59 protein-coding genes (1 of these 59 running past the window's edge) are annotated in these 54,965 nt (G+C 54.6%); 28 read left to right on the top strand and 31 right to left on the bottom strand.

Annotated features, from left to right (window positions below; genetic code table 11):
* On the top strand, window positions 1-296 hold the 3' portion of the coding sequence (locus IBT47_RS18835) for a DUF3574 domain-containing protein (protein ID WP_200562131.1). 130 nt of this gene lie to the left of the window's left edge; the window shows 296 of its 426 coding nt (coding positions 131-426); its start codon lies beyond the left edge, outside the window; it ends in the stop codon at window positions 294-296.
* Between the two features lie 51 nt (window positions 297-347).
* Here IBT47_RS18835 and IBT47_RS18830 read toward each other — a convergent pair whose 3' ends face one another.
* Complete coding sequence (locus IBT47_RS18830) at window positions 348-1,532, bottom strand: NupC/NupG family nucleoside CNT transporter (protein WP_200562129.1); 1,185 nt, start codon at window positions 1,530-1,532, stop codon at window positions 348-350.
* Window positions 1,533-1,745: 213 nt separating this feature from the next.
* Between IBT47_RS18830 and rph the strand changes: the two genes are divergently transcribed.
* Both rph and pyrE read left to right on the top strand, forming a co-directional pair.
* Entirely contained in the window at window positions 1,746-2,462 is a 717-nt protein-coding gene (gene rph / locus IBT47_RS18825) for a ribonuclease PH (protein ID WP_105594430.1), read from the top strand.
* 58 nt (window positions 2,463-2,520) lie between these two features.
* A complete protein-coding gene (gene pyrE / locus IBT47_RS18820; protein ID WP_105594431.1) occupies window positions 2,521-3,162 on the top strand; it encodes an orotate phosphoribosyltransferase in 642 nt (213 codons plus the stop codon).
* Between the two features lie 63 nt (window positions 3,163-3,225).
* On the opposite strand, the gene slmA is transcribed toward pyrE, so the two are convergent.
* The 3 genes from slmA to coaBC all read right to left on the bottom strand — a co-directional run bounded on the left by slmA (window position 3,226) and on the right by coaBC (window position 5,588).
* Window positions 3,226-3,822 (bottom strand): nucleoid occlusion factor SlmA, encoded by a 597-nt coding sequence (gene slmA, locus IBT47_RS18815; RefSeq protein ID WP_105594432.1) that lies wholly within the window; start codon window positions 3,820-3,822, stop codon window positions 3,226-3,228.
* A gap of 115 nt (window positions 3,823-3,937) precedes the next feature.
* A complete protein-coding gene (gene dut / locus IBT47_RS18810) occupies window positions 3,938-4,396 on the bottom strand; it encodes a dUTP diphosphatase (protein ID WP_200562127.1) in 459 nt (152 codons plus the stop codon).
* Complete coding sequence (coaBC, locus tag IBT47_RS18805; RefSeq protein ID WP_105594433.1) at window positions 4,374-5,588, bottom strand: bifunctional phosphopantothenoylcysteine decarboxylase/phosphopantothenate--cysteine ligase CoaBC; 1,215 nt, start codon at window positions 5,586-5,588, stop codon at window positions 4,374-4,376. The genes dut and coaBC overlap by 23 nt, the downstream gene beginning before the upstream one ends.
* A gap of 194 nt (window positions 5,589-5,782) precedes the next feature.
* On the opposite strand from coaBC, the gene radC reads away from it, so the two are divergent.
* From radC to mutM, 4 genes are all read left to right on the top strand, one after another.
* The gene (gene radC, locus IBT47_RS18800; RefSeq protein ID WP_200562125.1) at window positions 5,783-6,454 is read left to right on the top strand and encodes a DNA repair protein RadC; all 672 of its coding nucleotides are present in this window, start codon (window positions 5,783-5,785) and stop codon (window positions 6,452-6,454) included.
* Between the two features lie 296 nt (window positions 6,455-6,750).
* Complete coding sequence (gene rpmB / locus IBT47_RS18795) at window positions 6,751-6,987, top strand: 50S ribosomal protein L28 (protein WP_105594435.1); 237 nt, start codon at window positions 6,751-6,753, stop codon at window positions 6,985-6,987.
* A gap of 16 nt (window positions 6,988-7,003) precedes the next feature.
* A complete protein-coding gene (gene rpmG, locus IBT47_RS18790) occupies window positions 7,004-7,171 on the top strand; it encodes a 50S ribosomal protein L33 (RefSeq protein ID WP_001051798.1) in 168 nt (55 codons plus the stop codon).
* 103 nt (window positions 7,172-7,274) lie between these two features.
* Window positions 7,275-8,084 carry a bifunctional DNA-formamidopyrimidine glycosylase/DNA-(apurinic or apyrimidinic site) lyase gene (gene mutM, locus IBT47_RS18785; RefSeq protein WP_200562123.1) on the top strand — a complete coding sequence of 270 codons (810 nt, stop codon included), beginning with the start codon at window positions 7,275-7,277 and terminating at the stop codon, window positions 8,082-8,084.
* A 2-nt stretch (window positions 8,085-8,086) separates the two neighbouring features.
* Here mutM and coaD read toward each other — a convergent pair whose 3' ends face one another.
* The 4 genes from coaD to IBT47_RS18765 all read right to left on the bottom strand — a co-directional run bounded on the left by coaD (window position 8,087) and on the right by IBT47_RS18765 (window position 11,768).
* Window positions 8,087-8,563, bottom strand: coding sequence for a pantetheine-phosphate adenylyltransferase (gene coaD / locus IBT47_RS18780; protein ID WP_105594437.1), 477 nt, complete (start codon window positions 8,561-8,563; stop codon window positions 8,087-8,089).
* Window positions 8,560-9,336 carry a glycosyltransferase family 2 protein gene (locus IBT47_RS18775; RefSeq protein WP_200562121.1) on the bottom strand — a complete coding sequence of 259 codons (777 nt, stop codon included), beginning with the start codon at window positions 9,334-9,336 and terminating at the stop codon, window positions 8,560-8,562. Before IBT47_RS18775 ends, coaD begins: the two co-directional genes overlap by 4 nt.
* Window positions 9,337-10,611, bottom strand: a complete 1,275-nt coding sequence (gene waaA / locus IBT47_RS18770; RefSeq protein ID WP_105594439.1) for a lipid IV(A) 3-deoxy-D-manno-octulosonic acid transferase — start codon at window positions 10,609-10,611, stop codon at window positions 9,337-9,339. It abuts the gene before it with no gap.
* Window positions 10,612-10,769: 158 nt separating this feature from the next.
* Window positions 10,770-11,768 (bottom strand): glycosyltransferase, encoded by a 999-nt coding sequence (locus tag IBT47_RS18765; protein ID WP_200562119.1) that lies wholly within the window; start codon window positions 11,766-11,768, stop codon window positions 10,770-10,772.
* A 291-nt stretch (window positions 11,769-12,059) separates the two neighbouring features.
* Here IBT47_RS18765 and IBT47_RS18760 point away from each other — a divergent pair, with 291 nt between their 5' ends.
* On the top strand, window positions 12,060-13,076 hold the full coding sequence (locus IBT47_RS18760; protein ID WP_200562117.1) for a glycosyltransferase family 9 protein: 1,017 nt from the start codon (window positions 12,060-12,062) through the stop codon (window positions 13,074-13,076).
* Here IBT47_RS18760 and IBT47_RS18755 read toward each other — a convergent pair.
* From IBT47_RS18755 to rfaQ, 3 genes are read right to left on the bottom strand one after another with little or no spacing between them, the layout of a single operon-like run.
* Entirely contained in the window at window positions 13,065-14,174 is a 1,110-nt protein-coding gene (locus IBT47_RS18755) for a glycosyltransferase (protein WP_200562115.1), read from the bottom strand. The genes IBT47_RS18760 and IBT47_RS18755 overlap by 12 nt on opposite strands.
* A 3-nt stretch (window positions 14,175-14,177) precedes the next feature.
* A complete protein-coding gene (locus IBT47_RS18750; protein ID WP_200562113.1) occupies window positions 14,178-15,305 on the bottom strand; it encodes a glycosyltransferase family 4 protein in 1,128 nt (375 codons plus the stop codon).
* On the bottom strand, window positions 15,302-16,372 hold the full coding sequence (rfaQ, locus tag IBT47_RS18745) for a putative lipopolysaccharide heptosyltransferase III (protein ID WP_200562111.1): 1,071 nt from the start codon (window positions 16,370-16,372) through the stop codon (window positions 15,302-15,304). The genes IBT47_RS18750 and rfaQ overlap by 4 nt, the downstream gene beginning before the upstream one ends.
* A gap of 161 nt (window positions 16,373-16,533) precedes the next feature.
* Between rfaQ and IBT47_RS18740 the strand changes: the two genes are divergently transcribed.
* Together IBT47_RS18740 and IBT47_RS18735 are read left to right on the top strand one after the other, a co-directional pair.
* On the top strand, window positions 16,534-17,490 hold the full coding sequence (locus IBT47_RS18740; protein WP_200562109.1) for a polysaccharide deacetylase family protein: 957 nt from the start codon (window positions 16,534-16,536) through the stop codon (window positions 17,488-17,490).
* A gap of 1 nt (window position 17,491) precedes the next feature.
* A complete protein-coding gene (locus IBT47_RS18735; RefSeq protein ID WP_200562107.1) occupies window positions 17,492-18,589 on the top strand; it encodes a glycosyltransferase family 9 protein in 1,098 nt (365 codons plus the stop codon).
* Window positions 18,590-18,593: 4 nt separating this feature from the next.
* Here the strand turns inward: IBT47_RS18735 and IBT47_RS18730 are convergent, their stop codons facing one another.
* The 6 genes from IBT47_RS18730 to rfaD are packed head-to-tail and all read right to left on the bottom strand — an operon-like array spanning window position 18,594 to window position 24,955.
* Window positions 18,594-19,577, bottom strand: coding sequence for a glycosyltransferase (locus tag IBT47_RS18730; RefSeq protein ID WP_200562105.1), 984 nt, complete (start codon window positions 19,575-19,577; stop codon window positions 18,594-18,596).
* Entirely contained in the window at window positions 19,570-20,805 is a 1,236-nt protein-coding gene (locus IBT47_RS18725; protein ID WP_370569917.1) for an O-antigen ligase family protein, read from the bottom strand. The genes IBT47_RS18730 and IBT47_RS18725 overlap by 8 nt, the downstream gene beginning before the upstream one ends.
* A 22-nt stretch (window positions 20,806-20,827) precedes the next feature.
* Window positions 20,828-21,997 carry a glycosyltransferase family 4 protein gene (locus IBT47_RS18720; protein ID WP_200562101.1) on the bottom strand — a complete coding sequence of 390 codons (1,170 nt, stop codon included), beginning with the start codon at window positions 21,995-21,997 and terminating at the stop codon, window positions 20,828-20,830.
* Window positions 21,994-22,959, bottom strand: coding sequence for a lipopolysaccharide heptosyltransferase RfaC (rfaC, locus tag IBT47_RS18715; protein WP_200562099.1), 966 nt, complete (start codon window positions 22,957-22,959; stop codon window positions 21,994-21,996). Before rfaC ends, IBT47_RS18720 begins: the two co-directional genes overlap by 4 nt.
* A complete protein-coding gene (gene rfaF, locus IBT47_RS18710; protein WP_200562097.1) occupies window positions 22,960-24,006 on the bottom strand; it encodes an ADP-heptose--LPS heptosyltransferase RfaF in 1,047 nt (348 codons plus the stop codon). It abuts the gene before it with no gap.
* Window positions 24,007-24,022: 16 nt separating this feature from the next.
* Window positions 24,023-24,955 (bottom strand): ADP-glyceromanno-heptose 6-epimerase, encoded by a 933-nt coding sequence (rfaD, locus tag IBT47_RS18705; RefSeq protein WP_105594452.1) that lies wholly within the window; start codon window positions 24,953-24,955, stop codon window positions 24,023-24,025.
* A 227-nt stretch (window positions 24,956-25,182) separates the two neighbouring features.
* Between rfaD and IBT47_RS18700 the strand changes: the two genes are divergently transcribed.
* Together IBT47_RS18700 and tdh are read left to right on the top strand one after the other, a co-directional pair.
* Window positions 25,183-26,382: a glycine C-acetyltransferase gene (locus IBT47_RS18700; RefSeq protein WP_200562095.1), complete on the top strand. Its 1,200-nt coding sequence runs from the start codon at window positions 25,183-25,185 to the stop codon at window positions 26,380-26,382.
* A gap of 9 nt (window positions 26,383-26,391) precedes the next feature.
* Window positions 26,392-27,423: an L-threonine 3-dehydrogenase gene (tdh, locus tag IBT47_RS18695; RefSeq protein ID WP_200562093.1), complete on the top strand. Its 1,032-nt coding sequence runs from the start codon at window positions 26,392-26,394 to the stop codon at window positions 27,421-27,423.
* A 35-nt stretch (window positions 27,424-27,458) separates the two neighbouring features.
* Here tdh and IBT47_RS18690 read toward each other — a convergent pair whose 3' ends face one another.
* Together IBT47_RS18690 and envC are read right to left on the bottom strand one after the other, a co-directional pair.
* On the bottom strand, window positions 27,459-28,391 hold the full coding sequence (locus IBT47_RS18690) for a divergent polysaccharide deacetylase family protein (RefSeq protein ID WP_200562091.1): 933 nt from the start codon (window positions 28,389-28,391) through the stop codon (window positions 27,459-27,461).
* Between the two features lie 2 nt (window positions 28,392-28,393).
* Window positions 28,394-29,701 carry a murein hydrolase activator EnvC gene (gene envC / locus IBT47_RS18685; protein ID WP_200562089.1) on the bottom strand — a complete coding sequence of 436 codons (1,308 nt, stop codon included), beginning with the start codon at window positions 29,699-29,701 and terminating at the stop codon, window positions 28,394-28,396.
* 352 nt (window positions 29,702-30,053) lie between these two features.
* Here envC and IBT47_RS18680 point away from each other — a divergent pair, with 352 nt between their 5' ends.
* The 5 genes from IBT47_RS18680 (at window position 30,054) to cysE (ending at window position 33,208) form a co-directional block, all read left to right on the top strand.
* A complete protein-coding gene (locus tag IBT47_RS18680; protein ID WP_200562087.1) occupies window positions 30,054-30,485 on the top strand; it encodes a rhodanese-like domain-containing protein in 432 nt (143 codons plus the stop codon).
* 17 nt (window positions 30,486-30,502) lie between these two features.
* Window positions 30,503-30,754 (top strand): glutaredoxin 3, encoded by a 252-nt coding sequence (gene grxC, locus IBT47_RS18675; RefSeq protein ID WP_105594458.1) that lies wholly within the window; start codon window positions 30,503-30,505, stop codon window positions 30,752-30,754.
* A gap of 86 nt (window positions 30,755-30,840) precedes the next feature.
* The gene (secB, locus tag IBT47_RS18670; protein ID WP_105594459.1) at window positions 30,841-31,302 is read left to right on the top strand and encodes a protein-export chaperone SecB; all 462 of its coding nucleotides are present in this window, start codon (window positions 30,841-30,843) and stop codon (window positions 31,300-31,302) included.
* Entirely contained in the window at window positions 31,302-32,321 is a 1,020-nt protein-coding gene (gpsA, locus tag IBT47_RS18665; RefSeq protein WP_105594460.1) for an NAD(P)H-dependent glycerol-3-phosphate dehydrogenase, read from the top strand. The genes secB and gpsA overlap by 1 nt, the downstream gene beginning before the upstream one ends.
* 65 nt (window positions 32,322-32,386) lie before the next feature.
* Window positions 32,387-33,208: a serine O-acetyltransferase gene (gene cysE, locus IBT47_RS18660; RefSeq protein WP_105594461.1), complete on the top strand. Its 822-nt coding sequence runs from the start codon at window positions 32,387-32,389 to the stop codon at window positions 33,206-33,208.
* 14 nt (window positions 33,209-33,222) lie between these two features.
* Here cysE and trmL read toward each other — a convergent pair whose 3' ends face one another.
* From trmL to cpxR, 3 genes are read right to left on the bottom strand one after another with little or no spacing between them, the layout of a single operon-like run.
* Window positions 33,223-33,696, bottom strand: coding sequence for a tRNA (uridine(34)/cytosine(34)/5-carboxymethylaminomethyluridine(34)-2'-O)-methyltransferase TrmL (trmL, locus tag IBT47_RS18655; RefSeq protein ID WP_200547475.1), 474 nt, complete (start codon window positions 33,694-33,696; stop codon window positions 33,223-33,225).
* 38 nt (window positions 33,697-33,734) lie between these two features.
* Complete coding sequence (gene cpxA / locus IBT47_RS18650) at window positions 33,735-35,114, bottom strand: envelope stress sensor histidine kinase CpxA (protein WP_200562085.1); 1,380 nt, start codon at window positions 35,112-35,114, stop codon at window positions 33,735-33,737.
* Window positions 35,111-35,809 carry an envelope stress response regulator transcription factor CpxR gene (gene cpxR / locus IBT47_RS18645; RefSeq protein WP_200562083.1) on the bottom strand — a complete coding sequence of 233 codons (699 nt, stop codon included), beginning with the start codon at window positions 35,807-35,809 and terminating at the stop codon, window positions 35,111-35,113. The genes cpxA and cpxR overlap by 4 nt, the downstream gene beginning before the upstream one ends.
* A 152-nt stretch (window positions 35,810-35,961) precedes the next feature.
* On the opposite strand from cpxR, the gene cpxP reads away from it, so the two are divergent.
* From cpxP to IBT47_RS18620, 5 genes are all read left to right on the top strand, one after another.
* Window positions 35,962-36,471, top strand: coding sequence for a cell-envelope stress modulator CpxP (gene cpxP / locus IBT47_RS18640; protein ID WP_105594465.1), 510 nt, complete (start codon window positions 35,962-35,964; stop codon window positions 36,469-36,471).
* A 189-nt stretch (window positions 36,472-36,660) separates the two neighbouring features.
* Entirely contained in the window at window positions 36,661-37,557 is an 897-nt protein-coding gene (gene fieF, locus IBT47_RS18635) for a CDF family cation-efflux transporter FieF (RefSeq protein ID WP_105594466.1), read from the top strand.
* 215 nt (window positions 37,558-37,772) lie between these two features.
* Window positions 37,773-38,735 carry a 6-phosphofructokinase gene (gene pfkA / locus IBT47_RS18630; protein WP_105594467.1) on the top strand — a complete coding sequence of 321 codons (963 nt, stop codon included), beginning with the start codon at window positions 37,773-37,775 and terminating at the stop codon, window positions 38,733-38,735.
* 144 nt (window positions 38,736-38,879) lie between these two features.
* The gene (locus tag IBT47_RS18625; protein WP_105594468.1) at window positions 38,880-39,869 is read left to right on the top strand and encodes a sulfate ABC transporter substrate-binding protein; all 990 of its coding nucleotides are present in this window, start codon (window positions 38,880-38,882) and stop codon (window positions 39,867-39,869) included.
* Window positions 39,870-40,051: 182 nt separating this feature from the next.
* Window positions 40,052-40,798: a CDP-diacylglycerol diphosphatase gene (locus tag IBT47_RS18620; protein ID WP_200562081.1), complete on the top strand. Its 747-nt coding sequence runs from the start codon at window positions 40,052-40,054 to the stop codon at window positions 40,796-40,798.
* 27 nt (window positions 40,799-40,825) lie between these two features.
* On the opposite strand, the gene yhjD is transcribed toward IBT47_RS18620, so the two are convergent.
* Window positions 40,826-41,824: an inner membrane protein YhjD gene (gene yhjD, locus IBT47_RS18615; RefSeq protein WP_200547471.1), complete on the bottom strand. Its 999-nt coding sequence runs from the start codon at window positions 41,822-41,824 to the stop codon at window positions 40,826-40,828.
* Between the two features lie 54 nt (window positions 41,825-41,878).
* Window positions 41,879-42,778 (bottom strand): LysR family transcriptional regulator, encoded by a 900-nt coding sequence (locus tag IBT47_RS18610; RefSeq protein ID WP_200562079.1) that lies wholly within the window; start codon window positions 42,776-42,778, stop codon window positions 41,879-41,881.
* Between the two features lie 115 nt (window positions 42,779-42,893).
* Here IBT47_RS18610 and IBT47_RS18605 point away from each other — a divergent pair, with 115 nt between their 5' ends.
* Entirely contained in the window at window positions 42,894-43,652 is a 759-nt protein-coding gene (locus tag IBT47_RS18605) for an SDR family NAD(P)-dependent oxidoreductase (RefSeq protein ID WP_200562077.1), read from the top strand.
* Window positions 43,653-43,759: 107 nt separating this feature from the next.
* Here IBT47_RS18605 and IBT47_RS18600 read toward each other — a convergent pair whose 3' ends face one another.
* On the bottom strand, window positions 43,760-44,611 hold the full coding sequence (locus IBT47_RS18600; protein ID WP_105594473.1) for a PhzF family phenazine biosynthesis protein: 852 nt from the start codon (window positions 44,609-44,611) through the stop codon (window positions 43,760-43,762).
* 128 nt (window positions 44,612-44,739) lie between these two features.
* Between IBT47_RS18600 and IBT47_RS18595 the strand changes: the two genes are divergently transcribed.
* On the top strand, window positions 44,740-45,363 hold the full coding sequence (locus tag IBT47_RS18595; protein ID WP_200547467.1) for a glutathione S-transferase family protein: 624 nt from the start codon (window positions 44,740-44,742) through the stop codon (window positions 45,361-45,363).
* Between the two features lie 2 nt (window positions 45,364-45,365).
* On the opposite strand, the gene IBT47_RS18590 is transcribed toward IBT47_RS18595, so the two are convergent.
* A complete protein-coding gene (locus IBT47_RS18590; protein ID WP_105594475.1) occupies window positions 45,366-46,820 on the bottom strand; it encodes a PLP-dependent aminotransferase family protein in 1,455 nt (484 codons plus the stop codon).
* A 138-nt stretch (window positions 46,821-46,958) separates the two neighbouring features.
* On the opposite strand from IBT47_RS18590, the gene IBT47_RS18585 reads away from it, so the two are divergent.
* Window positions 46,959-47,546 (top strand): LysE family translocator, encoded by a 588-nt coding sequence (locus IBT47_RS18585; protein ID WP_200562075.1) that lies wholly within the window; start codon window positions 46,959-46,961, stop codon window positions 47,544-47,546.
* Between the two features lie 91 nt (window positions 47,547-47,637).
* On the opposite strand, the gene mqo is transcribed toward IBT47_RS18585, so the two are convergent.
* Together mqo and IBT47_RS18575 are read right to left on the bottom strand one after the other, a co-directional pair.
* Window positions 47,638-49,242: a malate dehydrogenase (quinone) gene (gene mqo, locus IBT47_RS18580; protein WP_105594477.1), complete on the bottom strand. Its 1,605-nt coding sequence runs from the start codon at window positions 49,240-49,242 to the stop codon at window positions 47,638-47,640.
* 312 nt (window positions 49,243-49,554) lie between these two features.
* Window positions 49,555-50,010 (bottom strand): carboxymuconolactone decarboxylase family protein, encoded by a 456-nt coding sequence (locus IBT47_RS18575; RefSeq protein ID WP_200562185.1) that lies wholly within the window; start codon window positions 50,008-50,010, stop codon window positions 49,555-49,557.
* Window positions 50,011-50,102: 92 nt separating this feature from the next.
* On the opposite strand from IBT47_RS18575, the gene IBT47_RS18570 reads away from it, so the two are divergent.
* Window positions 50,103-51,542 (top strand): PLP-dependent aminotransferase family protein, encoded by a 1,440-nt coding sequence (locus IBT47_RS18570; RefSeq protein WP_200562073.1) that lies wholly within the window; start codon window positions 50,103-50,105, stop codon window positions 51,540-51,542.
* Window positions 51,543-51,575: 33 nt separating this feature from the next.
* On the opposite strand, the gene tpiA is transcribed toward IBT47_RS18570, so the two are convergent.
* Both tpiA and IBT47_RS18560 read right to left on the bottom strand, forming a co-directional pair.
* Window positions 51,576-52,343: a triose-phosphate isomerase gene (gene tpiA, locus IBT47_RS18565; protein WP_200547462.1), complete on the bottom strand. Its 768-nt coding sequence runs from the start codon at window positions 52,341-52,343 to the stop codon at window positions 51,576-51,578.
* Window positions 52,344-52,460: 117 nt separating this feature from the next.
* Window positions 52,461-53,054: a YiiQ family protein gene (locus IBT47_RS18560; protein ID WP_200547518.1), complete on the bottom strand. Its 594-nt coding sequence runs from the start codon at window positions 53,052-53,054 to the stop codon at window positions 52,461-52,463.
* Window positions 53,055-53,143: 89 nt separating this feature from the next.
* On the opposite strand from IBT47_RS18560, the gene IBT47_RS18555 reads away from it, so the two are divergent.
* Complete coding sequence (locus tag IBT47_RS18555) at window positions 53,144-53,578, top strand: DUF805 domain-containing protein (protein ID WP_105594481.1); 435 nt, start codon at window positions 53,144-53,146, stop codon at window positions 53,576-53,578.
* Here the strand turns inward: IBT47_RS18555 and fpr are convergent, their stop codons facing one another.
* The gene (fpr, locus tag IBT47_RS18550) at window positions 53,579-54,325 is read right to left on the bottom strand and encodes a ferredoxin--NADP(+) reductase (RefSeq protein ID WP_200547461.1); all 747 of its coding nucleotides are present in this window, start codon (window positions 54,323-54,325) and stop codon (window positions 53,579-53,581) included.
* A gap of 308 nt (window positions 54,326-54,633) precedes the next feature.
* Between fpr and IBT47_RS18545 the strand changes: the two genes are divergently transcribed.
* Window positions 54,634-54,965: MFS transporter (locus IBT47_RS18545; RefSeq protein WP_200562071.1), on the top strand; the 332-nt coding region annotated here is incomplete at its 3' end.

Here is a 54,965-nt window from a genome sequence, read left to right as displayed (position 1 = left end):
ATTTTGGCCTGAACAGGCCGCACGGACAGGCGATTACTGAGGCTGAATGGCAGACGTTTGTTGATAAGGATGTTACGCCGCGCTTTAAAGATGGCCTGACGGTATTTAACGCGAAAGGACAGTGGCTGGGCAACGACGGAAAGCTCGCGCGTGAAGACAGCAAAGCGCTGATGCTGATTCATGCAACGGACCAGGGCAGTGAGCAGGGAATTGAAGCGTTGAGGGCGATTTACAAGCAGCGTTTTGCTCAGGATTCGGTTATGCGGGTTGATACACCCGCATGCGTAGCTTTCTGACCGGGGTTAACTTAATCCAGCAGCCCGGTACCGCAGTACCGGGCTGAACGCTTACAACACCAGTCCGGCGAAGGCGGCGGAAAGTAAACTGACCAGCGTGGAGCCATAGATCAGCTTCAGGCCGAAGCGTGATACTACATTCCCCTGCTGCTCGTTAAGTCCCTTGATGGCACCTGCCACAATACCGATGGAGGCAAAGTTAGCAAACGAAACCAGGAAGACGGACAGTATCCCCAACCCGCGCGGTGACAGTTCCGCTGCGATTTTTTTCAGTTCAATCATCGCGACAAACTCGTTGGTCACCAGCTTAGTGGCCATAATACTGGCGGCTTTCAGGGCATCGGTTGGTGGAATACCGATCAGCCAGGCAAACGGCCAGAAAATATAGCCAAGGATCTGCTGGAAGCTGATACCGAATACCGCAGCGAACAGTGCGTTAACCGCTGTGATTAGGGCAATAAATCCAATCAGCATGGCCAGGATAATCATCGCGACTTTAAAACCTGCGAGGATGTACTCGCCAAGCATCTCAAAGAAGCTCTGGTCTTCGTGCAGTTTTTCCAGCCGAATCTCGGGTTCATCACCCACCGGCGTCGGGTTAATAATCGACAGGATGATAAAGGTGCTAAACATGTTAAGCACCAGTGCGGCTACTACATAGCGCGGTTCAATCATCGACATGTAGGCACCGACAATCGACAGTGAAACGGTAGACATCGCGGCTGCGGCCATTGAGTAGAGGCGCCGCTCCGAAATCTCTGCCAGGATACCCTTATAGGCGATAAAGTTCTCTGACTGACCAAGGATTAAAGTACTGACGGCGTTGAATGACTCCAGCTTACCCATACCGTTGATTTTAGACAGCACGGTGCCAACAAACCGGATCAGCAGCGGCAGGATCTTCAGGTGCTGTAAAATACCGATGAGCGCAGAGATAAAGACGATTGGGCACAGTACGCCCAGGAAGATAAAAGCCAGCCCCTGCGAGCTCATGTTGCCAAACACAAAGTCGGTACCCTGTGCGGCATATTTCAACAGTACCTCGAAGAAGCCGGACACGGCACTCACTACGCTTAGTCCACCGGATGCGTGCAGGAAGAACCAGGCCAAAGCGCCTTCAATAACGACCAGCTGTAACAGTACGCGTGGACGAATTTTCTTTCGGTCGGAACTGAATAGCAGCGCCAGGCAGAAGATAATGGCCAGGGCCAGAATAAAATGTAAAACAGCAGTCATACGGACGGTCCCGCGTGAAGAGTCAATAAAGAGGGGCATTTAGCCATATCTCGATTATTTTTACATCCAGTTCCCGATTATCTTGCTGTTTTAAACGTTGATTATCTGCCAGTTGCATAACAGCGCGCGGATGAAGCTGCCTTCGATAGGCATTCACCAGTGAAATCCGTATAATGCGCAGCCAATTATAATTAGCTAGCCGGAGAACACACTATGCGTCCATCAGGCCGTAGCGCACATCAGGTGCGCCCCGTAACCCTGACCCGTCATTACACCAAACATGCAGAAGGCTCTGTGCTGGTTGAATTCGGTGATACCAAAGTACTGTGTACTGCAACGATTGAAGAGGGCGTTCCTCGTTTCCTGAAAGGTCAGGGGCAGGGATGGGTGACGGCTGAATACGGCATGCTGCCTCGCGCCACCCACAGCCGTAACGCCCGCGAAGCGGCGAAAGGTAAACAGGGCGGTCGCACGCTGGAGATCCAGCGTCTGATTGCTCGCTCCCTGCGCGCCGCGCTGGATCTGAAAGCACTGGGCGAATTTACCATCACCCTGGACTGCGACGTATTACAGGCCGACGGCGGTACGCGCACCGCATCCATCACCGGTGCATGCGTGGCATTGGCCGATGCACTGAATCACCTTGTTGCGATCGGCAAGCTGAAGGCCAATCCAATGAAAGGCATGGTTGCTGCCATTTCCGTTGGCATCGTAAACGGCGAAGCGCTGTGCGATCTGGAATATGTTGAAGATTCCGCTGCCGAAACGGATATGAACGTGGTGATGACCGAAGACGGTCGTATGATTGAAGTGCAGGGGACAGCAGAGGGCGAACCCTTCAGCCACGATGAGTTGCTCAAACTGCTTGAGCTGGCCCGGGGCGGCATTGACACACTGGTACAAGCGCAGAAAGCAGCGCTGAGTATCTGATTTTTCCAGGCGACCCAAGAGTCGCCTTTTTTTTGCCTGAATATTGAGGAATGACAACATGAAAGCCTGGCAGCGCCAATTTATCGAATTCGCCATCAACAAGCAGGTGCTGAAGTTTGGTGAGTTCACGCTGAAGTCAGGGCGTAAAAGCCCGTACTTCTTTAACGCAGGTCTGTTCAACACCGGTCGCGATCTGGCCCTGTTGGGCCGTTTCTATGCGCAGGCTCTGGTAGATTCAGGCATTGATTTCGATCTGCTGTTCGGCCCGGCCTACAAAGGTATCCCGATTGCTACCACCACTGCCGTTGCACTGGCCGATCATCACGATCGCGATGTGCCGTACTGCTTTAACCGAAAAGAGGCCAAAACTCACGGTGAAGGCGGCACGCTGGTTGGCAGCCCGCTGCAGGGTAAAGTGATGCTGGTGGATGATGTGATTACCGCTGGTACGGCGATCCGTGAGTCTATGGAGATCATTGCGGCGAACGAGGCGAGCCTGGCTGGTGTACTGATTTCCCTCGATCGTCAGGAACGCGGGCGCGGCGCCATTTCGGCTATCCAGGAAGTGGAGCGGGATTACGGCTGTAAGGTGATTTCGATTATCACGCTAAAAGAGTTAATCAGCTATCTGGAAGAGAAACCTGAGCTTGCCGACCACCTGGCGGCAGTTCGCGCCTACCGTAGCGAATACGGTATCTGAACCATCAGCTGACCTGAAAAGTCGATATGGGCTGGCCTCATTGCTGGGCCAGTCCACGTCGGTTTACACCAGCTGCATTGCGAACAGCGGCCAGCGAACTTCAAATTCCGCTGTCGGACGATAGCGAAACTCTGAGCGAACAAAACGCGAAAGCAGCCCTTCGCAAAAAGCCAGCAGCTGGCTGGCCAACAGCGTTTCATCCGTTGCGAACCCTTCGCCTTCACGCATTTTCTTTTCGCGCATTACCTGGCGAATTTGTACTTCAATACGCTCAAACAGCTGGTTGATACGCCCCTGCAGACGATCCTGTTCAAACATCAGCGCATGGCCGGTCAAAATTCGCGTTAAACCCGGATTACGCTCACCAAAGCCCAGAATCAACTGCGTGATAAGACGCAAACGCGGCAGCGTTTCTTTTTCGTCTTTCAAAATCAGATTGATGCGCGTAATCAGGCTGTCTTCGATAAATTCGATCAGGCTGTCAAACATCTTGGTCTTGCTGGGAAAATGACGGTAGAGCGCAGCTTCAGATACGCCAACGCTTGCCGCCAGTTTTGCGGTCGTTATCCGCTGGCTGCCATCACTTGATTCCAGCATCTGCGCCAGTGCCTGCAGGATTTCCTCGCGACGATTCCTTTTCGCACTCTTTTTTTCAACCATGTCTTAAAAGACCCCTGAAAAGATCACCATAAATGGGCACGAGCCCACGCAACGTCCGTGAGCCTGATGGCTCACGGCGAAAAAACGGGTTTCGTTTTACGGGAGCGGTGGTGAGTTACTGGCGACCAGAATGGCCGAAACCGCCTTCACCACGCACGCTGGTGTCAAAATCGTTGACCAGATTGAACTCAGCTTGCACCACAGGAACAAAGACCATCTGAGCAATACGCTCGCCGGGTTCGATAGTAAATGCGTCCTGGCCGCGGTTCCAGACGGAAACCATCAGCTGTCCCTGGTAGTCAGAATCAATCAGGCCAACCAGGTTGCCCAGCACCACGCCATGCTTATGCCCCAGGCCGGAACGCGGCAAAATCACTGCAGCCAGCGTCGGGTCGGCAATATGGATAGCTAACCCCGTTGGCACCAGCGTAGTCTGGCCCGGCTGCAGATCAATTGCGCCGTCAAGGCATGCGCGCAGATCAAGCCCGGCAGATCCAGAGGTCGCGTAGGTCGGCAGAGGGAATTCGTTGCCGACACGCGGATCTAAAATCTTAACGTCGATTTTTTTCATCATAATGGATGACTATCTCGTCTAGTAACTGTTGGCCAAGGAGAGACTTATCGCTGAGCGGTAAGATTTTATCTCCTTCCTGCCAAAAAAGGTGAAGAGCATTGGAATCGCTATTGAAACCCTGCCCGGCTTTGGCAACATTATTGGCGCAGATCAAGTCCAGATTCTTGCGCGCCCGTTTTTGTTGTGCGTATTCTTCCACATTCTGGGTTTCAGCAGCAAATCCTACCACGTAGGGGCGACCCTCGGCTAAAGCCGCCACGCCGGCGACAATATCAGGGTTTTTCACCATTTTCAGAGTAATTTCATCACCCTGTTTTTTGATTTTTTCTTCGGCAACCGCCGCGGCGCGATAATCAGCCACCGCTGCACAGCCGATGAAAATATGCTGCTTCGCCACCTGTTCCATCACGGCGTGCTGCATCTCAAGTGCCGTCGTGACGTCGATGCGTTTGACCCATGGTGGGGTAGGTAATTCAACAGGACCCGCCACCAGCGTAACGCTGGCTCCGCGTTTGGCTGCGGCTGCGGCGATGGCAAACCCCATTTTACCGGAGCTGTGATTGCTGATGAAGCGCACCGGGTCCAGTGCTTCGCGAGTTGGGCCCGCGGTGATCATAATATGAAGATGTTGCAGGTCATTGACAGGTGTGGCCCAGCTAACTGCCAGATCAACAATCGCTAATGGGTCAAGCATGCGTCCCGGTCCAACGTCACCGCAGGCCTGGCTGCCGCTGTCAGGGCCCCAGATCATCACACCACGCTGTGCCAGCTGCTGGATGTTATGCTGAGTGGGTAGCGCGCGATACATCTGCTGGTTCATGGCTGGCACAATCGCAACGGGAGCCGCCGTTGCCAGACAAATAGTGGTGACGAGGTCGTTAGCCATTCCGGCAGTAACGCGTGCGATAAGATCGGCAGTCGCCGGTGCCAGAATCACCAGATCTGCCCATTTCCCCAGTTCGATATGGCCCATCGCCGCTTCGGCAGCCGGATCGAGCAAATCATCCGATACCGGGAAACCGGAAACGGCCTGTAAGCTAAGTGGGGTGATAAAAGCTTTCGCAGCATCCGTCATCACCACGCGGACTTCTGCTCCGCGATCGCGGAGCCTGCGGACCAGCTCTGGCGTTTTATAGGCGGCAATACCGCCGCTGACGCCCAGAACAATCCGCTTTCCCGATAATCCCATCATCTGCCTTTCGCCTTCTGTTGAGCCTGCCCGGTAACTTTGTACCGCAATGCTGGATATTTTATCACATTCGATCGGGCTGGTTATTTTTCACCTGGGTCCCTTTGCGATCTGCCTCGTAAAGCCAGCGGTTAGTGATAGAAAACCACTGTATATAATGACATGCTTTTGCGTATTCAGGCAAGGAGACGCAGAAGATGGAAAATAAGTGGCAGGGGCTACCCCCGCGTGAAAAGTTGATCAAATTTGGAGCTTCAACATTGAGTGACTGTGAGCTGCTGGCCATTTTTTTGCGGACCGGCACGCGCGGAGTGCATGTGATGGAATTGTCGCAGCGCTTAATCGATCATTTTGGGTCGCTGTATCGACTGATGAATGCCAGGAAGGAGGAATTTCAGGCGGTAGGGGGGATAGGTCTCGCTAAATATGCGCAGATTCATGCCGTCGCTCAGCTGGCGAGGCGCTGTTTTACCTGTCAGGAAGCGCTGAAGAGCCATGCCGTGACAAGCTCTGAGCAAATGCTGGATTTTTTACACAGTTCGCTTGCTCATCGGGAGCGCGAGATCTTTCAGGTGATCTTTTTTGATAACCAGCACCGGGTTATCCATACCTGCGAGATGTTCAGCGGTACCATCAACAGCGTGGAAGTCCATCCGCGGGAAATTGTCCGCGAAGCCTTAAAGCGCAATGCGGCGGCACTGATTTTGGCTCACAATCATCCCTCCGGGCTGGCAAAACCAAGCCGTGCCGATCGTGATATTACCCAGCAAATCGTCCGTGCCTGCTCGTTGCTTAACATTCGTGTGCTTGACCATATCGTGATTGGGCGAGGTGAATATGTTTCTTTTGCCGAACTGGGGTGGATGTGAAAAATCGCCTTTTACTGCCCTCAATCACGAATGTCGGGCCGTTCAGCGTACAAAAACAGGCTGTTTCACATGCAATTAAGACGGTTACAGGCGATCCAGAGGGATCTTTATCTGTTCGGGACTTGAGCACTCGCGCTACAGGGCGTATACTACGCCACCTTTGAGAATCTCGGGTTTGGCGTTTGGGCCTGCTCAGCGGGTTCACATAGAACTCGCCTGGATAGGCTATTAGTCTGACGAGGCGGCCAAAACCTTATTTTTAAAGCTCGAGCTGATTTGATTTTTGGAGAATAGACATGTCACGAGTCTGCCAAGTAACTGGCAAGCGTCCGGTGACGGGTAACAACCGTTCCCACGCAATGAACGCGACGAAACGCCGTTTCCTGCCGAACCTGCACTCTCACCGTTTTTGGGTTGAGGGCGAAAAGCGCTTCGTTACACTACGCGTATCTGCCAAAGGCATGCGTGTAATTGATAAAAAGGGTATTGAGACGGTTCTGGCCGATCTGCGTACCCGCGGTGAGAAGTACTAAGGTAAGGAACTGAAACATGGCTAAAGGTATTCGTGAGAAGATCAAGCTGGTTTCTTCTGCTGGTACAGGTCACTTCTATACCACCACGAAGAACAAACGTACTAAGCCGGAAAAACTGGAACTGAAGAAATTCGATCCGGTTGTCCGCCAGCACGTGATCTACAAAGAAGCTAAGATTAAGTAATTAATCTCAGTTGAAAAACCCGGCTCCGGCCGGGTTTTTTTGTTTCTGAGTTTTGTATTAGAGTACTGCGTCATTATGTTGATAAGCCAACGGGAGCGGGAAGATGCCAGAATTACCAGAAGTAGAAACCAGCCGACGCGGAATTGAGCCACATCTGGTCGGCGCAACGATTCTGCACGCCGTGGTGCGTAATTCCCGCCTGCGCTGGCCCGTCTCACACGAAATACATGCTCTCAGCGATCAGCCTGTGCTCAGCGTGCAACGGCGTGCCAAATATCTGCTGCTGGAGCTGCCGACCGGATGGATTATCATCCACCTGGGCATGTCCGGCAGCCTGCGAATGCTTCCCCACGAACTGCCGCCGGCGAAGCATGACCACGTTGATCTGGTGATGAGTAACGGCAAAGTGCTGCGCTATACCGATCCGCGTCGCTTTGGTGCCTGGCTATGGTGTACCGATCTTACAGCCAGTTCGGTTCTCTCCCATCTCGGTCCTGAACCGCTGGAAGACAGTTTTAACGGTGCATATCTGTTTGCGAAATCGCGCGGTAAACGTACGGCGATCAAACCCTGGCTGATGGACAACAAGCTGGTGGTGGGGGTGGGCAATATCTACGCCAGTGAATCTCTGTTCGTTGCCGGGATCCATCCCGATCGTCCTGCCATGGCGCTCAATGAGCCTGAAGCAGAGCTGCTGGTAGCCACCATCAAGGCCGTGCTGCTGCGTTCAATCGAACAGGGTGGTACTACGCTGCGGGATTTTCTGCAGAGCGACGGGAAGCCCGGCTACTTTGCTCAGGAGCTACAGGTGTATGGGCGGGCGGGAGAACCGTGCCGCGCGTGCGGCACGCCGATAGAAAGCAGTAAACACGCTCAGAGAAGCACCTTCTTCTGTCCGCGCTGCCAGAAATAGATTCAGAGCTTCGCCTGCAGGGCCAGATACACCGGTGCCGGCAGGAAGGCTTTTACCTCACCGCCGTGGCGTGCGACTTCCTTCATCAAAGATGATGAGATAAACGAGTACTCTTCCGAAGGCATCAGGAAGACACTTTCCAGCGTTGGCAGCAGATGGCGGTTCATATGCGCCAGCTGCAGCTCATATTCGAAGTCAGATACCGCCCGCAGTCCTCGTACCAGCACGTTGGCCTGCTGCGCTTTGGCGAAGTTTGCCATTAAATCGCTGAAGCCGATCACTTCCACATTACCCAGATGCGCCGTTACTTCTGTGGCCAGCGCCACGCGCTCTTCCAGCGTGAACATGGGTTTTTTACTGGGGCTGGCCGCTACCGCCAGAATGATATGGTCAAACATCAGTGCGGCGCGCGTCACGATATCCAGATGACCGTTGGTCATTGGGTCGAAGGTGCCGGGGTAGATGGCTTTGGTGCTCATAGTCTGCCGTTCCTGGATGCGTGATTGAGAGCCCACAGGGCCGTATATTTATTGAACGTGTACTGTGCATTAACCACGGCCAGTAGCCATCCCTGCTTGCCGTCCAGAAAACCGGCGCGCAACACCAGTGTTTTCAGGAAAGCACCTGCGGTGTGGCCGAAAATTGCCGTAATACCGCAGCGTTTACCCTGCTGGTGGCGCTGTTTTGCCCAGGCTTCTGCATAGGCGAACTGTTTCCACTGAAAATCGGAAAAATCACGGCAGGTCAGATGCAGGAGGTCTCCTTGAAGAGGCCGGACTTTTGCCTGTTCGGTTTCCAGTGATTCATGAACCTGATTATCGTTGTAGCGATAGCCGCGCGGATAAAGCCGCGTGACACGATCGGGATACCAGCCGCTATGACGCATAAAGCGACCAAGGAACAGATTACGCCGGGCAATACTGTACACCGTCTCTGAGGCGGGTTGTTCAAGCACCAGCTCAATGCTGCGGCGCAGTTCTGGCGTCACGCGTTCGTCAGTATCGATCATCAAGATCATTGCATGGCTGGCATAGCTCTGCGCCAGCTGGCGCTGTTTGCCATAGCCGTGCCATTCAGTGGAGTGGAAGACGCGCGCCCCGTGACGTTCAGCGATTTCTGCTGTGCCGTCGCGGCTGCCGGAGTCGAGCAGAATAATTTCATCCGCCCAACTGACCGAAGTCAGACATTCCGGCAGGAGTTCCGCCGCATCTTTCGCAATCAGGACAACCGACAGCTGCTGGCGAGTGTTCATTTAGTGATTCCGCTGTGGCAGGTGAGGCTCCAGGAGATGGAGCAGACGCTGGAGTGCGCCCTGATTCTGATGCAGAACATCAACCGCATGACGACCGTAATAGAGACGATAGTCCTCGTCGGTCAGCAGCGTACCAATCTCTTTATCCAGTGAATCGGCATCGGTCACGGTGATCAGACCGTCAGCCTGCTGCAGGCGGGAGCAAATATCTTTAAAGTTAAAGGTATGTGGCCCCATCAGAACCGGAATGGCATGAGCCGCAGGCTCCAGCGGATTATGACCGCCGCGCTCAACCAGGCTGCCGCCCACAAACGCCAGATCGGCAATTCCGTACAGCAGCATCAGTTCTCCCATGGTATCGCCGATGACTACCTGCGTGCTGCCGGAGGGGATTTCTCCGCTGCTGCGCAGCGTATAGCTCATTCCTGCCTTCTGCGTCAGGTTACGCGCGGTGTCAAAGCGCTCCGGGTGGCGCGGTACCAGAATCAGCAACAGCGTCGGGAAACGGGCAAGCAGTTTGCGGTGCGCCTCCAGAATAATGCTTTCTTCACCTTCATGGGTGCTGGTGGCTATCCATACCGGGCGGTGCGGTGCCCACTGGCGTCGCAGCGTCACGGCGCGAGCAGCCAGCTCAGGGGTCACGGAAATATCAAACTTCAGGCTGCCGGTCACCGCCAGATGCGAACGTTTCAGCCCAAGGCCGATAAAGCGCTCACCGTCTTCCTGGTTTTGCGCGGCGATCAGGGTAATTTTTTGCAGCAGCTGCTTCATAAACTTGGCGATCTTCTGATAGCCCTTTGCCGAACGTTCGGACAGACGGGCGTTGGCGATCACCAGTGGAATTTTACGCGCGTGCAGCAGCGAGATCATGTTCGGCCAGAGCTCGGTTTCCATAATGATAACCAGTCGGGGATTGACGGTATCAAGGAAGCGGTTCATTGCGCCGGGTAAATCATAGGGCAGATAGACATGATGAACGTCTTTACCAAACGCTGAGCTGGCGCGTTCGGAACCCGTTGGCGTCATAGTCGTTACGACGATCGGCAGATCGGGATAGCGATGGCGTAGCGCACGAACAAGCGGTATGGCGGCCAGGGTTTCACCGACAGAAACCGAATGCAGCAAGATCCCATCAGGTTTTACTTTACCTTTGCAGAAACCATAGCGTTCAGCCCATCGCAGACGATAGGCAGGCGCTTTCCGCCCGCGTAGCCAGAGACGGAGCCAGATGAAGGGCTGAATGAGATACAGTAAAACGGTATAAATGGTAATCATCACATTGTTTTTTCAGGTGAAAAGAGACTTATGCCCAGAGATTGCCAAAAAAAGGAATAATAGGGCATGTTATCAGATAAGTGATGCTGTCTCACAGTACTTCATTATCGGGCTACTGTACCTGATGATGGCGGCGGTAAATACCGCAGTGTGTCTTATTAACTCACTCGGTGGGAGTGATAGAGATAAAACAGGCGCATCTGCCATACCAGCAGTTTATACCACTGAGTAATACCGCGTGCGTTCCGCATCATACGCTGAGGTGTTCGGGTTCGCATAAGGTCGTGGATCATTGTGCGGCGGGCCTCGGCATCCGTTTCGCGGCGAATAGCATGACAGACGCTGAGCGCCTCGCGGGTAATTTGTGCATGAAAGGAACGATAGACGGGTATCCGATGCTGATAGCGGCGATTCATATCGTCCAGCAAAGCGCAGATGCGGAGATAATGGCGCTGGTATCGGACATTTTGCCGACCCTGGCGGCGGCGGTGGCTAATCGATTCGGTATGAATTCTGTAACGGTAGAGTGGGGCATCGCTATAGCGCACTCTTCGCGCGTTAAACATGAATTCGGTCGTCCACGGTATGTCCTGATGATGAAGGCCGGGGATAAAGCGCAGCCTGCATTCATGAATCAGCGAAAGACGATAAACCCCCAGCCAGACAACATGCAGATAGCGGCGGGTTTTCAGCGCCTGGTTGAGCCAGTCTGCACCGGACATGATGGACGTTGACTGTAATCGGTCAAAAGGAATCAGCGGGCTGCTGTGATCATTGTGAGCATTAATACGCAGAGCATTACACTGCGCGGCGTCAAGGTCATCCGCTAATACCATTTCCATCAGGGTCTGATACATCTGCGGTTCCAGAATATCGTCCGCATCGGGAAAGGTAACATACTGCCCACGGGCCTCCCGCAGACCGGCATTCCTGGCCCGGGATACGCCGCTGTTTGCCTGATGGATCACGCAAATATGTGCCACACGGCCGGCATATTCATCGGCCGATTCCCCGGAGCCGTCGGTTGAGCCATCATCAACAATGATTATTTCCAGCTGTTGGAAAGTTTGTGCCAGCAGCGATTCCATAAAGGGCTTAAAAAAACGACCGGCGTTGTACAGTGGAACGATCACCGTGAGCAGTGGGGGGAGTTGCATAGAAGAGTCCATTCTCTAAGTATTTTCTTATTACTATAATTTTCATGGTGTTAGTCGTTATTATGGCAAGGCAGGAATTCTTTTTTTGACGATACATGTGTAATTTAATATTACGTGTTGTCTGAGCTGTTAGCGGGCGAACGATCGGATACCGCAAGTGTGTTTCAACAGACGCACTTTTTTATGCTCTCGACGGATTGAGATGTTTTGGAAACTGGTTGAAGAGGGGCTGGGATCTACTCTTTGGCATCGGTGAAAAGATCGGGCGAGAACCGTCGCCTGAAAAGTACAATGAAAAACATTTTGATTATCCGCCGTGACAATATTGGCGATCTGGTGTGTACCACGCCGCTGATTGAAGGGGTCAAATCTGCCTGGCCCGATGCCAATGTCTATTTACTGATCAACACCGTCAGCCAGGACGTGGTCAAAAATAATCCGCACATTGAAAACACCTTTATTTACCGTAAAGCCAAGCACCGTAAGAAAAATGAGAGCAAGTTTGGCGTGTATCTCGATCGTCTGAAAATTTTCATGCGGCTGCGCCGCATCCGCTTTGATGCAGCGATCCTGGCGAACCCGAATCCCTGCGTATACAGCCTTCGGTTGGCGAAAATGGCGGGTGTAAAGCATATCATCGGTGCCGATACCGGCGAGCGGGCGATAAGCGTTCCTTTCCGAGCTGCAGATTTTATTGGTGAGCACCAGGTGGAGCGTACCTTTAGCTATCTCTCGGCTATCAGCGACAAAAAGCTGGCCATCCCCCCGGTGCGGATCTGGCTGAGCGAGCAGGAACGCCAGCAGGCCGCCCATCGTTTTGCCGGGCGAAGCTATAGCGACGGTCCGGTTCTGGCGGTGCATATCAGTAGCCGCAGCCCTAAACGCCGCTGGCCGCTGGAGCGCTACGTTGAGATCATCCAGCGCCACCTGGCGACCGGTAACGGTAGTGCGGTCATCTTCTGGTCCCCGCAGGGCACGCTGGCGCCTGATGATGTTGGCGATGAACATCGTGCTGAGCAGGTTCTGGCTGCCTGCGACAGTGAGCGGGTTTCTCTTTATCCCACTGCTTCGGTACGCGAGCTGGTGGCGGCTTTTGAACACTGCGAGCGCCTGCTGTGCAGCGACGGAGGCCAGATGCATCTGGCCTCGGCAATGAATAAAAAGCAGGTGGTACTGTTTGGTGACACGGACAGCAAGGTCTGGCATCCGTGGTCAGGCGAATACCGGATTATGCAGACGCCATCCGGTGAGTGCGCTGATGTCAGCGTCGATGAGGTCTGGCAACAGCTGCAAAGCTTAGCGGATTGATTTCTCCTGAAGCGCCAGATACTGCCGGCAAACGGGTTCTAAATCATATTCAGCGAGCTTTTGGCTATCGATGAACGGTGGCGACTGCCAGGTCGCCGCTATCTTCGCGGCCAGTGAATCGGCAGTTAACTCTGCCAGCGCATCCTTCATGCCCATACGTTCGAGAATTTCCGCCGGGCCACCCGGGCAGCGCGTGCTGACCACCGGGGTGCCGCACAGCAGGGCTTCCACCAGCACATTACCAAAACCTTCACTGTCTGAACTCAGTACCAGCATTCGGGCATGCTTAATCAGCGGGTAAGGATTAGCCTGGAAACCGGCAAAAACCACCCGGTCATCAATACCCAAACGAATGGCCAGATCCTTCGTCTTCGCGAGCTGGTCTTCGCTGCCGGTTCCTGCCAGCACCAGTTTGGCCGGAATACCCGATGCCGCAAAGGCTTCCAGCAGGCGGTCATGGCGCTTGTGCGGATGAAAACGCCCGACGTGAACGATATAAGGCACGCCCGCGACGGATAAAGGTTCTGCTGCCTGCTGCAGAATACTTTCAATATCAAAAGGATTATTGATAACCGCCAGCCGCGATGGCGAGATCGCCAGCTGTTGGGTCAAATCCTCTCCCACCGCGCGGGAGACCGCGACGATATTTTTGCCCTGATAAACACGGGCGATCTTACGCAGTTTCAGCCAGCGGCTGAACCCGCTGCGATGACCCAGGTAAGAGGTAGAGAGAATACCGTGAATGCAGTACCACAGCTTCTGCGGCGGAATGGCTTTACAGCGCGATACAATCCGGTCGGTTTTATGCAGATTGGAGAAGATTAAATCATAGCTGCCGAGATGCGATTCGCTGACTGCAATGGCATCATCCAGCGCGGCGGCGCGGCGCGACAGCTCGGTCAGCTTGCGCCAGGGAGCTTTGCTCGGGCGTTCTACGATCTGATAATCAATCCCGTCCGGGATAGCGTAATTGCACACGTTACGCAGCGAGAACAGGCTGACATCGTGGCCCATCTTCTGCATCCCTTCGCACAGCGTCAGTACCACTTTTTCTGCACCGCCGCCCGGCAGGCCGTCAATAATCATCAAAATACGCATTGGTTAGTCCAGAATCTGTTGATAAAGCGATACAAGCTGCTGTGACAGCCGCTGTGGCGTGGAAGCCATCACTTGTTCACGGGCCGCCAGCGCCATGCTGCTGTCGGTCGCACAAGCGGGAAGGGCCATCACCGCATCGCGCAGCGCAGTGATATCCAGCGCATCGCATACATAGCCATTGTGTCCCTGCTGAATGAACTCCGCGCCGCCGCAGGTGGTCGAGGTGATCACCGGCAGACCGCAGGCCATTGCCTCGAGGATAACGTTAGGGAACGGATCGTACAGCGTGGGCAGCAACAGCCCATCGGCGGCCTGATACCACGGCAGCGTATCCGATTGCATCCCAACGAAGCGGATACGATCGGCACAGCCCAGCGTAGTCGCCAGTGCTCTGTACTGTTTCTCTGCTTTATCTTTGCCGACGACCAGCAGGTAGCGATCGGTACTGGCTACTGCGCGTATTGCCGCCGCCAGCCCTTTACGCTCGAAGCCGGAGCCAACATAAATCAGCACGCTGGCATCCAGCGGCAGCGCGATTTTCTGTCGGATAGCCGCCCGTGTCGCCATTTCCGCCGGTACGAACTGGGCAGTGTTAATCGCGTTGTAGATGACGTGGATTTTGTCACCGGCAACGCCAAACCGCTGGATGATTTCCTGCTTTACCATCTCCGCATTGCAGATGACGGCTTTCAGCTCCGGAGCTTCATACATTGCTTTTTCGGCCGCCATCACGTAGCGGTGATAACGGTTCGCCAGCAGTAGTTTATGTCGCCAGCCCGGCATCAGCCGGCCGCGCAGCTCAAGCCAGCGCTGATGAACACCGTCGCCGGCGCGGTAGATATCGCATCCGGCAATGCGCTCGTGGCTCTGAACGATATCGAAGTTTTCACGCTGCCACAGCGCCCGGGCGGCGTCGGCAAACCCTCGCTCGCGGCTGATGCGGCCCCATTTTGTCGGATTACAGATATGCAGGTGCCAGTTGGGCTGGCGCTGACCCTGCCATTCACGGGTAATCACGTTGAGGTCCAGCGACTGCTGGTCCAGCGCTTCCAGCGCGCGGGCGATAAAACGCTCTGCGCCGCCATCGGGGCGGTATTTCTGCCGTACGATCGCCAGTCTGATGGGTTTCATGCTAAAAGCCTCCGTGCTGCTGCCAGGACATCGTCAACGGGAATGGCATCCAGATAGCGCTCGCTGGTGCGGGTATCAACGCTGTCCGGGTCCGGCAGGGGAGCGTAGTCTCCAGCCCAGATGATTTCGCCTTTAACCTGCCACGGGCGCCAGAAGACCAGCTTTGAGGGGCCAAACAGCGCGACGGTTGGCGTTTGAAGTGCCGCAGCCATGTGCATCGGAACCGAATCTACGCCGATAAACAGCTGCGCACCGTCAATCAGCGCGGCAAGCTGGGTCAGCGTCAGCTTCCCGGCCAGAGAGAGAACGCCTTTCCGCGAACTCAGTCGATCGATAATTCCTTCAACCATCGCTTTTTCTTTGCCGTCAGGACCGGAGGTCAGTACGACTTTTCGGCCATCATCCAGCAGCCCCTGAAGCGTGGCAGCAAATTTCTCCTCGCTCCAGCATTTGAAGAACCAGCGGGAGGTCGGTTGAACCACGATATAATCTTCCGGACCGGCAAGCTCGCGAACGATCTGACGATCTGCGTCGGAGTAGTGCATGGCGACGTTATCCCGCCGCTGTGGAAGCCTCAAAGGGGCCAGCAGCGACAGATTCTGCTCAACGGTATGCAGCGAATTATGGTCAGCAGTGGAAACTAACTGCGTATGGCACTGACGCCACAGCCTCCCCTGACGCTTCGGGAAATCAAACCCCAGACGCACACGTGCGCCGGTAAAGCGGGTAATAATCGCACTGCGCCACTGATCGGCCAGATTCAGCACCATATCGTAATGCTGCTTTCTCAGCGTGCTCATCAGCCGCCATTCCTGGCTAATCTGGAAACGCACACCCTGTTTTTTCCAGCTGCGATCGATGGCATAAATCTGGTGGATATCAGGATGGCAGCTGAGCATGGTTCGGGTTTCCTCGAAAAGCAGCACGTCTATCTGAGCATCAGGAAAGGCGGCTTTTAATGAGTGAATGACCGGCGTAGTCAGCAGCATATCGCCATGGTGGCGAAATTTGATCACCAGGATACGTGATACCGGGTGAGGGATGTGGGACAGATCCAGAGATTCCATGCTTTATCGCTGTTCAATAAACCAGTCGTTGATTCTAAAGCAGTCACCAGGGCGTGGCTAGCCTCGCCTCCCGCTAACGCCGGGATGAGCGGAATTACCTTTGCGCTTTGCTGGCCCGCTACGTAACATAGCCGCAGGTAATTGTGCTGACAGGAAATAATATGGGTAAGCCCGCGTTTATCATCACCATCGATACCGAAGGCGATAATCTTTGGCAGAATCACAATCGGATCACTACCGAAAACACCCGGTTTTTGCCCCGTTTCCAGCAGCTTTGTGAGAAGTACGCTTTTAAACCGACATGGCTGACGAATTATGAAATGGCGGTCGATCCGGCCTACGTTGAATTTGCCCGCGACGTGATTGCCCGCGATACCGGGGAAATCGGCATGCACCTGCACGCGTGGAATAACCCCCCCATACAGGACCTCACCGGCGACGACTGGCGGCACAAACCCTATCTGATTGAATACCCTGAAGCGCTCATCCGCGAGAAAGTCGGCTACATCACCCGGCTGCTGGAAGACACTCTGCAGACTAAAATGCGCAGCCACCGCGCCGGACGCTGGGCGTTTAACGAATTTTATGCCCGTTTGCTGATTGAGCTGGGCTATCAGGTGGATTGCTCGGTCACGCCGCGAGTGAACTGGCAGTTTTCGCCGGGCGCACCTCAGGGCAACGGCGGCACCAATTACCAGCATTTCCCCGATCGTGCTTATTTTATCGATCCGCAGGATATTTCCCGGGCGGGTGATTCCCCGCTGCTGGAAGTGCCGATGAGTATTCAGTACAAGCATTCAGCGTTGATGAACGGCGTTAAGCAGGGCTGGGATCGGCTGCGCGGCAAGCGTCGCAGCCCGTCTGTCCACTGGCTGCGGCCGATGCGCGGTAATCTTCAACAGATGATCGGCGTGGCGGAAAAGACGCTGGCCGCTGGCAGCGACTACGTGGAGTTTATGCTGCATTCGTCGGAGTTTATGCCCGGCGGCAGCCCGACGTTCAAAACCGCCGCGGATATCGACGCGTTGTATGACGATTTGGAGCAGCTGTTCAGCTGGTTGCAGTCGCGTACGACGGGGTTAACTTTATCAGAATATTACCAGAGTAAAGTGGGTTGAGATGTCGAAGAAATGGAAGATTAAGCTCGCGAACTTTTTCCTTGACCGCTATACCGCCAGATACGGCCGTCTGCAGGATAAATCCACTTTCGACTGTGGGATTCATTTCGACAATATCGTTATCTATTCGACAACGGCACTCGGCGATTTTATGTTCAATACGCCCGCTATTCGTGCCGTACGCGAGCGTTATCCCGATGCGCATATTACGCTGGTCGTGCATGAGAAGAACCGGGAACTGGTGGAGGGCGGGCGAGACTTTAACCGCGTCGTTTACTGGAACAGTAAAATCAAAACGCTGGGCCCGCTGCTGAAATCCTTACGTGAGCATCAGCCCGATCTGGCTCTGATTATGCATTCGCATCTGCCCTATGATGTGATCAGCGCCGTGATGGCCGGGGCCAAATATATTATTCGCGATAACTACAGCTCCGGAATTAGCGGGCTGGAGAAATGGCTGACCAACTATGTGTTCCATTACTACGGACATTTTGTTCGTCGTAAGCTTGAGCTGGTTTCGATTCTGGGATGCCGCAGTGACGATCCCACGATGGAGATCCCCGCCCCTTTTGAGCGAGCGGAAAAAAATCCTGACCAGATAACCATTGGTTTTCAACTGGGCGCATCAACGGAGTCACGCTGTTGGCCCGTTTCTCATTACGTTAGTCTGGCTGAAATGCTGGTGGCTGCCTGGCCGAAAGTGAAAATTGTGCTAATTGGCGGCGGTACCGACAGGGAAAGAGCACAGCGCTTTCTGCAAAGCGTCAGCGCAACGACCGCAGAGCATGTTGATGACCGCATTGGGAAAACCGGGTTACAGCAAATGATTACGCTGCTGGATGGTTTCGATTTGCTGGTGACCGGTGATACGGGGCCACTGCACGTAGCGATCGCTCTGAAGGTAAAAACCATCAGCCTGTTTGTTACCGCCGACCCGCGCTCTACCGGCCCTATTCAGGATTTAGAGCTGCACCGCGTTATTCATCTTTCCCGCACTGGCTATACGATGCCGCTGGAAGCAGAAAGTCCGATGGGAGTGATCCAACCACAGCGGGTTTATGATGAGGTTGTGGAACACCTGCGGCTGAATGAGAAGTAATCTTTCACTTCGTCATTTTCCAGCGGAGTTGTGACAGCCAGGTATCGATGTAGGCGTATCGCATCTGCCGGACCTTTTTCTTCGGTACGGCAGTGCCATCACACAGCGTGGCGGCTTGCGTTAATACTTCCCGGACTTTCTCGGGGTAAAAGTAGTAGCCGTAAAGTTTCTTCGACATGGCTTTTACTTCGTTAAAGCAGTTGAGCACCATCAGGGCAGCGAGCTGTTTAATTGCCTTATCATGTTGATGCTGCGCTGCAAAACTCAGCATTTTCTGCATCGCAAACAGCATGTCTTCAATGTCTTTTTCTTTAACGTTGCGGGTGATGCCCTGGCTGTTATCGCGATAAAAATAGAGTGGGTGATCGATATGGCCAATTTTTTGCGTCTTGAAGTAGACGAATGGCGTAAAGATCACATCCTCATAGCGTCGGCCTGCTTCGAATGATTCACCAACGAGTAGAGAACGATGGAACACTCTGTTCCACAGATGCCACATGGACCGACTGAAAAGCGGCATCAGGCAGCTCATTCCCTGCGTAAAATCACTGGTGGAAAATGCTGATTCTGCGGGGCGGTTGTCTTCCTGCGTTGCATTGGCAAATATATGATATTTAAAATCTATTAACTCATACTTCCCGGATAACAGCAGTGGGCGAAGCGTGATCAGATAGTGACGACTGAGCAAATCATCCCCATCAAGGAAAGTCACATACTGTCCGCTGGCATGCCGAAGCCCAACATTGCGTGCGTGCGCGATGCCCCCGTTTTGCTGAGAAATAAAGACAACGTGCGGATGGGCGTAGCGATCCAGGACACTCTGTGCTGCAATGACTGAACCATCTGTTGAGCCGTCATTAACTAGTACGATCTCAATATCATCATCAACTTGTCGCAATAATGACTCCAGGCCGTCGCCCAAAAATTCTTCATTATTGTAGAACGGAATAATAACGCTGAGCAGACGACTATTTTCAATGTCACTCATCTGCCTGCTCCCGAGTTTTCTTTAGCGACAGCACACTGAAGATAATTGCCAGTGAAAAGGTGATGGTTGCCTCCGAGCTAAAGAACAGAACGTCGCTCAGGCCATAGAGGATCAGTGCAGCACTGACACCCAGCAGCATGGCATTTCGTTCAGGTCTGAAGGACTGAATCAACAGGGCCAGGTAGATGGCGAGCAGTATGGCAACGCCCCATATACCTTTTAGCGAGTAGGTTTCGAGCACTTCATTATGCATATGCACGTCGAGATAGCGTTTGGCATTATATAATTTTGGTTCTTCGGCAATAATTTTCAGCGCTTCTTTCGCTCGACTTTCAGCAGACTGCCCAAAAGGCGCATCATTGCCGGTTCTGATTGCGATAATTTGCATCCACACTCGGGAGAAAATAGAGTTATCCGCTTTTGCCGTATTTAGCATGACGAAATTTCTCTGTGCATCCTCAATACGTTTAGCAATTTTATCCTTAAAGATAAAACCACAGACGGTAAGCAGCAGCGGAAGAAGCAATATAATCACGATCTTATGCCGATGAGATATCACATTTTTTGTCGCAAGCACTGACAAACCAATTAGCACAGGGTAAAGCAGCATAGCGGCACGTGTGCCCGTGAACACGATAGCGGCATAGCTGAGCATGAAAGCCAATGCATAAAGTACCAGCCGATACCTGACTTTTAGCATCAGAAAAGATTGCATCATCAGTAAGCTAACGGCGGTAAGAATATAGGCTACTATCGTCGCGCGATCGAAGGCCAGTTCAATACGAATGTATCTCAACGCTATGCTCTGATAGAAAGCATAGAGGTTAATCACGACTCCAGCAGTGATGCAAAAATAGATAATTTTACGCTGCAAGACCAGGCGTTCATTGAGAGCAAGTAGTAGAACAAAAGCGGTGGCTATAAACAGTCTCGACATGTTCATATACGAACGATAGATATTGATATAGTCGCCGGGGGCTTTATAAACGACCAGCCAAAATATGGTGGAAAAGGATAATGTCAGAAATAATCCTGGCAGGATCAGATTTTTTTTATTAACGGTATAATATCTAAAATTGAATAAAACGCAGAAAAAGGCGAAGTAGCCGCTAAGATAAAACAAATCACGCCCGGCACTCGGAAGAAAAGGCAGTATTAAAAGACTAATGGCGCAGCACGAGTAGGAAAAATAACTCCACAGTGGCGACGGAGTTGGGTTATTAAAAATGCCTTTGGCTAAATCTCTCACATTATTTCTCATTTTTGTAATATTCAAGGGTGTTATTAAATTCATCCTGAAATACTGCAAAACTAAAGTTCTCTAATGGGAATTTCTGCGCATTTCTGCTGTAGGATTCGTAATTTTTTTCCGCTATCAATTTTTCGACAGCATCCGCGCAGTCAGTATGTGAAATTAATTTCGCAGAAACCAGCGCGTCCGCTAGAGGATCGTAGACCTGATGAGGGAAATCCACCTCAATACCGGTGAGAGTTTGGTGTTGTTCAATGCTGACGGAAGGAACGATACCGATGCCGCAGACGCCTTCTTTAACGGCCTCTGGCTGACCGTCTACCATTGGAAATATCACCGGAACGCCAAAATATAACGATTCCATACAGGATAATCCGAAAGGTTCGGTGATAGGTGTGCTGAGGTAAATATCAGTACGGTTAAAAAAATCCGCAACGTTATGCTGAAAACCACTGAAAGTGACCCGATCGCCAAGCTGTAATCTTTCTGCCAGTGCCTCAAACTCCGCGCGGTCCGGACCTTTTCCGGCAATCTCCAGCACCACGTCGTGTCCTCGTGCCAGCAGCTCTTTCAATGTCAGTAATCCAACGCTGATACCCTTCAGGGTGACCAGTCGCGAAGCCGTACCCAGACGTATTGGCGACCTCAGATGGCGAGGAGTGGTACTGATCCCGTCGGGAGTTTTGATGCGGTTAATCACCACCTTATGCGGGCAGGGTAAATTGAAACGCAGCTCCATCACCCGCTTAGAAGCATAAGAGGCTGAAATAACGCCATCAAGCATTGAGAGAAAACGCAGCGTCTTGGTGTTTTTGGCATAGCGCCACGAGCAGCCGTGATCGTAGTAAAGCAGCTTGCCGCGTTGCGGTTTAGCGGCCAGCCCTGGGATTAAATCCCAGACGATAATCACGTCAGCATTGGCACGGTTTACTTTCCACTGCAAAAGGTACTTTCGCAGAAACTGTGGGCAGCGTAGCGGGAGCTTATCGATAAGTCGCGTAGCGAAGGTCACTTTCTGCTGTGGCATCTGACGCGCAATTTCAGGGCCTATCTCGCGGCTCACACAGATGATTTCATTGCTGTCATCGCCCGCGTCATTAAGATACTGCAAAAAAAGGCGCTCTACGCCGCCCATTTTTCCCAGGTTAATGATGTGTAGTTTCTTCATGAAATGACCTTACTCAATGCCTCGTGCACTTGCTCTGCGCTCAACGAGTCCATGTTTTTATCCGGAGAAATCAGGGCAAACTGATTCTTGCCGTAGCCGCCAATCAGCCCCGGATCGGTTGGGCCATACAGCGTGATGTTCGGGCGGTCGAGCGCGGCGGTTAGGTGGCTCAAACCGGTATCGACGGATACCACCGCACGCGCGCCCGCCAGCGTGCGGGCGACCTGCTCCAGCGTCAGCTTCGGCAGCACATCTACGAAATCAAAGCCTTCAGCCAGGCGAATCGCACGCTGATGCTCGTGTTCCGCACCCCAGGGAAGCTTTATCCGCAATCCCGATGGCTGTATTAAACCAATAAGTTCACGCCAGTGGCTTTCCGACCAGTGCTTATTATCGCGGGTGGTGGCATGCAGAAACACCAGATAGCGGTTCGCATCTTCCGGCAGCTCGTGAATAAAATGTTGGGCGATAGCGTAGTCACCCGTGGTTTCCGGCAGCGCATAGCCGAGGCTTTTGGCGAACAGTTCTCGCGTGCGCTGTACGGCATGCTGCTGTTTGTCGATCGGATGACGGCGGTCATACCACCAGCTGGCAAACGGTTCACGCGCGCTGCGGCTATCGGCCCCATGCTTAACGCCTTTTGCCAGACGCGTGACCAGCGCCGCGCTTTTAATCAGCCCCTGCGCATCCAGCACCACATCATACTCTCGCGACTGTAGCTCGCGCTTAAACGCCACGCGCTCTTCGCGGTTCTGGCTGCCAAACCAGTGTTTGCGCCAGCGGCGAATCGCCACCGGCAGGACATTATCCACGGCGGGATGCCAGGAAGGGATCTGAGCAAAGCCCTCTTCAACGACCCAGTCAAAACGAATTCCGGGAATGGCCTGCATGGCGTCCGTTAATGCTGGTAGCGAGTGCAATACATCTCCCATTGAGGAGGTTTTAATAATCAGAACCCGCATTCAAACTCCTGGAGTAGGGCAAAGCGTTTCCAGCTCGGCGATAACGCGCGCTGGAGTAATATCAATCAAACTCTGGTGATAGCCTTCGGCAGCATCACCCTTACGCACTTTGTGGTAGCCGTCGATCAGACGTATCACCCGTGCCTTATCGGACAGCGGCGGCGTGAAATCAGGGCTGCTTGGACCGTAAAGCGCAACCAGCGGGCGGTCGAGCGCTGCGGCAATATGCATCAGTCCTGAGTCGTTGCTTACTACAGCGTGGCAGCAGGCCAGCAGGATCACCGCCTGTTCCAGCTGGGTTTCGCCAGCGAGATTGCGGCAGTGCTGTCGATTGTTTTCGCTCAACGCGGCAAGGATCTGATCGCCCGTCTCATGGTCTTTCGCTGAACCGAACAGCGCTATCTGGTATCCCTGGTCGATCAGATGCTGCGCCAGCGCTGCATAGTGATAGTGCGGCCAGCGTTTTGCCGGGCCAAACTCCGCGCCGGGACAGAAGCCGATCAGCGGTCGGTCAGCATCGAGATTAAATGCGGCGGCGGTGGTTTGCTTCTCGGATTCCTGTACTACCAGTTTCGGCCACAGCAGCGGCTGGGGCAGATCGCTGGCGCTGGCGATGCGAGATTTGTCGTATGCCAGCGCGACGTAGCGCTGCACCATCAGAGGAAACGCGGCTTTATCCAGCGTGCGGATATCGTTCAACAGGCCGTAGCGCATTTCACCGCGCCAGCCGGTACGGCGTGGGACGGCAGCAAAAAACGGCACCAGCGCGGATTTAAACGAGTTGGGCAGCACAAACGCGCGATCGTAGCCTTTATCGCGCAGCGCCTTGCCCAACCGACGGCGTTCACCGATCTCCAGTGCGCCGTGGCCCAGCGGCATCGCCAGCGCCTCGTTCACTTCCGGCATGCGCGACAGCAGGGGCCGGCACCAGGCTGGCGCCATCACATCGATCGTCGCCTCGGGATGTTCCGCCTTCAGCGTACGATACAGGCTCTGCGACATCATCATGTCGCCGACCCACGATGGGCCAATAACCAGAATTTTCATTGCCTGCCCCGCTCCGTTAACCGTTACGGTTCAGCCACGCCATGTATTCAGCCACGCCTTCGGCGACGGTTTTGAACGGCTTATCGTAGCCCGCAGCACGCAGTTTGGTCTGGTCGGCAAGGGTAAACGCCTGATAACGGCCTTTCAGTTTTTCCGGGAACGGAATGTATTCGATTTCACCTTTCTGGTGATAATTCAGCGCGGCGTCCGCCACTTCCTGGAAAGATTCGGCACGGCCGGTACCGCAGTTAAAGATGCCGGACACGCTGTTTTCCCAGAACCACAGGTTGACCGCAGCAACGTCTTCCACATAGATAAAGTCGCGCTTAAATCCGTCGCTGCCTTCAAACAGTTTTGGGTTCTCACCGTTCTTCAGCTGGGTATTGAGATGGAATGCCACGCTGGCCATGCTGCCTTTGTGTCCTTCGCGCGGTCCATAAACGTTGAAGTAGCGGAAACCGCAAACCTGAGACTGCGCTTCAGGCAGGATGCTGCGTACATAGTGGTCGAACAGCATTTTGGAGTAGCCGTACACGTTCAGCGGCTCTTCAAACTGGCGCTCTTCAATAAAGTCGGCGTTACGGCCACCGTAAGTCGCCGCGGAAGAGGCGTACAGGAACGGAATATCGTGCTCAAGGCAGTAATGCAGCAGCTCTTTAGAGTACTGATAGTTGTTATCCATCATGTACTTTCCGTCCCACTCGGTGGTGGATGAACAGGCACCTTCGTGGAACACGGCTTCAACATCGCCAAAATCTTCATCGGCCAGAATGGCAATCAGGAAGTCTTCTTTATCCATGTAGTCGGCGACGTCTAAATCCACCAGATTGGCGAATTTGGTTCCGTCTTTAAGATTGTCGACCACAAGAATGTCAGTATGGCCCTTATCATTCAGCGCCTTGATGATATTGCTTCCAATAAATCCAGCGCCGCCGGTGACGATAATCATGAGCATTAACCTTTACTGTGGGGTGGAACAGGAGGCTCCACGCGCTAATAGTCTTATCATAACATCTCAACGCGCCACACACAGCCAGACGAGTCTGTAACCTGGGGTGCTGAACAAATTATTCCGTGAGATATGCTGCAATATTTGCATCTTCCATCATGTCTGTCCGCTATTGTGCTGTACTTTCAGTGCACAGTTTCGCTGAAAAGAGCTGGAGGGGGATAAACATGAAGGATGTTTTTTATCAGCAGGTTAAACAGCAGTTGCTGAATGCGGATCGTGAGGGGCTGTTTAAGCACGAGCGGCAGATTGCAGGTGCGCAGCAGGCGGTAATTGAATTAGCTGACGGTAGCGAGCTACTGAATTTTTGCGCCAATAACTATCTCGGGCTGGCTAACCATCCGTCGCTGATTGCTGCAGCAAAATCCGGGCTGGATACGCACGGTTTTGGCATGGCCTCGGTGCGGTTTATCTGTGGGACGCAGGACCAGCATCGCCAGCTTGAACATCGACTGGCGGAATTTCTGGGCATGGAAGACAGCATCCTTTACTCCTCCTGCTTTGACGCCAACGGCGGGCTGTTTGAAACCCTGCTGGGTGCGGAGGATGCGGTAATCTCCGACGCGTTGAATCACGCCTCAATTATAGACGGCATCCGCCTGTGTAAAGCTCAGCGCTATCGCTATGCCAACAATGATATGGCCGAGCTGGAATCCTGCCTGCAACGGGCGCGGGAAGCGGGCGCACGTCATATTCTTATCGCTACCGACGGCGTGTTTTCGATGGATGGCGTGATTGCTAATCTGGCGGGGATCTGCGATCTCGCCGATCGCTACCAGGCGCTGGTGATGGTGGATGATTCTCACGCTGTAGGTTTTGTCGGTGAGGCGGGGCGCGGCAGCCATGAATACTGCGGCGTGATGGGCCGAGTGGACATCATTACCGGCACACTGGGCAAAGCGCTTGGTGGGGCGTCCGGCGGCTACATCGCTGCCAAAAAAGAGGTGGTGGAGTGGCTGCGTCAGCGATCGCGCCCTTATCTGTTCTCCAATTCCCTGGCCCCCTCAATTGTCGCGGCATCCTTACAGGTGCTTTCTATGCTGGCAGAAGGCGATGGGCTGCGGCAGCGGCTGTGGGATAACGTGAACTATTTCCGTTCTGCGATGCAGGCCGCAGGATTTACCCTGGCCGGTGCTGACCACGCCATTATTCCCGTGATGCTGGGCGATGCGCGGCTGGCCCAGACCTTTGCCAGCCTGTTACAGCAGGAGGGGATCTATGTCACCGGTTTCTTCTACCCGGTAGTGCCGGAAGGAAAAGCGCGTATCCGTACCCAGATTTCTGCCTCCCACACGCAGCCGCAGCTGGAACGTGCGGTTGATGCATTCACCCGCGTTGGCCGTCAGCTGGGCGTCATTGCCGGATAAGGAGGAGTGATGAAAGCGTTAGCCAAACTGCACGCCCGCCAGGGGATCTGGATGATCAACGACGCCGCAATACCCGAGCCGGGCCACAATGATGTGTTGATAAAAATCCGCAAAACGGCGATCTGCGGTACCGACGTTCATATCTATAACTGGGATGCCTGGTCACAGAAAACCATCCCGGTGCCGATGATTACGGGCCACGAATACGTCGGCGAGGTGGTGGCGGTGGGGCAGGAAGTGGTCGGTTTTCAGCCCGGCGACCGGGTCTCCGGCGAGGGGCATATCACCTGCGGCCACTGCCGTAACTGCCGGGGAGGGCGAACTCATCTGTGTCGCAATGCGATTGGCGTTGGCGTGAATCGTCAGGGCTGCTTTGCCGAATACCTGTCAATTCCGGCGGTTAACGCGTTTAAAATTCCCGATAATATTCCTGACGAGCTGGCGGCCATCTTCGATCCCTTCGGCAACGCGGTGCATACGGCGCTGTCATTCGATCTGGTCGGTGAGGATGTGTTGATAACCGGCGCGGGGCCGATTGGCATCATGGCGGCGGCCATCTGTCGCCACGTGGGGGCGCGGCATGTGGTTATCACCGACGTTAATGAATACCGGCTGAAGCTGGCACAGAAAATGGGCGTCACCCGGGCGGTTAACGTCAGCCGGGACGACCTGAGATCGGTGATGGGTGAGTTGGGAATGACGGAAGGCTTTGATATCGGACTGGAGATGTCTGGCGTACCCGCAGCATTTCGTTCCATGCTGAGCGTAATGAATCACGGCGGGCGCATTGCTATGCTGGGTATTCCTTCCGAGGAAATGGCCATCGACTGGAATCAGGTGATCTTCAAGGGGTTGTTTATCAAAGGCATTTATGGTCGGGAAATGTTTGAAACCTGGTACAAAATGGTGGCGTTGCTGCAGTCCGGACTGGATTTAACGCCGATTATTACTCATCGCTTTGATATTGATGATTTCCAGCAGGGGTTTGATGAAATGCGTTCCGGCCACTCGGGCAAGGTGATCCTTAACTGGCCGTCTTAACACGCTGCCGCCAGCTGGCGCTGGCGGCAAACGAATTAGCGAGAAAAATCAGGCTTTAATCCTGAAAACTGCTGCGACAGCGTTTTCAGCAGTGGGCTGCTGGCGACGCTTTCAGCGACAATCCCAAGAGCCAGCGTTGCCGGAACCGGCACGGTTTTCACCGGGCAGTTTTTGCCCACGCGGAACGGATTGCGCGGCTTGTTCGGTTGCGGCCGGGTCTCAGGCAGCGGCGTGTTGCTGCCATGCTGTGGTTCGTTGAGAAGCTGGCTTGGGCGCACCAGCGTGATATCGGCGGGCAGCGTTGGCAACATCTGCTGCAAAACGCGAACCGTCGTCGGATGCGGGTGACCAATGGCAATTGCCGAGCCGTCGCGTTGGGCAAGCCGGACCGCCCGGGTAAACTGCTGGCGGATATCCGCCTCATTTTGCGTATCGTCCAGGAACACGCGGCGCTTGATGACTTTAACGCTGGTGCCGGCGGCGGCGCGCGTTGACTGGCTGTTGCCGATGGTCATGCTGTCGAGAAAATAAAAATTATAGCGGTCAAGAACCTGCATCACTTTCTGCATGCCGGGCAGGCTGGAGGTCATTGCGCTACCCATATGGTTATTTAACCCAACGGCGTAGGGGACATCGGCGGCGGCTTCACGCACGATGCGCGCAATTTCATCCACGGACATGTCCGGGCGCAGAGTGTCTTTTTCCAGCGGCTGCTTGCTGAGGGGGGCCATCGGCAAATGGATCAGCACTTCGTGGCCGCGCTGATGGGCTTTGGTTGCCATCTCCCGGGCGTGTGGTGCATTAGGCAACACCGCCACGGAAATGGCCGCAGGCATCTGTAATACCTGATTTTCCTGCGCCGGACGGTAGCCAAAATCATCAATCACTATTGAAAGCTTTCCGGCGAACGCCGGGCTGACCAAAACAAGCGCTACCAGCAGGCCGCTGAGTTTTCGTAACTGAAACAAACTTATCTTCCTAACCACGGCAATGGATTGACGGCCTGTCCCTGGCGGCGGATTTCGAAATAGAGTGAAGGCGTGCCGCGGCCACCGCTGTTGCCAACCAGCGCAATGGGCTGTCCTGCCCGGACCTGAGTTCCCACGCTCACCAGCGCACTCTGATTATAGCCGTACAGGCTCATATCGCCTTTCCCGTGCTCCACGACCACTACCAGCCCGTAACCCTGCAGCCAGTCGGCCATCAGCACTCGACCGTCGGCGATGGCTTTAACTTCGGTTCCTTCCGGCGCGGCGATAACTAAGCCTTTCCAGCGTAGCTCGCCCTGCAGCTGTTCACCAAAACGGTGCTCGATGCTGCCGCGAACCGGCCACAGCGCCTGCCCTGCCGCCCGGCCAAGGCCGCCGGTACGGGAAACCAGCGCACGCTCGCTCTCGGTGGGTTTATAGGTGGTGCCTTTCCGCTTCGCCTGCGCTTCGCGTTCGCGCACTTTCTGCGCCTCACGGGCTTCGCGTTCGGCACGCGCTTTCGCCTCCCGCTCGGCCTTCGCTATTTTGTCGCGCAGGCGGCTTTCGTTCTGCCGCAGTTCCACCAGCTGCGCCTGGTCTTTCTCCAGCGATGATTCGAGCGTGGTCAGGGTTTGCTTACGCGCCTGGCGGGCACCCTCAAGCTTTTTCTGCTGCGTTTGCTGTTGCTCCAGCAGGGATTTTTGCTGCGCCTGCTTGCCTACCAGGCTGGTTTTTTGCGCTGAGAGGTCGCTGCGGGTTTGCTTCAGCTCATCGATGGATTTTTGCCGGGCATCGTTCAGATAGCCGAAATAGGCCAGCATGCGCTCGCTGCGCTGGCTCTCTTCGCCGCTGAGGATCAGCTGTAAACCACTATGCTGGCCCTGGCGGAAAGCGGCATCAAGCTGCTGCGCCAGCATCGATTCCTGCTGCTGCTGCTGTTTCTGAAGCTTATTGATGGAGGCGGTGAGAGAGCTGATATCTTTACTCAGTGAACCCAGACCCGACTGCGTTTCGCGCAGCTGGCGGCTGGCCTGAGCGATAACTTTTTCCTGAGCCTGTAACTGATCGAGAAGTTTGCTGCGCTGCTGTTTTTGCAGCTGAACGCTTTTCTCTTTTTCAGCGATATCCTGCTGGATACTCTGTAGCTGTGACTTATTGTCGTCGGCGGCGGAAGCAGAAAAAGACCATAGCAACGCGCCGGTGCAAAGAACACTGACGGTCAGGATGGACAAGCTTGCACGTAATGACGGCGTGGATGCCTGCTTGTTACGTGGGGTCCATGAATGTATCACTGTTGCTTTTTCCCTCATAGCTTCGGATTATTCCACGATGAACAGCGGCTTACCAGCCATCTCTACCGGGTTTTCAGTTACTGACAGTAACAGTAATCGCTCTCCAGCACGGGATTTTTGCTCGGTCGTTAATCCTTTCAGAATCACGATGAGCGACAGCCGTAATGGCTCGCTGCACAACAAATAACCGCTTAAGAACGATACACCGTTATCTCAGGATAGTATTTTTCACTTAAGGCAACTTTTTTTTGTAATCTGCCGCAGAAAACATAACTCTGAGCAGCTTATCGACTGTACATGGCAGCCTTGGCAGGTATACTCAGAAGCCTTATTTTTAGCTTATTAACCCTTCCGGGAGTTGTTACCCCTCATGCAAGATATTATGCAGTTTGCAGGCAATCACACAATTTTAAGTCTGGCGTGGGTTGTTTTGCTGGTTTTGGTGATCGTGACTACGGTTAAGGGTCTGTTCTCCAAAGTAAAAACGATTAGCCGTGGTGAAGCCACCCGTTTAATCAACAAAGAAGATGCCGTGGTTGTAGATGTGCGTGGGCGCGATGACTTCCGTAAAGGCCATATTTCAAATTCAGTTAACGTACTGGCTGCTGATATCAAAAAAGGCAGCTTCAGCGAACTGGAAAAACACAAAGCGCAGCCGCTGATTGTCGTTTGTGCGACCGGTACTTCAGCAGGTGAATCCGCGTCGCAGCTGTACGCTGCCGGATTTGCACAGGTGTATGTGCTGAAAGACGGTATTTCTGGCTGGAGCGGCGAGAACCTGCCGCTGGTCCGCGGTAAGTAAACTTCAGGAGTGTCGGCATGGCTAACATTGAGATCTATACCAAAGCAACCTGCCCTTTCTGCCATCGTGCCAAAGCGCTGTTGGATCAGAAAGGCGTGAGCTATCAGGAAATCCCGATTGATGGGGATGCCGATACGCGTGAAGTGATGATCAAACGCAGCGGCCGGACTACCGTTCCTCAAATTTTTATTGATGCACAGCACATTGGCGGCTGTGACGATCTCTTTGCGCTCGACGGCCGCGGCGGTCTTGACCCGCTGTTAAAATAGTAACGAGCTGAGTACGCACTGAGCGCTCACAGGATGACGAACACTGCGGCACAATAACGGATTATTAACCCATAGGATTACGTATCATGTCAGAACAAAACAACACCGAGATGGCTTTCCAGATCCAGCGTATCTATACCAAAGACATCTCTTTTGAAGCGCCAAATGCACCGCAGGTTTTCCAGAAAGAGTGGGAACCGGAAGTTAAGCTGGATCTTGATACCGCCTCTACTCAGCTGGCTGACGACGTATATGAAGTTGTACTGCGCGTAACCGTAACCGCAACGGTAAACGACGAAGCGGCGTTCCTGTGCGAAGTTCAGCAGGCGGGTATTTTCTCCGTCAGCGGCATTGAAGGCACGCAGATGGCACACTGCCTGGGTGCATACTGCCCGAACATCCTGTTCCCGTATGCTCGTGAATGCATCACCAGCCTGGTTTCTCGCGGTACTTTCCCGCAGCTGAATCTTGCACCGGTTAACTTCGACGCGCTGTTTATGAACTATCTGCAGCAGTCAGAAGGTGCAGCGCAGCAGCAGGATGCTTAATGCGTAGCTCTCATGCTTCCATGAGCGTCATCGGTGCCGGCTCGTACGGCACCGCCCTGGCGATTACGCTTGCCCGTAATGGCCACGACGTGGTGCTGTGGGGGCATAATCCACAGCACCAGGCGCAGCTTCAGTCCGATCGCTGCAATACCGCTTTCCTCCCCGATGTGCCTTTCCCCGATACTTTGCAGATAGAAACTGACCTGGCTAAAGCGATTGCTGCCAGCCGTGATCTGCTGGTGGTAGTCCCCAGCCATGTATTTGGTGACGTTTTGCAGCAGATTAAACCACATCTGCGTGCGGACTCCCGTCTGGTATGGGCGACGAAGGGCCTGGAGAAAGAGACCGGTCGTCTGCTACAGGACGTGGCGCGAGAAATTCTGGGCGACGCGATCCCGCTGGCGGTGATTTCCGGTCCGACATTTGCCAAAGAGCTGGCTGCCGGTATGCCAACGGCGATAGCGCTTGCGGCCACCGATAGCACTTTCGCAGATGAGATCCAGCAATTACTGCACTGTGGTAAAAGTTTCCGGGTATACAATAATCCTGATTTTATCGGCGTTCAGCTCGGTGGTGCGGTGAAAAACGTTATCGCTATCGGAGCAGGAATGTCGGATGGCATTGGCTTTGGTGCGAATGCCCGTACGGCGCTGATTACCCGTGGCCTGGCTGAAATGAGCCGCCTGGGTGCAGCGTTGGGTGCCGACCCTACGACGTTTATGGGTATGGCCGGCCTCGGTGACCTGGTGCTGACCTGTACCGACAATCAGTCGCGCAATCGTCGTTTCGGCATGATGTTAGGCCAGGGGGCTGATGTTGAAGGCGCGCAGCAAACCATCGGCCAGGTAGTGGAAGGCTTCCGCAATACCAAAGAAGTGAAAGCACTGGCCGCGCGATTTGGTGTTGAAATGCCAATCACCGAGCAGATTTATCAGGTACTGTACTGTGGTAAAAATGCACGTGAGGCAGCGTTGAGTCTGCTTGGGCGTACCAGAAAAGATGAGAACAGCGGTAGCTGAGATGGTGTAACCGTGTCGTTGTCTGTTGGCGTCCTGGTGACGCCATTTTTAGTGGGGAGTGAGTTATGTCGTGTGCAGAACCTGAACTGATCTGGGATAACATCAAAACGGAAGCGCGAGCGCTGGCCGATTGTGAACCTATGCTGGCCAGTTTTTACCACGCTACCCTGCTCAAGCACGATGACCTCGGAAGTGCGCTGAGTTATATGCTGGCCAACAAACTGGCAAATCCGATTATGCCGGCGATTGCTATCCGTGAAGTTATCCAGGATGCGTATTCGCAGGACCCGTCGATGATCGTTTCCGCCGCCTGCGATATTCAGGCGGTGCGCCAGCGTGACCCGGCGGTCGATAAGTACTCGACGCCGCTACTCTATCTGAAAGGGTTCCACGCACTTCAGGCGCATCGCATTGGCCACTGGCTGTGGCATCAGGGCCGTCGTGCGCTGGCGGTGTACCTGCAAAACGAAGTGTCCGTGTCGTTTGCCGTCGATATTCACCCGGCGGCGAAAATCGGCCGCGGTATCATGCTGGACCACGCCACAGGGATCGTTGTGGGTGAAACGGCTGTTATCGAAGACGATGTCTCTATTCTGCAATCCGTTACCCTTGGCGGTACTGGTAAAACTAGCGGCGATCGCCACCCGAAGATCCGTCAGGGAGTGATGATCGGCGCGGGCGCTAAGATCCTCGGCAATATCGAAGTGGGTCAGGGGGCGAAGATCGGCGCGGGTTCCGTTGTATTGCAGCCGGTTCCACCGCATACCACCGCCGCTGGTGTTCCTGCGCGCATTGTCGGCAAGCCCAACAGCGACATGCCGTCAATGGATATGGACCAGCACTTTAACGGTATGGTGCCGGGCTTTGAATTCGGCGATGGGATCTGAGCCTGGCTCAGATTTCAGCTTCTTAGCAGCGCACCCGCATAGCCCAACTGCCGCCACGCTTCATATACCACCACCGATACTGCATTTGACAGGTTCATGCTGCGGCTGTCCGCCATCATTGGAATACGGATTTTTTGCTGTGCGGGCAGGGCATCAAGAATGCTGGCCGGCAGGCCGCGCGTTTCCGGGCCAAACAGCAGATAATCGCCATCCTGATAGCTTACTGCGCTATGGGCAGGGGTTCCCTTGGTGGTCAGCGCAAACAGGCGCTCAGGCGCTTCTGCGGCGACAAACGCCTCATAGTTTGCATGATGCTTAATGGCGGTGAATTCGTGGTAGTCCAGCCCGGCGCGGCGCAGTCGTTTATCATCCCAGGCAAAACCCAGCGGTTCGATAAGATGCAGCTGAAAGCCGGTATTGGCGCACAGGCGAATGATATTGCCGGTATTCGGCGGAATTTCAGGTTCGAATAAAACGATATGTAGCATGAAACGGCCCTCTGATACGAGGGCCGCAGGATAGCAAATTATTCGTGCTGAGTGGTATACAGCGGTAGCCAGATGGTCAGCCGCAGCCCGCCCAATGGACTGTCATCGGCTTTCACCCAGCCGTGATGCTGCTGAATGGCATTTTCCACAATCGCCAGCCCCAGCCCGGTACCGCCGGATTCGCGATCGCGCGCCTCATCGGTGCGGTAGAACGGTCGGAAAATCTGTTCCCGATCTTCCGGGCTGACGCCAGGGCCGTCATCATCCACATGGACGGTGACGCCTTTTTTATCCACCGAGAAACTGACCGAAATTTTGCTGTGCGAGTAGCGCAGGGCGTTACGCACGATGTTCTCCAACGCGCTGTCGAGCGTGCTGGGGTTACCGTACAGCGGCCACGGACCCGGTGGATAAGGCACCTCCAGCGATTTACCCATCTGTTCCGCTTCGAACTTCGCATCTTCCAGTACATCCGACCACAGGTGATTGGCCTTGATCGCCTCGCTGACCAGCGCATTTTTGTGCTGAGTACGCGAGAGCACCAGCAGGTCATTGATCATGCCATCCAGGCGCTGCGCTTCCATCTCGATACGCTCCAGCTCTTTGGCCTCACCGTGGCGGCGGCGCATCAGCGCGGTGGCCAGCTGCAGGCGAGTCAGCGGGGTGCGCAGTTCATGCGAGATATCGGATAGCAGCCGCTGCTGCGAAGTCATCATCCGTTCCAGCGCGCTGACCATCTGGTTGAAGCTGGCACCCGCCGCAAGGAATTCCTGCGGACCGGCTTCCAGTTCCGGTCGCTGGCGCAGGTTACCGGCGGCTACATCATCCGCGGCATGTTTCAATTTGCGAGCCGGTTTTGCGAGGCTCCATGCCAGCCAGAGCAACAGCGGTGAGCTGATCAGCATGGTGACGATCAGCAGCAGCAGCGGCCGGTCAAACAGCAGATTGATAAAATCGAGCTGTGAGTTACTGGCGGGACGGATCAGATACAGCTGATAGCTGTCTTCCCCATCGCGCACGGAGAACGGGCCGGCCATTTCCAGGCGGCCATATTTTTTCTTCTGCGGCTGATCTGCGTTATCAGACTGGCCGATAAAATTACGGATCACCTGCATTTCATTGTGCTGCGCGCCAATCACCCGGCCTTCGCTGGTCACCAGCAGCAAACGCTGGCCGGGTGGAGCCCACTTGTCAATTGCGCGAAACAGCCTGCGCCACCACATCAGGTCGTTGGGCGGGTCCTGTGCCAGCTCCGCCTCAACGTGCTGCTCAATCATGACTCCCTGCCGTTCTTCACTGTCCAGCAGTGGCGTCATTTGGCGGGAGTCGAGCTTCGGCAGCATTAACACCAGCATCAGCACCAGTGCCAGCGTCAGCCAGAATATGGCAAAGATGCGGGTGGTCAGGCTGGATATCATGTTGCGGACACCATCAGATAGCCACGTCCGCGCAGCGTTTTGAACCACGGATGTTCGTCTTTACGCTCCGGCAGCTTGCGCCGCAGGTTTGAGATATGCATATCGATAGCGCGATCGAACGGGGTAAGCCGCTTACCAAGGACTTCCTGGCTCAGATGTTCACGTGATACAACCTGGCCTAAATGCTGTGCCAGCAGGTAGAGCAAAGTGAATTCTGTTCCGGTCAGATCCAGCGTCACGCCGTCGAAGCTGGCTTCCTGGCGGCCCGGGTTCAGGCGCAGTAAATCCACCTCCAGCGTTGGCGAGCTGTTATCGTGCTGTTGCTGCTGCTCACTCCAGTTGGAGCGGCGCAGAATGGCACGGATACGCGCAACCAGTTCCCGGTCGTTGAACGGTTTTGGCAGGTAATCGTCCGCGCCCAGTTCCAGGCCGAGTACACGGTCCAGCTCGCTGCCGCGAGCGGTGAGCATAATCACCGGGGTCTGATGCTGCTGACGCAGTTCTTTCAGGGTATCAATGCCGTTTTTCTTCGGCATCATCACATCAAGTAATAGCAGATCGACACTGTTATCCAGTAGCGCCAGCGCCTGTTCACCGTCACCGGCAACCAGCACATTGAAGCCTTCCATTTCCAGCAATTCTTTCAGCAGCGAAGTCAATTCGCGGTCATCGTCAACCAACAGGATTTTATTCATCTTTTATTGCCCTCCGCAGGCAAAATACCGTGAACGAACGCGCTCAATCTATGACTTTACGTAGTTTTACACCCCCTGACGCTTGTTTGCAGCAGGCCCCGTAGACTGAATCTCGTTGAATCGAAATACGGAAACAAACTTGGGAGTAAACGATGCGCAGAGTTACCGCCGTCGTTGCGGTTCAGGCGCTGGTGCTTAGCCTCTCCACCGCATGGGCTGCTGACGTTACGACGAATGACGAGATGCATCACACTGATGGAGCAAGCAGCACATTCAGGCTGGGCCCGCAAAATCACATGTTTGATGGCATCAATTTAACGGAGCAGCAGCGTCAGCAACTACGGGACCTGATGCAGCAGGCACGGCACGATCGTTCTCCTATAAGTATTAACGATTTAGAGCAACTGCACGAACTGATTATTGCAGATAAATTTGATCAGGCAGCTTACGAAGCTCAGGTGGAAAAAATAGCGCAGGCGGAGGTTGAACGCCAGGTCGAGATGGCCCGGGTACGCAACCAGATGTATCACCTGTTAACACCTCAGCAGCAGGCTGTCTTAGAGCAGAAACATCAGCAGCGCATCGATGAATTGCGCCAGCTAACGAACTCGCAGCAGGCTTCGCCTCTGCAGGCAGTACGTAACACCAGCAGTAACCCGTAAAGTACCAGTACATACTATCCCTGTTTTTCCTTGCCATAGACACCATCCCTGTCTTCCCCCTCATGATGAGGGGGTTTTTTTTGCCCATCAGATTTCAATGTTTCTCCGCATGCACCGGCTCGCAATAACCGGGGATTTTTTGCGCTTAAATCCAGTATACTGACGGTACTTTTCCTGCCGGAGTGCGTCATGAATCAACGCTATGCTCGGCTGGTCAACTCGGCAGCACTGGCCGCTACGGTTCTTGCTTCGCTGCTGTTGATCATCAAAATTTTCGCCTGGTGGCATACCGGATCGGTCAGCGTATTGGCCGCGCTGGTTGACTCACTGGTGGATATCGCCGCTTCTCTGACTAATCTGCTGGTTGTCCGCTATTCGCTTCAGCCTGCTGATGCGGAACATACCTTTGGTCACGGTAAGGCCGAATCGCTCGCCGCCCTGGCGCAAAGCATGTTTATTTCTGGATCGGCTCTGTTTCTGTTCCTGACGGGTCTTCAGCATTTGGCCACTCCCGCACCGATGCATGCACCGTTGGTAGGGATGATCGTCACCGTCATTGCACTGTTCTCTACGTTAATTCTGGTGACTTTCCAGCGCTGGGTTGTACGGCGCACCCACAGCCTGGCGATACGTGCCGATATGCTGCACTATCAGTCAGACGTGATTATGAACGGGGCGATTTTGCTGGCACTTGCTCTGAGCTGGTACGGTTTTCACCGCGCGGATGCGCTGTTTGCCTTAGGCATTGGCGTCTGGATTCTGTATAGCGCGTTACGGATGGGTTATGAAGCTGTTCAGGCGCTTCTGGACCGCGCATTACCCGATGAAGATCGCCAGGCCATCGAAAATATTATTGCCGCGCAGTCCGGTATTCAGGGAGCGCATGATATTCGCACCCGCCAGTCTGGCCCGACTCGATTTATTCAGCTCCATTTGGAAATGGATGACCACTTACCACTGGTTAAGGCTCATCAGATAGCGGATGAGCTGGAACAGGCGTTGCTGATGCGTTTTCCGGGGTCTGATGTGATTATCCATCAGGATCCCTGTTCCGTAGTGCCAGTGGAGCCAAAAAATAATTTTTAGTGGTAAATTGCCGTTAAATGAATCAGTTAGCCCTGCATCATTTAAAACGTGAGTTGCCGCAAAAAAAATAGGCAAATCTGGCCTGACCTGAATCAATTCAGCTAACAAGATTTGATATACTATCAGCTTAACTTAGTCGGTTAGCTCTTGTGCGCGCGTCCTGCCGCCCCGGCGTTCAGAATTCAACATTTGCATCAACAAGTTCAGAGGTTGTCATGATCAAGAAAATCGGTGTACTGACAAGCGGCGGCGACGCCCCAGGTATGAACGCTGCAATCCGCGGTGTCGTACGCGCGGCGCTGAGTGAAGGACTGGAAGTTTTTGGTATTTATGACGGCTATCTGGGCCTGTATGAAGATCGCATGGTGAATCTGGATCGCTACAGCGTATCAGACATGATTAACCGCGGCGGTACCTTCCTTGGTTCCGCGCGATTCCCTGATTTCCGCAAAGACGAAGTGCGTGCGGTAGCGCTGGATAATATGAGAAAGCGTGGTATCGATGCGTTGGTGGTTATCGGTGGTGACGGCTCCTACATGGGTGCTAAGCGCCTGACCGAAATGGGCTTCCCATGCATCGGCCTGCCGGGCACGATCGATAATGACGTTGCCGGTACGGATTACACCATTGGTTACTTCACCGCGCTGGAAACGGTCGTTGAAGCGATTGACCGCCTGCGCGATACCTCCTCTTCGCATCAGCGTATTTCTATCGTCGAAGTGATGGGCCGCTACTGTGGCGATCTGACCCTGGCAGCGGCGATTGCCGGTGGCTGTGAGTTTATCGTTCTGCCGGAAACGCCATACACCCGCGAAGAGCTGCTGGCGGAGATTAAAGCCGGTATTGCCAAGGGTAAAAAGCACGCAATTGTGGCGATTACCGAGCATATCTGCGATGTGGATGAGCTGGCGAAATATATCGAAGCTGAAACTAAGCGTGAAACCCGTGCAACCGTACTGGGCCATATCCAGCGCGGTGGGGCACCGGTTGCCTATGACCGTATTCTTGCTTCTCGTATGGGTGCTTATTCCATTGAACTGCTGTTGCAGGGCTACGGCGGCCGCTGCGTGGGTATTCAGAACGAGAAAATGGTTCACCACGACATCATTGATGCGATCGAAAATATGAAACGCCCGTTCAAAGGCGACTGGCTGGAAACCGCCAAAAAGCTTTACTGATAAAAAACAAGGCGCTGCGCTCCAGCGCCTTTTTTATGCAAAGTTTTATTCCATATGGTTATTACAGCTTCTTTTTAATTCTTTAATTCGCAGTCTGCTTTATGTCACGCTCCTTCTCAGATTAAACCTTTGGGAGTGCGTGCAATGAAGAAGTGGAGTGTGGGAATTACCCTGTTACTGGCCTCAACCAGCGTGCTGGCGAAGGATATTCAGCTGCTGAATGTCTCTTACGATCCAACACGTGAACTGTATGAGCAATACAATAAAGCGTTCAGCGCTCACTATAAGCAGGAAACCGGCGATAACGTGGTGATTCGCCAGTCGCACGGCGGTTCAGGCAAACAGGCGACGTCGGTGATCAACGGGATTAAAGCGGATGTCGTGACCCTGGCGCTGGCCTCGGACGTTGACGCCATTGCAGAACGTGGCCGCATCGATAAAAACTGGATCAAACGCCTGCCGGATAACTCCGCACCGTACACTTCCACCATTGTCTTCCTGGTGCGTAAAGGGAACCCAAAACAAATTCATGACTGGCCAGATTTGATTAAGCCGGGCGTCTCTGTGATTACTCCGAACCCGAAAACCTCCGGCGGCGCACGCTGGAACTATCTGGCAGCCTGGGGATGGGCACTGGATCAGAACAACGGCGATCAGGCTAAAGCGCAGGAATACGTGAAGTCGCTGTTTAAGAATGTTGAAGTACAGGACTCCGGCGCACGTGGCGCCACCAACACCTTCGTTGAACGCGGCATTGGTGACGTGCTGATTGCCTGGGAAAACGAAGCGTATCTGGCGGTGAACAAACTGGGTAAAGATCAGTTTGAAATTATCACCCCGAGCGAATCCATCCTGGCCGAACCGACCGTTTCCGTGGTGGATAAAGTGGTCGACGAGCGCGATACCCGTAAAGTTGCCGACGAGTACCTGAAGTATCTCTACTCGCCGGAAGGCCAGACTATCGCGGCGCAGAACTTCTACCGTCCGCGTGATGAGGCCGTTGCCAAGAAATTTGCCAGCACCTTCCAGCCGGTGAAACTGTTCACTATCGACGGTAAGTTCGGTGGCTGGACGGCGGCACAGAAAACTCACTTCGCTGAAGGTGGAACTTACGATCAGGTGATGAAGCGCTAAATACCGATCGGGAGTCATGCAATCAGGGCCGACACTGTCGGCCCTTTTTGTTTTCTCTGTTGGACTGAAACGTATTCATCGCAACGTTCCTCGCCGTGGAAGCGCGCTCGCCGATGATTTCACATGATCTTACCGCCCGCTTCGATTACATTGTGAACGATTATTGGCTGAGGTAATGATTGATGCATGGAAGAAAGCGCTTAGCGATTTTGCTGGTGGGGGTAATAGCGGCATCGGCTGGCGCTATGGCCCTGTATTTTAATAATAATGCCGATGCCTTATGGAAGATTGTCAGCCAGCAGTGCGTCGTGGGCGAGCAGCAGAAACACGATCCGGCCCCGTGCAGCCTGGTCAGTGAAGCCGATGGTTATGTGGTACTAAAAGACCGCAATGGTGCGCTACAGTTTCTGCTACTGCCGATCGCAAAAATAACCGGCGTTGAAAGCCGAAAATTACTCAGCCCGGCCACGCCGAATTTTTTATCCGAGGCCTGGCGCGCCCGGCATTTTATGGAAGAACGACGGGGGGCGGCGATTAACGATCGGGTCTATTCGCTGGCGGTGAATTCTGAGTGGGGACGGACGCAGAACCAGCTGCACGTTCATATCTCCTGCCTGCGGGCCGATATTCGCCAGCAGCTGGATGCCCTCGATAGCACGCTGAATGACCAGTGGCAGACCTATAAACTGGGTAAACATGATTACGTTATACGGGCAATTACCCGCGATGAGTTTAAGCGCACCAGCCCGTTTATCCGTATTGCCAGCGAACTGCCCGGCGCACGTGAGAATATGGGGCGTTACGGTGTGGCCATCGCTGCGTTGAAGGACGGGCGGCGGGCGCTGATGGTGGTCGAGCGCAACTGGCTGCTTTTGAACAGGGGATCTGCCGAAGAGTTGCAGGACCACAGCTGTGCGCTGCTGAAATAGCCAGCCGCACAGCATTGCTTCTGAGGGTTATTTCCCGATAGGTTCCGGGTCATCTTTATACTGTGCGGTGGCGATCCACGCCGCGCAGAACAGCGTCAGACGGGCAAAGAAGTAGAAGAACGCCATTAGCCCCAGCACGGAGCCGAAAGCGGCACCGGACGGTGAAGAAGCCAGCTTCGGCAGCGTCAGGGTCATAATAAATTTAATCACCTCAAAACCAATCGCCGCCAGCAGCGTACCGCGCAGCAGGGCCTTTTTACGCGGCTTGTGGCGCGGCAGTATCCAGAAAATCCACAGGAACAGGAGATAGTTGGCAAAAATGGAGATCGACAGAGCAATCGTCGTCATCGCCGGGCGCAGCCATTCGATATCTTCCAGCCCGAGAGCCCTTACGATCGTCGCCTGCGCCGCACCGGCAATTGAGGTCAGCGACAGGGTAATAATCAGCGCCAGCACCAGCCCGGTCAGCGAAATAAAGTCGCGAGAATATTTGAACCAGACTTTTTCCTGATCCTGCGGCGTCCGTTCCCAGACGTCGCGGGACTGAGCGCGTATCGCTTCACGCAGATTACCCATCCAGCTGATGCCTGAATACAGCGCCACCAGCAGACCGGTTATCCCGACCGTCGTTCGCTGCTGGATCGCCGTATTGACCGTATTCTTCAACGTCGTTGCCAAAGAGGGATCGCTGATGCTGCTAACGATCTTATCGATCAGCTCGGTCAGCAGATCCTGATTTGAGGCAAGCAGAAATCCGACGGCGGCAAAAGACACCATCAGGATCGGGATCAGCGAAAGAAATGAAAAATAGGTAATCGCTGCGCCAAACTGGCTGCCAAGCCGATCGTTAAATCGCTCACCCGCACGAATAAAATGCGCTACCGCCGGAATGGCACGGAACCAGCTGACCAGCCGGGATACCCGGGTGATGGATTTATCGACCGTATGATTCCCGGTTTTGATGTTGATCAGCGGTTTTTCCGCCGTATCTGCTGCCTGGGGATCGCGCCGTTGAGTATCCGCCATGAATCCTTCTCTATCCTTTTGATTAATGTTTAATTGCAAATTATAGCCTGTCAGTCAGGCAACGTAGCGCTTCAGTGCCTGGCTCAGCCATTCAATGAACACCTGAACCCGCCGTGCCTGATTACGACGATGCGGCCAGAGCAGCGACAGCTGCATCGGGCACGCGGGGAAGTGTGGCAAAATCTCCACCAGTTTTTTTTCTTTCAGCGCGCTCTGCACGCCAACGCGCGGTACCTGAATAATGCCCAGACCGGCCAGGCAGGCCGAGCGGTAGGTTTCCGTGCTGTTCACGGTGACGGCACCGCCGGTTTTGATCAGCGTGGTCGTTTTACCATCAAAATATTCAAAGCCGCCCGACTGCACGCCGAGCTGCTGGCTGTAGTGAACCATCGCATGCTGGGACAAGTCCTTCAGGGATTCCGGCGTGCCGAAGCGTGCAAGATAGTCAGGACTGGCGCAGTTAATCAGAGGAAGATGGCCCAGCGGCCGTGCGACCAGCCCGGAATCTTCTAAAACCCCCACGCGAACGACACAGTCGAAGCCCTCCCGTACCACATCTACCCGGCGATCGCTGCTGCTCAGTTCCAGTTCAATTCCGGGGTAGTGCTGAAGAAACTCGGGGAGCAGCGGGATGAGATAGCCGCTGGCGAGGCTGACCGGCATGTCTACCCGTAGCCGACCGCTGAGCGTGGCCGGATCGTGCTGGAACATCGAATCCATCTCTTCCAGCGTGGCCAGCACATCACGGCAGCGTTCGAAGTAAATCTGACCATCCTGTGTCAGCTGTACCCGCCGCGTCGTTCGGTGCAAAAGGCGTGAACCAAGGCTGTTTTCCAGCGCCTGGATCTGGCGCGACAGGCTGCCTTTAGGCAGTCCGAGGCTCTCTGCCGCGCGGGTAAAACTCTGCATTTCCGCCACGCGTACAAACACTTTCATTGTGTGTATTTTATCCATTTTTTCTCTTATTGTTGTTGTTAATGGAACAGTGAAGCGTAGTTAACGCTATTTATAGTTCATCAGAGCAGTAATATCCTGTTTTTTGTCCACAGCCCACTCCCTGGAGAAACAAATGAGCGAGAAAATTGCACTGATCACCGGCGGCAGCCGCGGTTTAGGCCAGAATGCAGCGTTAAAACTGGCGGAAAAGGGGATTGATATCATTCTGACCTGGCACAGTAAAGAGCAGGAAGCGCAGGCAGTCGTCACGAAAATCCAGGCTCTGGGTGCGCGCGCAGTGGCGCTACAGCTGGATGTAGGCGATAGCAGCAGCTTTGATGCCTTTGCCGGACGCGTGCGGGAAACGCTGCAAAAAGTATGGCAGCGCGACAGCTTTGATTACTTATTCAACAATGCAGGGACCGGCCTCTATACGCCGTTCGCCGACACGACCGAAGCACAGTTTGACCAACTGGTGAATGTTCATTTTAAGGGACCTTTCTTCCTCACTCAGAAGCTGCTGCCGCTGATTACCGACGGCGGGCGCATTCTGAATGTGTCCAGTGGACTGGCTCGCTTTACGCTGCCGGGGTCCGGCGCTTACGCGGCGGTCAAAGGTGCGATGGAGGTACTGACACGTTATCAGGCCAAAGAGCTGGGGGCTCGCGGTATTGCGGTCAACATTCTTGCTCCCGGTGCGATTGAGACAGATTTCGGCGGGGGGCGGGTGCGTGATGATGCGGCAATGAATGCGGCGATTGCTGCGCAAACCGCGCTGGGTCGCGTCGGCCTGCCGGATGATATCGGCAACGCCGTTGCTGCTCTGTTGAGCGAAGAGTGCCGCTGGGTTAACGGCCAGCGCATCGAAGCGTCAGGCGGTATGTTCCTGTAATTCGCCTGATTGCGATTCACTATCGCGGTGGGGAGCGCAGTATCTATGGCCAGCCAGCCAGCCGGGGCGCTCCACTGTGATAGCGAATCGAATCGCCTGCGAATGCCTTACAGTCTGATAGCACCATCCAGCACCGTGACCGTCTGGCCACCAATCCACACGCCGTCGCTGGCGTAGGTCACGGTCACTCTTCCCGCACGCTGGATGGCGGTTCCCTGATGAACCAGATAGTCCAGTTCCACGCCGCGTGCCTGGAAATAGCGTGCCAGGCAGGCGTTCGCGCTGCCGGTCACCGGATCTTCCGTCAGGGAACCTTGTTCAATCAGCAGGCCACGTACCTCATAGCCATCAGCGACGCCTTTGAGTGGCCCAAACGGCATTACCCCGTTCACGTTGGATTTCTTAATCAGCCGGGCAAACTCGACGGCGTCCGGTTTGATCTCCAGCACCGCTTCCGCCGACTTCATCGGCACCAGCAGCCAGCGAATACCCATATCGGCCACCATCACCGGCAGCTGCTCTTCCAGCTTATCGCTGTTCAGCGCGCTGGAAATGGGCGCATCGCTAAACGGCGTCAGCACTGCCTCCGGTGAAGCGAACGCCAGCGCACCGTCATCGGCGATGCGGATCTTCACCAGACCGACGCCGCACTGCTGCACGATCTGCTGCGGCTGATTCAGCGAAATACCGGACTCCAGCAATGCGTGCGCCGTGCCCAGCGTAGGATGCCCGGCAAACGGCAGCTCCATGTCCGGGGTGAAAATACGCACGCGGTAATCTGCCGCCGGTTCGGTTGCCGGTAAAACAAAGGTGGTTTCGGAAAGATTGGTCCAGCGCGCGATGGTCTGCATCTGTTCATCGCTCAGGCCGTCGGCATCCATAATGACCGCCAGTGGATTACCGTTAAACGGTGTGGAAGTAAAAACATCAACCTGTTTAAAAGGGCGTAGCTGCGTCATAACAATACCTGTAACCGGAAGATTTCCATGGGGACTGACCACGTAGTGCGATGATTTATCACAGGGGTTGTCAGCCTCGTTGATTATGGCTATTACTAGATAATATCAGATAAAAAATGGAACATATTATGCTGAAAATACTGGGAAGAGCGTCTTCTATCAATGTCAGAAAAGTGCTGTGGATCTGTGATGAATTAGGCATCCCCTTTGAACGTGAAGAGTGGGGCGAGGGTTTTCAGTCGCCGAAGGAAGAGGCGTTTAAAGCGCTGAATCCGAACGCGCTCATTCCGGTTATTCTGGACGATGATTTTATCCTGTGGGAATCCAACACCATTATCCGCTACCTGGCGAATGCCTATGGGGGCGAATGGCTCTACCCGCAAAATCCCCGACAGCGCGCGCGGGTAGACCAGTGGATTGACTGGCAGGCTACCGAACTTAACACCGCCTGGCGCTATGCGTTTATGTCGCTGGTTCGCCATTCCCCTGCACATCAGGACCCAACCTTACTGGCGGCGGCCTGCAAGGGTTGGGAATACACCATGGGGATACTCAACCAGCAGCTGGAGAAAACCGGAGCTTACGTATCCGGGGACAACTTCTCGCTGGCAGACATCCCGGTTGGCCTGTCGGTGAACCGCTGGTATGAAACCCCGCTTGAACACGCGGAGTTTCCTGCCGTCCGGGCCTACTACGAGCGTCTGACCGCGCGTAAGGGCTATGCGGCCTGGGGTCGAAACGGTACGCCATAAATTTACGCCACGCCAGCCGCAATGCCGCTCATTTCACAGGCCACGGCACCGGTGCGCTGCAGCGCCCAGATGTAGCGCTCATTAAACGGGTAGCAGCAGGAGAGCCGCAGAGCGTTATTACAGCGCTCGCTCAGGGTGTAAAGCGCGCCGGGCGTCAGGCAGATTTTCTCCTGCAGCAGCCTGTGGAACAGCTCAACGCTGTCGATATTGCCAGGCAGCTCAACCCAAAAGACAAACCCTCCGCTGGGGCGGGTGGCGCGCGTTCCGTGCGGGAAATGGCGGGCGATGATACCGCGCGCCTCCTCCAGCTGAGCGGCATAGCGGCGGCGCAGCGAGCGCAGATGGTGATCGTAGCCGCCGGATTCCAGAAAAATCCCCAGCGTTTCCGACAGCAGGCGCGATTCTGCCAGCGAGGAAACGGATTTAAGCCGTGCCAGCTCCTGGCTGAAACGGCCGGCGGCAATCCAGCCGAGATGGAAGTCGGGTGCCACCGTTTTGGTAAAGCTGCTGCAGTACAGCACCCAGCCGTTTTCATCAAAGGCTTTCACCGCAGGCGTCAGCGGCCAGCAGAACTGCAGTTCGGCATACAGGCCATCTTCCAGCAGCGGCACTTCGTACTGATTCACCAGCCGCGCCAGCCGCTTTTTACCTTCCAGCGTCATGCTGCTGCCCAGTGGGTTCTGCGCGTTCGGCATGGCGATAATCGCCTGAATGCGCCGCTCCTGCAGCATCAGCTCCAGCGCATCCAGCGACAGCCCGAGCTGCGGATCGGTGGGGATCTCCAGCACCTTAAGCCCTAAGCTGGCGAGCAGTGGAAAGAGGTAAAAGTAGGTCGGCGTTTCCAGCCCGACGCAGTCGCCGGGCTGGGTGACCGCGCGCAGCGCCAGCTGGAGTGCTTCCATACAGCCGTGGGTGAGCGTTACGTCGTCCGTGCTGATGCGAATACCCAAATCCATTGAGCGGCGGGCGATTTCCCGACGCAGGCGCAGACTGCCCGGCGGCAGGGCGTAGCGGCCAATCAGGTCGGGTTCACGGCGCAGCAGTGAGGCCATGATGCGGCTGATTTTCGCCGTGGGGAAGAAGTCGCTGTTCTGCGGGCAGGCTAGTGAGATATTGGTGTAGTCGGCATGGTTCTGCGCGGCAAAAACCGCATCGATCAGGTCGAGTTTTTTACTCCCCGGCGAGCGTACGCTGCTGCGCGGCGGAGACTGGTAGGTCAGCGAAGGGAGCGCATCGCGCACGTAGTAACCGGACTGCGGGCGCGCTTCAATCAGGCCGCGATCTTCCAGAATGCCGTAGGCGGTCAGCACGGTATTAACGCTGACCTGATGGCTGGCCGCGCAGCGGCGGATGGCGGGCAGTCGGCTACCGGGCATAAACGTCCCCTGCTGGATAGCGGCGGCCAGAGTTTCGGCCAGATTATGGTACAGCGTCGCCTGCGGTTCGGTAATGGACACAGATCGCTCCTCAACGGATGGGTACAGTGATAACTTAAATCACTTTGTACCCATAACAATACTGTTTTTCTGCATCTGTTACCATCATGACAGAGTGAATACACTGGCTGCATTCACCCGGAATGTAGGAACTCTCTTATGCTCGATCTCTCTTTTGTCAGCTATGTCACCGTTATGTCGATTACCCCAGGCCCTAACAACCTGATGCTGGCGACCTCCGGGGTCAATTTTGGTATGCGCCGTACTCTGCCGATGGTCACCGGGATTATGCTGGGCTGCGGCATACAGACCGCACTGGCCGGTGCGCTGCTGGAAGTCCTGCTGACGTGGATGGGAGCAATCCGCCTGCCGCTGACGCTGCTGGGCTGCGGCTATCTGCTGTGGCTGTCGTGGAAAATCTTCCGTTCCGGTGCGCCGGAGATGCGTGAAAAAGCGCGTCCGATGACGATGATTGGCGGCGCGCTGTTTCAGGCGGTGAATCCAAAAGCCTGGCTGATGGCAACCAACGTGGCACTGATGTATACCGTCAACAGCAGTATTCTGGCGGTGATGGTCGGCTTTATGGTGCTGAACCTGCCCTGCATTCTGGTGTGGGCGATGATGGGCGATCGGCTGGGTAAGCATCTGCAGGTGCCGTGGAAGCTACAGCTGTTTAACACCGTTATGGCACTGTCGCTGCTGGCAACGACGCTGTGGATGCTGGTAGAAGCTATCCAGCTGGCTTAATTCCTCGGATTCAGCGCAAGAAAAAAGGCGGATATCCGCCTTTTTTCGTTTTCAAATCGCCCGTGGGCGCATGGGTTTCCCCATCCTGCGATTACTTACCGACGACTTCCGCTGCCTGCTCGCTGTTTTCATCGTTGGCAGAGGTCATTGGCGCGTAGTCCAGTTGCAGAATGCGGCTGGTGTCCGCCAGCTCCTTCTCCGTCGCGGCCACGTTGCCGTTCAGCTTCTGGCCATAGAACGGGATAATCGCCTTCAGTTTGCTCTGCCAGTCTGACGATGCCATCTGCTCTTTGAACACTTTGCTCATCAGGTCCAGCATGATCGGTGCCGCCGTTGAGGCACCCGGCGATGCGCCCAGCAGCGCGGAAATGGTGCCATCCTGCGAGGTGACCACTTCGGTGCCCAGCTTCAGCACGCCGCCTTTTTTGGCATCTTTCTCAATGATCTGTACGCGCTGACCGGCTTTCACCAGCCGCCAGTCCTCTTTACGCGCGTCCGGGAAGTATTCGCACAGCGCCTTGTGGCGATCGTCAGGGCTGAGCAGCACCTGACCGACCAGATATTTCACCAGATCGAAGTTATCCATCCCCACGCGCATCATCGGCATCAGGTTCGATGGCGTAATAGAGCCAAACATATCCCACAGGGAACCCTGCTTGAGGAACTTGGTGGAGAAGGTAGCAAATGGACCGAACAGCAGCACCGGCTTGCCGTCCAGCGTGCGGGCATCCAGGTGCGGAACGGACATCGGCGGTGCACCAACGGACGCTTTGCCGTACACCTTCGCCAGATGGCGCTTCACCACTTCCGGGTTTTCGCTAACGAGGAACTCGCCACCTACCGGGAAGCCTGCATAGTTTTTCATTTCAGGAATTGCGGATTCCTGTAACAGCGTCAGCGCCGCACCACCGGCACCGATAAAGACATATTTGGCGCGAATGGTGTCCTGCTTGCCGTCGTTGTTCAGATCGGCCACGGTCACGTTCCAGCTGCCGTCGCTGTTGCGGTGAACCTTGCGCACTTCGTGGCGATTTTTCAGGCTGAAGTTCGGGTTCTTCTTCAGCGAGGTGACCAGCTGGCGGGTGACTTCACCGAAGTTGACGTCGGTGCCGATAGGAATACGGGTAGCGGCAACTTTCTGCCCCTGCTCGCGGCCTTCCATCACCAGCGGCACCCACTGTTTAATTTGTTCAGCGTCTTCTGAGTACTCCATACCGCGGAACAGGGTACAGTTTTGCAGCGCCGCGTAGCGACGTTTCAGGAAGCTGACGTTATCGTCACCCCAGACAAAGCTGATATGCGGCACGCTGGTAATGAAACTGCGCGGATCGCGCAATACGCCACGTTCAACCTGGTGTGCCCAGAAACGGCGGGAAATCTGGAACGCTTCGTTAATTTCTACCGCTTTCTTAATGTCGATCGATCCATCGGCATTTTCCGGAGTGTAATTCAGTTCCATCAGCGCTGAGTGTCCCGTCCCGGCATTATTCCAGCCGTTGGAACTCTCTTCGGCGACTGCATCGAGACGCTCTACCATACTGATGCGCCAGTTCGGCTCCAGCTCTTGCAGGTAGGTACCAAGGGTGGCGCTCATCACTCCACCACCGATCAGTAAGACATCAACGTGCTTCTCGTCTTCTACAGCGGCTTTACTGGTCAAACCCAGACCCGCCAGAAGTACTGCCATTTTACGCATGAGGATACATCTCCGTATGCTGAATTAATTCAACATGTTAAGCAGGTAAAACAGACCCGATATATCTCTGAACCAGTGAAGTTATTGCGCTAATTCAGGAATGCTAAAAGATTCCACCCGCATTTTTTGCTGCAAGTTTAATCACTTTTAGGAAGTATCAGAAATATACCATTGTTACGGGCTAATTAAAAAAGTGTTTAAAGATTAAAAATGAGAATGATTCATGAGCGGAAATTAGTAACATTTATACGGGCCGTTGAGCGGCCCGCAATACCAGCAGAAGATGAGGGGTAAATGGCTGAGAAGGATGGATTAATTACGAGGAGCGCTGTCTGGAAGCTTGCGGTGGCTTATGGCCAGACGGTTATAAGCATTCATTAAACCGATAGCAATTGTCATATCGGTAATCGCTTTTTCGCTAAATTCTTTTTGTATCAGGGCATACACCTCGTCCGGTGCGTTGGTCTGCGCAATCAGGGTCAGGGATTCGGCCCAGGCCAGTGCCGCCTGCTCATTGCTGGAAAACCAGTTGCCTGCTTCACGCCAGACCTGGGTGAGCACAATTTTGTCCCACGGCATCCCCTCTTTGTGTAACGCTTTAGTGTGCATGTCGATGCAGTATGCGCAGCCGTTAATTTGTGAGACGCGCAGGAAAATCAGTTCGATAATGCTCATCGGCACGCCGCACTGCGCGACATAACCATAGACGCCGCCCAGCGCCTTCATTCCGACTGGGGAAGTGGCGTTAAAATCAATACGTTCGCTCATATTTGTGTCTCCAAAGACAGGGGGATTGGCGTGAATGATCGACAGCATTTGCTGCTGATGGCTATTTTCATCGGTTTGATGGGGCAATAAAAGTGCCAGGAATTGACAAAAACAGTGGTCCATCTGCCGTGCAGACGGCGGAACATATTGGCCTGCAGCGCTACGCCGATCGTTCGCTGACGGAGCAGATCCGTACCGGGATGGCGCAGGCGATTGCGGAAGGTCGCCTCCCGGCGGGATCGCGCGTGCCCTCGTGCCGCGATCTGGCGGTTGCGCTGGGCGTTGCGCGCGGTACGGTGCGTGCGGCCTACGATATGCTGGTAGACAGCCAGCTGCTGGTGGCTCGTGGCGCAGCGGGCACCTGGGTCAGTGCCGTGCTGCCCGCCGCCCGTGCGATACCGCCGAAAGCACCGGTGCTGGCCCCGCTGGCGGATGTGGTCCATGCCTTTGACGTGGTGCCAATGACTTTCCAGATGGGTGCTCCTGCCAGCGATGCTTTTCCGGCCAAAGTCTGGTCGCGTATTCTGGCCCGCCACGTTCGGGAGATTGCCGGAGGCGCAACGGGGTATGCCGATCCGCGCGGCAGCCTGGCGCTGCGTCAGGAGCTGGTGAGCTATCTGTCACTGGCGCGCGGTATCCGCTGCCAGGCCTCGCAGGTCATTATCACCAATGGCTATACCGGTGCGCTGGGCATTATCTGCCTGGCGTTGGGGCTGCACGGTTCGCGTGCCTGGAGTGAAGATCCGGGTTATTTGCTGGCTCGTCGTGCACTGAACCTGGCCGGAATCGAGGCGATACCGGTGCCGGTAGATGAGCAGGGAATTTCCGTTGCGGACGGTATACGGCTGGCGGACGACGCCCGCGTGGCATTGGTAACGCCGGGGCAGCAGTCACCGCTCGGCGTGACATTATCGCTTGCGCGCCGCGGCGAGCTGCTGGCCTGGGCGCGGCGGCAGGATAGCTGGGTTATCGAAGATGATTATCTTGGCGAACTGCAATTGCAGGGGCGGGCGGCTCCTGCCCTCGCTGCGCTGGATGCAGAGCGCGTGCTGCATATTGGCACGTTCAGTAAAACGCTCAGCCCGGCGCTGCGTATGGGATATCTGGTGGTGCCGGACGCGCTGGCCGGGCATTTTGCGGAAACGGTGGCGCTGCTGGCGCCGGCATCGTCATCCGTTCTGCATAACGCGGTGGCGGAATTTCTGCACGATGGGCACTACATGCGCCATCTGCGTCGGATGAAACGCCTGTATGCCGCCCGACTCAGCGAGCTGCTACAGGCGCTTGAGCCGCATTTTACACAGCTGTCGCGTGCGGCACTGGCGGTGATTATTCCTCTGCCGCAGGGCACGCGCGATGTACAGATTGCAAAGGCGGCGCTGGCGTACGGCATGGCACCGTCACCGCTGTCGGTGTGGTATCAGGATAAGGCGGCTTATTGCGGGCTGGTGTTGGGGGTGACTAATTTGCCGGAAGGCGGTTTTGCCGCGAGTGCGGCCAGGCTGAAGGCGCTGGTGGAGGAGTTTGGCTAAAACTATCCCTGCCCCGAAGGGCAGGGATGAGGATCAGGCTTTTTTCGCTGCGGCAGCGGCTTTCACGATAACCGCGAACGCGTCAGCTTTCAGCGATGCACCGCCAACCAGCGCGCCGTCGATGTCCGGCTGGCCGAACAGCTCTGCTGCGTTTTTATCGTTAACGGAACCGCCGTACTGGATAATAACCTGTGCAGCCACGGTCGCATCCTGCTTCGCGATGTGGTCACGGATGAACTTGTGTACCGCCTGTGCCTGCTCAGGGGTAGCTGATTTGCCGGTACCGATGGCCCATACTGGCTCATAGGCGATAACCGCGCCGTTGAAGGCTTCAGCGCCCTGAGTTTTCAGCACGGCATCGATCTGACGAGCGCAAACTTCTTCAGTTTTGCCCGCTTCGTTTTCAGCGTCGGTTTCACCGATGCACAGAACCGGCACCAGACCTGCCGCTTTCACGATAGCGAACTTTTTAGCAATGAATTCGTCGCTCTCTGCGTGATAGGTACGACGCTCAGAGTGACCGATAATGATGTAGTGCGCACCGATATCTTTCAGCATGTCGGCAGAGGTTTCGCCGGTAAACGCGCCTGACAGATTCACGTCAACGTTCTGCGCACCCAGTACGATATGGCTACCAGAAATGGCATGTTTTGCCTGATCCAGATAGATCGCCGGTGGGGCAATTGCCACGCCACAACCGTCAACACCGCTCAGTTCGTTACGCAGACCGGCGATCAGCTCATTGACCATGTGCTTGCTACCGTTCAGTTTCCAGTTACCCATCACTAATGGATGTCGCATTGTATCCTCCACGCTTAGAGAGTATTAAAGCTGCCGGCAGGCAGCGTTGTCTGCCGACAGTATAGAGATCAAATATGCGAAAGGCTTTGCTTTTCGTCATCGTTTGCATGAATCGATTCAGGGGGTAGCGAGAGCCAGTTTTAGCGGTTCGATCGCGAAAGTAAGCCCCTTTTCGCCGTTATCCGCCACAATGTAGCGCAACGCCCCCTCCGACTGCTGGTAATATCGCGAATTCTTGCCTTTCGCCAGCAGATCGTTCACCCGTTTCTGGCTTTGTTCATCGCTGAGCATCGGTTCAAAGAACCGCACAAAGGCCGTCATATAGGCCAGCGCCTTTTCCCGCGCGGCTTTCTGTTCTGGCCCGGGGATGGGAAGCCAGGTGATCTGCAGCGTTTTGATCTTCCCGCTGCCGTGTTCAAGCGCCGTGGACGCGTAAAGATTTTCGTTGATCTTACTGGCGGCACGGGTCAGATTGCTTTTATCATCGGGTGTGTCAATTGCGCGATATTCACCTAACGGTAACGTTGCGTTGGCAGCATTATATTTTTCACGAAACTGGCCAATGGTCATATCAAAGGTTGGGGCCCCCATTTGCAGATAGGGTGCCGCAGGCATATGTTCTGCCCGGTCCTGAGGATCGGGATCGGCTTTTGCTGTAGCGATGTTCAGTGTGGTCAGCAGGATAATCGCTGCCCAGATCGCTTGATTCATTTTCATGGCCCTAACCAGTAAACTCTGCTCAAGATTAAAACGGACAATGACTGGAAAAGTCAAAGGGCACCCTGACACTGGGAAAAATAATGACTCTACAACAATGGTGTTTCTCATTTCGTGGCCGTCTCAGGCGGCGGGATTTCTGGATCTGGCAGGTGGTCTGGATACTGCTATTGACGCTGTTGTTTAGTCTTGCCGGTAACGGTTTGATGGATATGCAACTGGCGGCATTTTGCGTGGTGGCGCTGCTGTGGCCGGTCAGCGCAGTGCTGGTGAAACGATTACACGACCGCAACAAGGGCGGCCAGTGGGCGCTGCTGCTGATCCTCGCGTGGATGCTGATGGCCGGTAGCTGGTCGATGCTGCCAGGGGATGCGCAGTGGCTGCTGGGGCGTTTTATCCCCACGTTGATTCTGGTCAGCATGATGGTTGAACTTGGCTTCTTCCGCGGTACGGATGGCGATAACCGTTACGGTAAGACGGCGCAGTATGTGGTGTTCCTGCGCCGTGGAACAGCCTGATTACCAGTAGTGTTCGCTGGTCATGTGGCCCGGTTTACGCTTGAAGTGCTTGCGCATTCCGCGCGTATCTTTCAGCAGCTGCTGGGTGTCTTTTACCATCTCCGGGTTACCGCACAGCATGACGTGGCTCGACTCAGCATCGATTTTCAGGCCAGTTGCGGCCTCCAGCTGGCCGCTGGCAATCAGTGCCGGCACCCTGCCGGTCAGCGAGCCTTCGGCTTCTTCACGACTCACTACCGTTTGAATCTGCAGCTGGCCGTTATAGCGCTGCTGTAGTTGCTGCATCTGCGGCAGATAGCTCAAATCCCGGGCGTAGCGCGCGGCATGAAGCAGTACGATATTCTTAAAGCGATCCAGTCCTTTCCCTTCTTCTAAAATCGACAGATAAGGGCCAATGGCGGTCCCGGTTGCCAGCATCCACAGCGTATCGCATTGCGGAATTTCTTCGATAACAAAAAAGCCCTGAGCGTCCTGGGTAATCATTACCTCATCACCCGGCTTCAGCGCATACAGTAGCGGGCTGAGCTTACCCTCAGGAACCAGCACCAGATAGAACTCAAGATTTTTATTACTCGGTGCATTCACAAAGGAATAGGCGCGAACCACGCGTTCACCGTTAACTTCCAGCGACAGCTTGGCGTACTGGCCAGCGGTAAAGGGGTCGATGGGGGCGGTCACAATGATACTGAACAGGCTTTCCGTCCAGTTCGTCACTTTTTCTACTCGGGCGTTGACCCAGGCGGCCATAACAAACTCCTTAACTCAGTTGCGGCAGGATTGGCTTCTCTGCGGCTATCTTCGTCAGCTGTGAGTGGTTTTTCCAGTTTCCGGCGGCGGTAAAGCTCGTATAAACAAAGTATGCGCACGAATTTACCTTAGCGTAAAAATTGTTTTACAGTCGCGCCCGTTTTTAGTGACAGCCGCAGGTGGCTTATTTTGGGTTCAGTCCTCGCTTTGTCATCCATTCCTGATATTTTCTCCGGCGCTGAGCGTATCCATTTGCCTGATCCTCTGGATACGAAAAATTTTACCGTTATTTATACTGATGTGGCGCGATGAAAAAGATTGAAAATGGACATCTGTTAGTGATGCTGATTGCCCTGCTGGCGGTCGGACAAATGGCGCAGACTATTTATGTTCCGGCGATGTCCACCATTGCGGCGGCATTTAACGTTGGCGATGGTGCCGTTCAGCGGGTAATGGCGGCCTATCTGATGACCTATGGTGCCTCTCAGCTGTTTTATGGCCCGCTTTCGGACAGTATTGGCCGCCGGCCGGTCGTTTTGCTCGGTATGGGGATATTTATCCTCGGTTCGCTGACGGCTTTGCTGGCGCACAGCCTGAACGGGCTGGTGCTGGGGGCGGCGATCCAGGGGCTGGGGACGGG

This window comes from Erwinia sp. S43, from assembly GCF_016624745.1.
Lineage (GTDB): Bacteria > Pseudomonadota > Gammaproteobacteria > Enterobacterales > Enterobacteriaceae > Erwinia > Erwinia coffeiphila.
The sequence above is the reverse complement of the archived record's forward strand: the minus strand, read 5'-3'. Positions and strand labels throughout refer to the sequence as shown.

Bases quoted from the DNA above. Each gene is read 5' to 3' on its own strand.
- IBT47_RS18830 (WP_200562129.1), bottom strand. From the start codon at position 1,532: ATGACTGCTGTTTTACATTTTATTCTGGCCCTGGCCATTATCTTCTGC.
- rph (WP_105594430.1), top strand. From the start codon at position 1,746: ATGCGTCCATCAGGCCGTAGCGCACATCAGGTGCGCCCCGTAACCCTG.
- pyrE (WP_105594431.1), top strand. From the start codon at position 2,521: ATGAAAGCCTGGCAGCGCCAATTTATCGAATTCGCCATCAACAAGCAG.
- slmA (WP_105594432.1), bottom strand. From the start codon at position 3,822: ATGGTTGAAAAAAAGAGTGCGAAAAGGAATCGTCGCGAGGAAATCCTG.
- dut (WP_200562127.1), bottom strand. From the start codon at position 4,396: ATGATGAAAAAAATCGACGTTAAGATTTTAGATCCGCGTGTCGGCAAC.
- coaBC (WP_105594433.1), bottom strand. From the start codon at position 5,588: ATGATGGGATTATCGGGAAAGCGGATTGTTCTGGGCGTCAGCGGCGGT.
- radC (WP_200562125.1), top strand. From the start codon at position 5,783: ATGGAAAATAAGTGGCAGGGGCTACCCCCGCGTGAAAAGTTGATCAAA.
- rpmB (WP_105594435.1), top strand. From the start codon at position 6,751: ATGTCACGAGTCTGCCAAGTAACTGGCAAGCGTCCGGTGACGGGTAAC.
- rpmG (WP_001051798.1), top strand. From the start codon at position 7,004: ATGGCTAAAGGTATTCGTGAGAAGATCAAGCTGGTTTCTTCTGCTGGT.
- mutM (WP_200562123.1), top strand. From the start codon at position 7,275: ATGCCAGAATTACCAGAAGTAGAAACCAGCCGACGCGGAATTGAGCCA.
- coaD (WP_105594437.1), bottom strand. From the start codon at position 8,563: ATGAGCACCAAAGCCATCTACCCCGGCACCTTCGACCCAATGACCAAC.
- IBT47_RS18775 (WP_200562121.1), bottom strand. From the start codon at position 9,336: ATGAACACTCGCCAGCAGCTGTCGGTTGTCCTGATTGCGAAAGATGCG.
- waaA (WP_105594439.1), bottom strand. From the start codon at position 10,611: ATGATTACCATTTATACCGTTTTACTGTATCTCATTCAGCCCTTCATC.
- IBT47_RS18765 (WP_200562119.1), bottom strand. From the start codon at position 11,768: ATGCAACTCCCCCCACTGCTCACGGTGATCGTTCCACTGTACAACGCC.
- IBT47_RS18760 (WP_200562117.1), top strand. From the start codon at position 12,060: ATGAAAAACATTTTGATTATCCGCCGTGACAATATTGGCGATCTGGTG.
- IBT47_RS18755 (WP_200562115.1), bottom strand. From the start codon at position 14,174: ATGCGTATTTTGATGATTATTGACGGCCTGCCGGGCGGCGGTGCAGAA.
- IBT47_RS18750 (WP_200562113.1), bottom strand. From the start codon at position 15,305: ATGAAACCCATCAGACTGGCGATCGTACGGCAGAAATACCGCCCCGAT.
- rfaQ (WP_200562111.1), bottom strand. From the start codon at position 16,372: ATGGAATCTCTGGATCTGTCCCACATCCCTCACCCGGTATCACGTATC.
- IBT47_RS18740 (WP_200562109.1), top strand. From the start codon at position 16,534: ATGGGTAAGCCCGCGTTTATCATCACCATCGATACCGAAGGCGATAAT.
- IBT47_RS18735 (WP_200562107.1), top strand. From the start codon at position 17,492: ATGTCGAAGAAATGGAAGATTAAGCTCGCGAACTTTTTCCTTGACCGC.
- IBT47_RS18730 (WP_200562105.1), bottom strand. From the start codon at position 19,577: ATGAGTGACATTGAAAATAGTCGTCTGCTCAGCGTTATTATTCCGTTC.
- IBT47_RS18720 (WP_200562101.1), bottom strand. From the start codon at position 21,997: ATGAAGAAACTACACATCATTAACCTGGGAAAAATGGGCGGCGTAGAG.
- rfaC (WP_200562099.1), bottom strand. From the start codon at position 22,959: ATGCGGGTTCTGATTATTAAAACCTCCTCAATGGGAGATGTATTGCAC.
- rfaF (WP_200562097.1), bottom strand. From the start codon at position 24,006: ATGAAAATTCTGGTTATTGGCCCATCGTGGGTCGGCGACATGATGATG.
- rfaD (WP_105594452.1), bottom strand. From the start codon at position 24,955: ATGATTATCGTCACCGGCGGCGCTGGATTTATTGGAAGCAATATCATC.
- IBT47_RS18700 (WP_200562095.1), top strand. From the start codon at position 25,183: ATGAAGGATGTTTTTTATCAGCAGGTTAAACAGCAGTTGCTGAATGCG.
- tdh (WP_200562093.1), top strand. From the start codon at position 26,392: ATGAAAGCGTTAGCCAAACTGCACGCCCGCCAGGGGATCTGGATGATC.
- envC (WP_200562089.1), bottom strand. From the start codon at position 29,701: ATGAGGGAAAAAGCAACAGTGATACATTCATGGACCCCACGTAACAAG.
- IBT47_RS18680 (WP_200562087.1), top strand. From the start codon at position 30,054: ATGCAAGATATTATGCAGTTTGCAGGCAATCACACAATTTTAAGTCTG.
- grxC (WP_105594458.1), top strand. From the start codon at position 30,503: ATGGCTAACATTGAGATCTATACCAAAGCAACCTGCCCTTTCTGCCAT.
- secB (WP_105594459.1), top strand. From the start codon at position 30,841: ATGTCAGAACAAAACAACACCGAGATGGCTTTCCAGATCCAGCGTATC.
- gpsA (WP_105594460.1), top strand. From the start codon at position 31,302: ATGCGTAGCTCTCATGCTTCCATGAGCGTCATCGGTGCCGGCTCGTAC.
- cysE (WP_105594461.1), top strand. From the start codon at position 32,387: ATGTCGTGTGCAGAACCTGAACTGATCTGGGATAACATCAAAACGGAA.
- trmL (WP_200547475.1), bottom strand. From the start codon at position 33,696: ATGCTACATATCGTTTTATTCGAACCTGAAATTCCGCCGAATACCGGC.
- cpxA (WP_200562085.1), bottom strand. From the start codon at position 35,114: ATGATATCCAGCCTGACCACCCGCATCTTTGCCATATTCTGGCTGACG.
- cpxR (WP_200562083.1), bottom strand. From the start codon at position 35,809: ATGAATAAAATCCTGTTGGTTGACGATGACCGCGAATTGACTTCGCTG.
- cpxP (WP_105594465.1), top strand. From the start codon at position 35,962: ATGCGCAGAGTTACCGCCGTCGTTGCGGTTCAGGCGCTGGTGCTTAGC.
- fieF (WP_105594466.1), top strand. From the start codon at position 36,661: ATGAATCAACGCTATGCTCGGCTGGTCAACTCGGCAGCACTGGCCGCT.
- pfkA (WP_105594467.1), top strand. From the start codon at position 37,773: ATGATCAAGAAAATCGGTGTACTGACAAGCGGCGGCGACGCCCCAGGT.
- IBT47_RS18625 (WP_105594468.1), top strand. From the start codon at position 38,880: ATGAAGAAGTGGAGTGTGGGAATTACCCTGTTACTGGCCTCAACCAGC.
- IBT47_RS18620 (WP_200562081.1), top strand. From the start codon at position 40,052: ATGCATGGAAGAAAGCGCTTAGCGATTTTGCTGGTGGGGGTAATAGCG.
- yhjD (WP_200547471.1), bottom strand. From the start codon at position 41,824: ATGGCGGATACTCAACGGCGCGATCCCCAGGCAGCAGATACGGCGGAA.
- IBT47_RS18610 (WP_200562079.1), bottom strand. From the start codon at position 42,778: ATGGATAAAATACACACAATGAAAGTGTTTGTACGCGTGGCGGAAATG.
- IBT47_RS18605 (WP_200562077.1), top strand. From the start codon at position 42,894: ATGAGCGAGAAAATTGCACTGATCACCGGCGGCAGCCGCGGTTTAGGC.
- IBT47_RS18600 (WP_105594473.1), bottom strand. From the start codon at position 44,611: ATGACGCAGCTACGCCCTTTTAAACAGGTTGATGTTTTTACTTCCACA.
- IBT47_RS18595 (WP_200547467.1), top strand. From the start codon at position 44,740: ATGCTGAAAATACTGGGAAGAGCGTCTTCTATCAATGTCAGAAAAGTG.
- IBT47_RS18585 (WP_200562075.1), top strand. From the start codon at position 46,959: ATGCTCGATCTCTCTTTTGTCAGCTATGTCACCGTTATGTCGATTACC.
- mqo (WP_105594477.1), bottom strand. From the start codon at position 49,242: ATGCGTAAAATGGCAGTACTTCTGGCGGGTCTGGGTTTGACCAGTAAA.
- IBT47_RS18575 (WP_200562185.1), bottom strand. From the start codon at position 50,010: ATGAGCGAACGTATTGATTTTAACGCCACTTCCCCAGTCGGAATGAAG.
- tpiA (WP_200547462.1), bottom strand. From the start codon at position 52,343: ATGCGACATCCATTAGTGATGGGTAACTGGAAACTGAACGGTAGCAAG.
- IBT47_RS18560 (WP_200547518.1), bottom strand. From the start codon at position 53,054: ATGAATCAAGCGATCTGGGCAGCGATTATCCTGCTGACCACACTGAAC.
- IBT47_RS18555 (WP_105594481.1), top strand. From the start codon at position 53,144: ATGACTCTACAACAATGGTGTTTCTCATTTCGTGGCCGTCTCAGGCGG.
- fpr (WP_200547461.1), bottom strand. From the start codon at position 54,325: ATGGCCGCCTGGGTCAACGCCCGAGTAGAAAAAGTGACGAACTGGACG.